General features: G+C 41.7%; 63 protein-coding genes, 1 tRNA gene and 1 pseudogene (1 of these 65 running past the window's edge). 27 read left to right on the top strand and 38 right to left on the bottom strand.

Annotated features, from left to right (window positions below):
- Positions 1-134 carry the 5' portion of a V-type ATP synthase subunit B gene (locus ACP5L5_RS04945; RefSeq protein ID WP_013604303.1) on the bottom strand. Its footprint begins 1,297 nt before the window's first position, so only the first 134 of its 1,431 coding nucleotides appear in the window; the start codon lies at positions 132-134; its stop codon lies beyond the left edge, outside the window.
- Positions 135-233: 99 nt separating this feature from the next.
- On the opposite strand from ACP5L5_RS04945, the gene ACP5L5_RS04940 reads away from it, so the two are divergent.
- Both ACP5L5_RS04940 and ACP5L5_RS04935 read left to right on the top strand, forming a co-directional pair.
- On the top strand, positions 234-1,079 hold the full coding sequence (locus ACP5L5_RS04940) for a class I SAM-dependent methyltransferase (RefSeq protein WP_428762069.1): 846 nt from the start codon (positions 234-236) through the stop codon (positions 1,077-1,079).
- Between the two features lie 44 nt (positions 1,080-1,123).
- A complete protein-coding gene (locus ACP5L5_RS04935) occupies positions 1,124-1,492 on the top strand; it encodes a BlaI/MecI/CopY family transcriptional regulator (protein ID WP_013604301.1) in 369 nt (122 codons plus the stop codon).
- 21 nt (positions 1,493-1,513) lie between these two features.
- Here ACP5L5_RS04935 and ACP5L5_RS04930 read toward each other — a convergent pair whose 3' ends face one another.
- From ACP5L5_RS04930 to ACP5L5_RS04880, 11 genes are all read right to left on the bottom strand, one after another.
- Positions 1,514-1,981: a DUF2153 family protein gene (locus ACP5L5_RS04930; RefSeq protein ID WP_013604300.1), complete on the bottom strand. Its 468-nt coding sequence runs from the start codon at positions 1,979-1,981 to the stop codon at positions 1,514-1,516.
- 58 nt (positions 1,982-2,039) lie between these two features.
- On the bottom strand, positions 2,040-3,821 hold the full coding sequence (locus ACP5L5_RS04925) for a DUF2070 family protein (RefSeq protein WP_428762067.1): 1,782 nt from the start codon (positions 3,819-3,821) through the stop codon (positions 2,040-2,042).
- Between the two features lie 42 nt (positions 3,822-3,863).
- Positions 3,864-5,162 (bottom strand): methylmalonyl Co-A mutase-associated GTPase MeaB, encoded by a 1,299-nt coding sequence (gene meaB, locus ACP5L5_RS04920; RefSeq protein ID WP_013604298.1) that lies wholly within the window; start codon positions 5,160-5,162, stop codon positions 3,864-3,866.
- Entirely contained in the window at positions 5,162-5,554 is a 393-nt protein-coding gene (locus ACP5L5_RS04915; protein WP_273303306.1) for a cobalamin B12-binding domain-containing protein, read from the bottom strand. The genes meaB and ACP5L5_RS04915 overlap by 1 nt, the downstream gene beginning before the upstream one ends.
- Positions 5,555-5,594: 40 nt before the next feature.
- Positions 5,595-7,265 (bottom strand): acyl-CoA mutase large subunit family protein, encoded by a 1,671-nt coding sequence (locus ACP5L5_RS04910; protein WP_428762064.1) that lies wholly within the window; start codon positions 7,263-7,265, stop codon positions 5,595-5,597.
- A gap of 39 nt (positions 7,266-7,304) precedes the next feature.
- Entirely contained in the window at positions 7,305-7,913 is a 609-nt protein-coding gene (locus tag ACP5L5_RS04905) for a hypothetical protein (RefSeq protein ID WP_013604295.1), read from the bottom strand.
- A 41-nt stretch (positions 7,914-7,954) separates the two neighbouring features.
- The gene (locus ACP5L5_RS04900; protein ID WP_428762062.1) at positions 7,955-9,793 is read right to left on the bottom strand and encodes an aldehyde ferredoxin oxidoreductase family protein; all 1,839 of its coding nucleotides are present in this window, start codon (positions 9,791-9,793) and stop codon (positions 7,955-7,957) included.
- A gap of 81 nt (positions 9,794-9,874) precedes the next feature.
- The gene (locus tag ACP5L5_RS04895; RefSeq protein ID WP_428762060.1) at positions 9,875-10,639 is read right to left on the bottom strand and encodes an ABC transporter ATP-binding protein; all 765 of its coding nucleotides are present in this window, start codon (positions 10,637-10,639) and stop codon (positions 9,875-9,877) included.
- Positions 10,632-11,630: a FecCD family ABC transporter permease gene (locus ACP5L5_RS04890; protein ID WP_428762058.1), complete on the bottom strand. Its 999-nt coding sequence runs from the start codon at positions 11,628-11,630 to the stop codon at positions 10,632-10,634. Before ACP5L5_RS04890 ends, ACP5L5_RS04895 begins: the two co-directional genes overlap by 8 nt.
- Positions 11,627-12,709 carry an ABC transporter substrate-binding protein gene (locus ACP5L5_RS04885; protein WP_428762057.1) on the bottom strand — a complete coding sequence of 361 codons (1,083 nt, stop codon included), beginning with the start codon at positions 12,707-12,709 and terminating at the stop codon, positions 11,627-11,629. Before ACP5L5_RS04885 ends, ACP5L5_RS04890 begins: the two co-directional genes overlap by 4 nt.
- 72 nt (positions 12,710-12,781) lie before the next feature.
- Positions 12,782-14,314, bottom strand: a complete 1,533-nt coding sequence (locus ACP5L5_RS04880; protein ID WP_428762055.1) for a gamma-glutamyltransferase family protein — start codon at positions 14,312-14,314, stop codon at positions 12,782-12,784.
- Positions 14,315-14,427: 113 nt separating this feature from the next.
- Here ACP5L5_RS04880 and ACP5L5_RS04875 point away from each other — a divergent pair, with 113 nt between their 5' ends.
- Both ACP5L5_RS04875 and ACP5L5_RS04870 read left to right on the top strand, forming a co-directional pair.
- Positions 14,428-15,372: a hypothetical protein gene (locus ACP5L5_RS04875; protein WP_428762053.1), complete on the top strand. Its 945-nt coding sequence runs from the start codon at positions 14,428-14,430 to the stop codon at positions 15,370-15,372.
- A 53-nt stretch (positions 15,373-15,425) separates the two neighbouring features.
- Positions 15,426-16,778 carry an FAD-dependent oxidoreductase gene (locus ACP5L5_RS04870; protein WP_428762051.1) on the top strand — a complete coding sequence of 451 codons (1,353 nt, stop codon included), beginning with the start codon at positions 15,426-15,428 and terminating at the stop codon, positions 16,776-16,778.
- A 33-nt stretch (positions 16,779-16,811) separates the two neighbouring features.
- Here ACP5L5_RS04870 and ACP5L5_RS04865 read toward each other — a convergent pair whose 3' ends face one another.
- The 3 genes from ACP5L5_RS04865 to ACP5L5_RS04855 all read right to left on the bottom strand — a co-directional run bounded on the left by ACP5L5_RS04865 (position 16,812) and on the right by ACP5L5_RS04855 (position 19,133).
- Complete coding sequence (locus tag ACP5L5_RS04865) at positions 16,812-17,348, bottom strand: transcription factor TFIIE (RefSeq protein ID WP_428762049.1); 537 nt, start codon at positions 17,346-17,348, stop codon at positions 16,812-16,814.
- A 35-nt stretch (positions 17,349-17,383) separates the two neighbouring features.
- The gene (hflX, locus tag ACP5L5_RS04860; RefSeq protein WP_428762047.1) at positions 17,384-18,487 is read right to left on the bottom strand and encodes a GTPase HflX; all 1,104 of its coding nucleotides are present in this window, start codon (positions 18,485-18,487) and stop codon (positions 17,384-17,386) included.
- A gap of 106 nt (positions 18,488-18,593) precedes the next feature.
- Positions 18,594-19,133 carry a multiprotein bridging factor aMBF1 gene (locus ACP5L5_RS04855; RefSeq protein ID WP_428762045.1) on the bottom strand — a complete coding sequence of 180 codons (540 nt, stop codon included), beginning with the start codon at positions 19,131-19,133 and terminating at the stop codon, positions 18,594-18,596.
- 75 nt (positions 19,134-19,208) lie between these two features.
- Here ACP5L5_RS04855 and rpl18a point away from each other — a divergent pair, with 75 nt between their 5' ends.
- The 10 genes from rpl18a to alaS all read left to right on the top strand — a co-directional run bounded on the left by rpl18a (position 19,209) and on the right by alaS (position 28,167).
- Positions 19,209-19,466, top strand: a complete 258-nt coding sequence (gene rpl18a / locus ACP5L5_RS04850) for a 50S ribosomal protein L18Ae (protein WP_013604284.1) — start codon at positions 19,209-19,211, stop codon at positions 19,464-19,466.
- Positions 19,467-19,474: 8 nt separating this feature from the next.
- The gene (pfdA, locus tag ACP5L5_RS04845) at positions 19,475-19,930 is read left to right on the top strand and encodes a prefoldin subunit alpha (RefSeq protein ID WP_048057188.1); all 456 of its coding nucleotides are present in this window, start codon (positions 19,475-19,477) and stop codon (positions 19,928-19,930) included.
- An 11-nt stretch (positions 19,931-19,941) separates the two neighbouring features.
- Positions 19,942-20,859, top strand: a complete 918-nt coding sequence (gene ftsY, locus ACP5L5_RS04840) for a signal recognition particle-docking protein FtsY (RefSeq protein ID WP_013604282.1) — start codon at positions 19,942-19,944, stop codon at positions 20,857-20,859.
- A gap of 48 nt (positions 20,860-20,907) precedes the next feature.
- On the top strand, positions 20,908-21,213 hold the full coding sequence (locus tag ACP5L5_RS04835; protein WP_048056871.1) for a hypothetical protein: 306 nt from the start codon (positions 20,908-20,910) through the stop codon (positions 21,211-21,213).
- A gap of 195 nt (positions 21,214-21,408) precedes the next feature.
- Positions 21,409-21,873 (top strand): transcription elongation factor Spt5, encoded by a 465-nt coding sequence (locus ACP5L5_RS04830; RefSeq protein WP_052298500.1) that lies wholly within the window; start codon positions 21,409-21,411, stop codon positions 21,871-21,873.
- Positions 21,874-21,918: 45 nt separating this feature from the next.
- The gene (locus ACP5L5_RS04825; protein WP_013604279.1) at positions 21,919-22,437 is read left to right on the top strand and encodes a 50S ribosomal protein L11; all 519 of its coding nucleotides are present in this window, start codon (positions 21,919-21,921) and stop codon (positions 22,435-22,437) included.
- Positions 22,438-22,538: 101 nt separating this feature from the next.
- Entirely contained in the window at positions 22,539-23,198 is a 660-nt protein-coding gene (locus ACP5L5_RS04820) for a 50S ribosomal protein L1 (protein WP_428762041.1), read from the top strand.
- A gap of 102 nt (positions 23,199-23,300) precedes the next feature.
- Positions 23,301-24,362 carry a 50S ribosomal protein L10 gene (locus ACP5L5_RS04815; RefSeq protein WP_428762039.1) on the top strand — a complete coding sequence of 354 codons (1,062 nt, stop codon included), beginning with the start codon at positions 23,301-23,303 and terminating at the stop codon, positions 24,360-24,362.
- Between the two features lie 91 nt (positions 24,363-24,453).
- Positions 24,454-25,365 carry an MBL fold metallo-hydrolase gene (locus ACP5L5_RS04810; protein WP_428762037.1) on the top strand — a complete coding sequence of 304 codons (912 nt, stop codon included), beginning with the start codon at positions 24,454-24,456 and terminating at the stop codon, positions 25,363-25,365.
- 63 nt (positions 25,366-25,428) lie between these two features.
- Positions 25,429-28,167, top strand: coding sequence for an alanine--tRNA ligase (alaS, locus tag ACP5L5_RS04805; protein ID WP_428762036.1), 2,739 nt, complete (start codon positions 25,429-25,431; stop codon positions 28,165-28,167).
- A gap of 3 nt (positions 28,168-28,170) precedes the next feature.
- On the opposite strand, the gene ACP5L5_RS04800 is transcribed toward alaS, so the two are convergent.
- Positions 28,171-28,590: a hypothetical protein gene (locus tag ACP5L5_RS04800; RefSeq protein ID WP_428762035.1), complete on the bottom strand. Its 420-nt coding sequence runs from the start codon at positions 28,588-28,590 to the stop codon at positions 28,171-28,173.
- Between the two features lie 98 nt (positions 28,591-28,688).
- Between ACP5L5_RS04800 and ACP5L5_RS04795 the strand changes: the two genes are divergently transcribed.
- From ACP5L5_RS04795 to ACP5L5_RS04765, 7 genes are all read left to right on the top strand, one after another.
- Positions 28,689-29,600, top strand: coding sequence for a thioredoxin domain-containing protein (locus ACP5L5_RS04795; RefSeq protein ID WP_428762033.1), 912 nt, complete (start codon positions 28,689-28,691; stop codon positions 29,598-29,600).
- A gap of 44 nt (positions 29,601-29,644) precedes the next feature.
- On the top strand, positions 29,645-30,094 hold the full coding sequence (locus ACP5L5_RS04790; RefSeq protein ID WP_013604272.1) for a nascent polypeptide-associated complex protein: 450 nt from the start codon (positions 29,645-29,647) through the stop codon (positions 30,092-30,094).
- Positions 30,095-30,148: 54 nt separating this feature from the next.
- Entirely contained in the window at positions 30,149-30,721 is a 573-nt protein-coding gene (locus tag ACP5L5_RS04785) for a hypothetical protein (RefSeq protein ID WP_428762031.1), read from the top strand.
- The gene (locus ACP5L5_RS04780; protein ID WP_428762029.1) at positions 30,718-31,395 is read left to right on the top strand and encodes a hypothetical protein; all 678 of its coding nucleotides are present in this window, start codon (positions 30,718-30,720) and stop codon (positions 31,393-31,395) included. The genes ACP5L5_RS04785 and ACP5L5_RS04780 overlap by 4 nt, the downstream gene beginning before the upstream one ends.
- Entirely contained in the window at positions 31,370-31,648 is a 279-nt protein-coding gene (locus ACP5L5_RS04775) for a winged helix-turn-helix domain-containing protein (RefSeq protein ID WP_428762027.1), read from the top strand. The genes ACP5L5_RS04780 and ACP5L5_RS04775 overlap by 26 nt, the downstream gene beginning before the upstream one ends.
- Positions 31,649-31,696: 48 nt before the next feature.
- Positions 31,697-32,239 (top strand): 50S ribosomal protein L16, encoded by a 543-nt coding sequence (locus ACP5L5_RS04770; RefSeq protein WP_428762025.1) that lies wholly within the window; start codon positions 31,697-31,699, stop codon positions 32,237-32,239.
- Between the two features lie 71 nt (positions 32,240-32,310).
- The gene (locus tag ACP5L5_RS04765) at positions 32,311-33,087 is read left to right on the top strand and encodes a DUF2192 domain-containing protein (RefSeq protein WP_013604267.1); all 777 of its coding nucleotides are present in this window, start codon (positions 32,311-32,313) and stop codon (positions 33,085-33,087) included.
- A gap of 27 nt (positions 33,088-33,114) precedes the next feature.
- Here ACP5L5_RS04765 and ACP5L5_RS04760 read toward each other — a convergent pair whose 3' ends face one another.
- Together ACP5L5_RS04760 and ACP5L5_RS04755 are read right to left on the bottom strand one after the other, a co-directional pair.
- Positions 33,115-34,167: a methyltransferase gene (locus ACP5L5_RS04760; RefSeq protein WP_428762023.1), complete on the bottom strand. Its 1,053-nt coding sequence runs from the start codon at positions 34,165-34,167 to the stop codon at positions 33,115-33,117.
- Positions 34,168-34,208: 41 nt separating this feature from the next.
- Positions 34,209-35,270, bottom strand: coding sequence for a polyprenol monophosphomannose synthase (locus tag ACP5L5_RS04755; RefSeq protein WP_428762021.1), 1,062 nt, complete (start codon positions 35,268-35,270; stop codon positions 34,209-34,211).
- A 132-nt stretch (positions 35,271-35,402) separates the two neighbouring features.
- Here ACP5L5_RS04755 and ACP5L5_RS04750 point away from each other — a divergent pair, with 132 nt between their 5' ends.
- Positions 35,403-36,359, top strand: coding sequence for an alcohol dehydrogenase catalytic domain-containing protein (locus tag ACP5L5_RS04750; RefSeq protein WP_428762019.1), 957 nt, complete (start codon positions 35,403-35,405; stop codon positions 36,357-36,359).
- Between the two features lie 45 nt (positions 36,360-36,404).
- Entirely contained in the window at positions 36,405-37,226 is an 822-nt protein-coding gene (locus ACP5L5_RS04745) for an HpcH/HpaI aldolase/citrate lyase family protein (RefSeq protein ID WP_428762146.1), read from the top strand.
- Here the strand turns inward: ACP5L5_RS04745 and ACP5L5_RS04740 are convergent.
- The 15 genes from ACP5L5_RS04740 to ACP5L5_RS04670 form a co-directional block, all read right to left on the bottom strand.
- A complete protein-coding gene (locus ACP5L5_RS04740) occupies positions 37,189-37,500 on the bottom strand; it encodes an ArsR/SmtB family transcription factor (protein WP_428762018.1) in 312 nt (103 codons plus the stop codon). The two genes, ACP5L5_RS04745 and ACP5L5_RS04740, sit on opposite strands and share 38 nt — an antisense overlap.
- Positions 37,497-38,690 carry an ORC1-type DNA replication protein gene (locus tag ACP5L5_RS04735; RefSeq protein WP_013604262.1) on the bottom strand — a complete coding sequence of 398 codons (1,194 nt, stop codon included), beginning with the start codon at positions 38,688-38,690 and terminating at the stop codon, positions 37,497-37,499. Before ACP5L5_RS04735 ends, ACP5L5_RS04740 begins: the two co-directional genes overlap by 4 nt.
- An 81-nt stretch (positions 38,691-38,771) precedes the next feature.
- Complete coding sequence (locus ACP5L5_RS04730) at positions 38,772-39,260, bottom strand: hypothetical protein (protein WP_428762016.1); 489 nt, start codon at positions 39,258-39,260, stop codon at positions 38,772-38,774.
- 16 nt (positions 39,261-39,276) lie between these two features.
- A complete protein-coding gene (locus ACP5L5_RS04725) occupies positions 39,277-40,503 on the bottom strand; it encodes a glycoside hydrolase family 57 protein (protein ID WP_428762014.1) in 1,227 nt (408 codons plus the stop codon).
- Complete coding sequence (locus ACP5L5_RS04720) at positions 40,503-41,045, bottom strand: hypothetical protein (protein WP_428762013.1); 543 nt, start codon at positions 41,043-41,045, stop codon at positions 40,503-40,505. Before ACP5L5_RS04720 ends, ACP5L5_RS04725 begins: the two co-directional genes overlap by 1 nt.
- A gap of 33 nt (positions 41,046-41,078) precedes the next feature.
- Positions 41,079-41,540, bottom strand: a complete 462-nt coding sequence (gene ribC / locus ACP5L5_RS04715) for a riboflavin synthase (RefSeq protein ID WP_428762011.1) — start codon at positions 41,538-41,540, stop codon at positions 41,079-41,081.
- Between the two features lie 50 nt (positions 41,541-41,590).
- Positions 41,591-42,523 (bottom strand): hypothetical protein, encoded by a 933-nt coding sequence (locus ACP5L5_RS04710; protein WP_428762009.1) that lies wholly within the window; start codon positions 42,521-42,523, stop codon positions 41,591-41,593.
- On the bottom strand, positions 42,523-43,353 hold the full coding sequence (locus ACP5L5_RS04705; protein WP_273303246.1) for a hypothetical protein: 831 nt from the start codon (positions 43,351-43,353) through the stop codon (positions 42,523-42,525). The genes ACP5L5_RS04710 and ACP5L5_RS04705 overlap by 1 nt, the downstream gene beginning before the upstream one ends.
- A gap of 71 nt (positions 43,354-43,424) precedes the next feature.
- Complete coding sequence (locus tag ACP5L5_RS04700; RefSeq protein WP_013604255.1) at positions 43,425-46,082, bottom strand: AAA family ATPase; 2,658 nt, start codon at positions 46,080-46,082, stop codon at positions 43,425-43,427.
- A 51-nt stretch (positions 46,083-46,133) separates the two neighbouring features.
- The gene (locus ACP5L5_RS04695) at positions 46,134-46,457 is read right to left on the bottom strand and encodes a 50S ribosomal protein L31e (protein ID WP_428762008.1); all 324 of its coding nucleotides are present in this window, start codon (positions 46,455-46,457) and stop codon (positions 46,134-46,136) included.
- Positions 46,458-46,489: 32 nt separating this feature from the next.
- The gene (locus ACP5L5_RS04690) at positions 46,490-47,317 is read right to left on the bottom strand and encodes an NAD(P)-dependent oxidoreductase (RefSeq protein WP_013604253.1); all 828 of its coding nucleotides are present in this window, start codon (positions 47,315-47,317) and stop codon (positions 46,490-46,492) included.
- A gap of 57 nt (positions 47,318-47,374) precedes the next feature.
- Positions 47,375-47,914: a THUMP domain-containing protein gene (locus ACP5L5_RS04685; RefSeq protein WP_428762006.1), complete on the bottom strand. Its 540-nt coding sequence runs from the start codon at positions 47,912-47,914 to the stop codon at positions 47,375-47,377.
- 371 nt (positions 47,915-48,285) lie between these two features.
- Complete coding sequence (locus ACP5L5_RS04680) at positions 48,286-49,491, bottom strand: nicotinate phosphoribosyltransferase (RefSeq protein WP_273303237.1); 1,206 nt, start codon at positions 49,489-49,491, stop codon at positions 48,286-48,288.
- A 55-nt stretch (positions 49,492-49,546) separates the two neighbouring features.
- Positions 49,547-50,068 carry a hypothetical protein gene (locus ACP5L5_RS04675; RefSeq protein WP_013604250.1) on the bottom strand — a complete coding sequence of 174 codons (522 nt, stop codon included), beginning with the start codon at positions 50,066-50,068 and terminating at the stop codon, positions 49,547-49,549.
- A 5-nt stretch (positions 50,069-50,073) separates the two neighbouring features.
- The gene (locus ACP5L5_RS04670; protein WP_013604249.1) at positions 50,074-50,355 is read right to left on the bottom strand and encodes a MoaD/ThiS family protein; all 282 of its coding nucleotides are present in this window, start codon (positions 50,353-50,355) and stop codon (positions 50,074-50,076) included.
- A gap of 52 nt (positions 50,356-50,407) precedes the next feature.
- On the opposite strand from ACP5L5_RS04670, the gene ACP5L5_RS04665 reads away from it, so the two are divergent.
- A complete protein-coding gene (locus ACP5L5_RS04665; protein WP_273303232.1) occupies positions 50,408-50,959 on the top strand; it encodes an MGMT family protein in 552 nt (183 codons plus the stop codon).
- Here the strand turns inward: ACP5L5_RS04665 and ACP5L5_RS04660 are convergent.
- Complete coding sequence (locus ACP5L5_RS04660; RefSeq protein ID WP_428762003.1) at positions 50,952-51,758, bottom strand: SAM hydrolase/SAM-dependent halogenase family protein; 807 nt, start codon at positions 51,756-51,758, stop codon at positions 50,952-50,954. The two genes, ACP5L5_RS04665 and ACP5L5_RS04660, sit on opposite strands and share 8 nt — an antisense overlap.
- Before the next feature lie 35 nt (positions 51,759-51,793).
- Positions 51,794-52,813, bottom strand: coding sequence for an MBL fold metallo-hydrolase (locus tag ACP5L5_RS04655; protein WP_428762002.1), 1,020 nt, complete (start codon positions 52,811-52,813; stop codon positions 51,794-51,796).
- Between the two features lie 283 nt (positions 52,814-53,096).
- Here ACP5L5_RS04655 and ACP5L5_RS04650 point away from each other — a divergent pair, with 283 nt between their 5' ends.
- Positions 53,097-53,282 carry a hypothetical protein gene (locus ACP5L5_RS04650; protein ID WP_013604245.1) on the top strand — a complete coding sequence of 62 codons (186 nt, stop codon included), beginning with the start codon at positions 53,097-53,099 and terminating at the stop codon, positions 53,280-53,282.
- Positions 53,283-53,408: 126 nt separating this feature from the next.
- On the opposite strand, the gene ACP5L5_RS04645 is transcribed toward ACP5L5_RS04650, so the two are convergent.
- On the bottom strand, positions 53,409-53,795 hold the full coding sequence (locus ACP5L5_RS04645) for a CBS domain-containing protein (protein WP_048057184.1): 387 nt from the start codon (positions 53,793-53,795) through the stop codon (positions 53,409-53,411).
- A 131-nt stretch (positions 53,796-53,926) separates the two neighbouring features.
- Here ACP5L5_RS04645 and ACP5L5_RS04640 point away from each other — a divergent pair, with 131 nt between their 5' ends.
- Positions 53,927-55,822, top strand: coding sequence for an aldehyde ferredoxin oxidoreductase N-terminal domain-containing protein (locus tag ACP5L5_RS04640; protein ID WP_428761999.1), 1,896 nt, complete (start codon positions 53,927-53,929; stop codon positions 55,820-55,822).
- Here the strand turns inward: ACP5L5_RS04640 and ACP5L5_RS04635 are convergent.
- Positions 55,812-56,693, bottom strand: coding sequence for a dihydrodipicolinate synthase family protein (locus tag ACP5L5_RS04635; RefSeq protein WP_428761997.1), 882 nt, complete (start codon positions 56,691-56,693; stop codon positions 55,812-55,814). The genes ACP5L5_RS04640 and ACP5L5_RS04635 overlap by 11 nt on opposite strands.
- A gap of 78 nt (positions 56,694-56,771) precedes the next feature.
- On the opposite strand from ACP5L5_RS04635, the gene ACP5L5_RS04630 reads away from it, so the two are divergent.
- Positions 56,772-56,878: transfer RNA gene (locus ACP5L5_RS04630), tRNA-Arg, on the top strand.
- 89 nt (positions 56,879-56,967) lie between these two features.
- On the opposite strand, the pseudogene ACP5L5_RS04625 reads toward ACP5L5_RS04630, so the two are convergent.
- Positions 56,968-57,671: pseudogene (locus ACP5L5_RS04625) on the bottom strand (hypothetical protein); the annotation flags it as partial.

The following is a 57,671-nucleotide window of genomic DNA, read 5'->3' as shown; positions in this document are numbered from 1 at the left end:
TCAGGGCCTATGACCTCGCCAATCTCGTTATAGGCAACTCCCCTGGTCTTCTCAATAACAATTAATGGCCCCTTAACCTCCCTAACCGTGCTATAAGATACAATGCCAGGTACGGACTCTATGATCTTGCTCATCGATTTACAGAGTTTTATAGCGCTTATTAATTTTTATTCTACACGAGCACACGGACTAAATCAATTTTAAGGGTTTCCGCACTATTATGGAGAGCATCAGTGCCAACCCTCAAGGAGGTTATTAAGCCGTTAATCCCTAGGGAGCTTTGGGATAAGGTACCAAGGAGCTTTGACATAATTGGTTCTAGGTCAGGTGCAGTAGCTATCATAGAAATACCACCAGAGCTTGAGAATTATAAGTTCTTAATTGGTGAGACCATAATTAAATTGAATAAGCATGTTAAGGCCGTACTTAGGAGAGTTGGAGCAAGGGAGAGCGAGTTTAGGTTGTATAGGTATGAGGTTTTGGTTCCTGGGCCCACTGAAGTCATTCATAAGGAGAGTAATTACCTAATTAAGGTAGATCCCACGAAGGCTTATTTCTCACCTAGGGATCAAGGCGATAGGGAGGATATCGCTAGGCAGATAATGCCTGGCGAAGTTATTCTATATCCATTTGCTGGTGTTGGGCCATATGCCGTTACTATACTAAAGAGACAATCCCTTGTTAAATTAGTGATTGCGATTGAACTTAATGAGTATGCGTATTACTATATGCTTGATAATATTAAATTAAATAAACTTGAGGGTAAGGTACTGCCCTTGCTTGGAGATGCCGCGAAATTAATGGAGTCATTCTGTGGTGTTGATAGAGTCATACTTACATTACCATTGGGTGCTCATAAATTCCTGAGGCAGTCATTAACGTGCGTTAGGAACGGTGGTATTGTACATTTCTATCACTTAGGTACTGAGGAGAACCCTTACGGTGATGCGGAGAATCTTGCCAGGAACTATTGCAATGAGTTAGGCTATGAATGCCAGATCATTAATAGGAGGATTGTTAGGGATTACGCTCCATATGTGTATAAGGTTAGGCTAGATATTAAAGTTGGTAAGTTTTAGACCTGTGTGATAGGTTTATAAAACTACACGTGTAAACTCATATAATGGAGCAGGGTGAACGCAAAAGAAGACTTCTATTAATGATTGGACCACTCGAGGCTGAGGTTATTGGTATACTTAATGAGCTTAAGGAGGCTACGGCAATGACAATTTGGGAGGAGTTGACCAAGAGGGGTAGAAAAACTGCCTACACAACCGTACTAACGGTATTAAGTAGATTATACACCAGGGGTTTTATTAATAAGCATGAGAAGGTGATTAATAATATTAGGCAATTTGTTTATGAGCTTTCGATACCTTATGACGTAAAAAGCGAGATTATTAAGGAGCATATTGGCTTGATAATTAAGATGTTTGGTAAGGATGCCATTCAGATAATTAGGGACTATTTAAATGAAGTTAGCGGAAAATAAGAGGTTAAAATTAATTTAAGGTCACATGAATCTTGGTACCTCTCCTTGCTCTCCCTGCTGACCCCTCTGTGGCGCAATTCCCCTTTGTTCAATATAGAGCCTCAGTATGTCGGGTATCTCATTCTCATTCTCCATCTTCCTAAGTATATCCACGTATCTACTTGTATGATCTATATCGAGCCTCACAAATTCAATGGCTATATCCCTAAGTCTCTCCTCTAATTCCTTTAGCATGTCTATGGGCATTATTGAGGTTATCATTGGATTATTCAGCCAAGACTCAAAGTCCTTAAGGGTCCTCTCTATGTAGTAAAGCATTGCCTGCGAGGAAAGCAGTAGTGATAATCTATCTTGGCTAACTATGTAGTCACCATACTTCTGTAACTCATCCATGAATTTTCTCTGGTCCTTAACCCAATTCTCAAGCCTAGTTATTAGTCCCGCTATATGAGCCCTAATTGCTTGCCTTTTTAGATCCTCGGAACTCATATTCCTTCCTGAGTAAAAACGTAACCCACTCTATTAAACCTTTTGTATTTATTAAGTATTAAAGAATACCAAGTAATATCCCTAGAATAACCATGGTTAGTATGGGTAGTATTATCAAGACCGCAAAATGCTTCTTCCAATCCACCACACCCCTCTCTGCGGCCTTCACCATATCATTAAACGAATCACCAACCAACCTAACACCCTCAACAATAACCGGGTAATACCTAACATGAACCTGCCTTAAGCCATTCAGACACTGCTTAACACTTCTTCTTACATTTCTCATTATTAAATCATGACTGATTGAATCACCAACGACCTTATAACCCCTACTTCTCGTGAACCTAGCAATGCCCGTATATTGATGATTATCTGTTGTTAAGACCTCAACTATATCAAAGTAATTCTTAAACTCATTAATTATTGCATCAGCTAACTCCCTCCTTAAATTATTACCATCAAATATTACCAATAATATCTTGTTACCATTTATTTCCAACCCCCATGTTATTAACCCATTATCACCAATCTCAAACTGTATTGGCCCAAACGCATACTTAGGCATATGAGCAACACACGACTTAATCTCAAGTCTCTGCTCCTCCAACTCCCCAATCTTACTCAACAATGAGACCAATTCATTAATGTCATCCTCATCCCACGTATTATTATCCGAATAATAATTCTGCGCATCAACAAGTATTATATTATCCCAATCAAGCTTTACCTTCCTTTTCAACTCATCATAAACCCTAAGAGGTATATCATCACTAGACTTAACAAGGCGACTAACAATCACAATAGACTTACCGCATAACGGTACATGCGTTATTCTGAAATTACTACTTTGTATTTGGAACGGTATCTTGCCAATACATTCATTATTGACATACTGATCATTCAAGTATTCCTTAACCTTCATGGCAACTGCCCTAACAACCCTACGTACGTCAATTCTCGTTGCTGGATCCAACTCATGACTACCAATACCATGCAGATAAATTACTGAATTCACGTAACGACCTAACTCACTAACAGTGTCACTTATTAAATAACCACCACCAACCTTAGCTATAGGCCCTGCATGCAATTCAGGTATAGTAACTGCATAAATACCTTCATCATTCCTCACCATGAATAAATGCACCTTAGCATCCTTAACAACAGACCGCTTACTCAATTCCCTCTCAAAGGGCTCAGAGTATTCAAAAAGTGCTGTGTATAGGTATGAACTAAATAATTTAAGAATATCAGTACCACCATACGAAACTTCGAACTTAAAAATCACATAATAAATAAATAGAAATGAGAATACATAAAATATAGAATCTAAAGCAGCGTATTTCACAGGGTTTACCGTACCGATTAGGAAATACGAGATTAATTGAATGATTAATATGCCAGGTAAAGTATAAAGTGGATATAGGATATATTTCTTCATTGACTTGCCATTATGCTCAAGACCCCTCAGTACCATTATCATGGCACTTAACGGTAAAACAAATGATAATGCACCAAAACCAACTATGAATTTATGAATCGCCAATGTAATTAGCAGGTCTACTATTGCCGCGAGCGCCGTACTAAATAGCGATAATGTTATGCCGAAGCCTCTATAGGATTTAGCGAAAACAATTACCCTCAAGGTTATGAGCACTGAAAGAAACATGACACCATAAATAATGAGTGATTTAAAATACGTAATTAACGATTCATGTACATATATACTCATTAAGTAAGGTAGTATGATTATCAACGCCAATAACGAGTACTTCATTGAATTCCCTCCCCTAAACACTATTGTATAGCCATGCTCAAATGACCTACCCCTTCTCACGCAAGCTCAACCTGCACTTTTAGATTATTTAAAGATCACTTATTATGCCCTGTGCTGCACCAATTCAAGGAGCACACCGTTAAGGCTCTTTGGATGGATAAATACGACAAGGCCCTCAGCACCCTTACTCGGCTTACCAGTAATTACAAGGCCGGCCTCCTGAACCCTCTTAATAAATTCCTCTAGGTCATTAACCTCAAGGGCTATATGATGAATACCTTCACCCCTACTCTCTAGGAATTTAGCCACCGTTGAATTAGGATTAAGCGGCTCCAGTAACTCAATCCTTGTATTACCAAGCCACACCATCGCAACCTTAACCCCCTGTTCCTCAACAATTACAGGATCACTAACCCTAAGCCCCAACTTCCTAAACTTCTCAATCGTACCATCAAGATCCTTAACCGCAATAGCCACGTGATCAAGCCTCGGCCTCTCCATACCTAGTAATCTCCTTGCCGCCTCCTGCGGCGTTAACTTACCACTAACGACCTCACTCTCCAGATCCTTCCTCTCAATAAGGCTCTTCTCAAGCAAGTCATACGCGTAAAGTCTCATCTCGAGTAATCTTCTACTAATCAAGGACTCGCTTAATCTACCATTATTAATTAACTCCCTAAATCTATCATCAATTAACCTTAATAAATCATCAACACCATATCCATACAATCCAGATACCTTAACAACAATGGGCTTCCATGAATTACCCTTTATTTCCTTCATCATATCAACCATGGCCATTAAGTCCCTATACGTTGACTCAGATACTTGGTTATCGGACTTTGAAACTACGTAAATATCACCAATCTCCATAAGTCCACTCTTAAGTGCTTGAATTTCATCGCCAGAGAGCGGTGGTACTAATACTAGTATTGTGTCCGCTACATACTTAATATCTGTATCTGATTGCCCGGCACCAACGGTCTCAATGAATATGTAGTCCGCACCTGCGTACTCAAGTACATTAACCGCGGCTATTGTCGCATAGTTAAGTCCTCCACGTATTCCCCTCGTAGCCATACTCCTAATGTATATATTCGGCCTTGAGGTAAGCTCCTGCATCCTAATCCTATTACCCATAAATGAACCACCAGTGAACGGACTAGATGGATCTATAGTCAATATTGCAATTCTCTTTTCCTGAGGTATTTTCCTAGCCATTGTATATATCAACGTGCTTTTACCAGAACCTGGTGGTCCCGTTATGCCAATTACATGGCTCCTATGCTGAATACCTAGTGGTACCTCAATACCCTCCTCAGCCAGTGTTATTAGCTTTGCAATTGCAAGTTTATCCCAATTACGCACCCTAATAAGCAACTCATTAATATCAATGCTCATTAGGAAACACCCACAAGCTTCTTTACAATATCAATTATTTCCTTAAGTGGAGTACCTGGGCCATAAACGCCCGCAATACCCATCTTAAGTAATGCCTCCTTATCCTCAGGTGGTATTATACCACCAACAAGCACTGGAATACTCACACCCTTCTCTTTCATAATCCTCATTAACTCACCCACAAGCTCCAGGTGTGAACCGGACAATATACTAATGCCAATTAACTTAGCATCCTCCTGAATAGCGGTTTCAACAACCTGGCTAGGCGTCTGCCTAATACCCGTATAAACAACCTCAAAGCCTGCCTCCGCCAACGCCCTTGCAATTACCTTGGCGCCCCTATCATGACCATCAAGACCAAGCTTGGCAATGATTATTTTAGGCTTAGGCATATGCATCACTAACCGCGTGTCATACCATAAAAATCTTTCCTCAGTAAATACTCGGAGGTTTGTACTCACCCCAGACATCACGTAATACACTTGATACCTCACCGATGGTTGCCTTGGCCCTAACGGCATTCAGTATGTATGGGAATACGTTCTCATCCTCCCTATCAGCCGCCCTCCTCAACTCATTAAGAGCCCTTTCCCAAGCCTCCCTATCGCGGTTCTCCCTAACCTCCCTAACACGCCTGATACTCCTCTCCCTGGATACTGGGTCCACCTTATGAAACTCAATATGGAGCTTCTCCTCCTCCCTAAACATGTTTACACCAATCACGGCTATCTCGCCCTCCTCGACCATCTTTTGATACCTATATGCAGACTCAGCTATAGCCCTCTGTGGGTAACCAATTTCCACGGCTTTCGTCATACCACCAAGCTTATCTGTATAATCAATTATCTTCATGACCTCCTCCTCAATAGTATCAGTGAGCCACTCGATATAATATGAACCACCCAGGGGATCTATTGAATCAATGACTCCACTTTCATAGGCTATCACTTGTTGAACTCTCAATGCTAGTTTCACAGACTTTTCTGTGGGGAGTGATAATGCCTCATCATAGGCATTAACATGAAGCGATTGAGCACCGCCAAGTACGGCAGCTAATGCCTGTATTGTGGTCCTTATGATATTGACCTCAGGCTGTTGAGCTGTTAGTGCCGCACCTGATGTCTGTACGTGAAACTTCAATTTCATAGACTCGAGCTTCTTAGCACCGAACCTTTCCTTCATAATCCTCGCATAGAGTCTACGGGCAGCCCTGAACTTTGCAATCTCCTCGAAGAGATTTGTTGTTGCCGCGAAGAAGAAGGATAGCCCTGGCGCGAAATCATCAACACTCATCCTCCACCTGTTTATGACCCAATTGGTATACTCAATGGCGTCAGCTAGTGTGAAGGCTAGTTCCTGGACGGCAGTGGCTCCCGCCTCCCTGAAGTGATAACCACTAATACTTATTGGATGCCACTTGGGCAGGTTCTTAGATGTGTAGGCTATTATGTCCGTTGTATATCTCATTGAGTGCAGTGGCGGGTATATGTATAGGTTCCTTGCTATGAACTCCTTGAGTATGTCATTCTGAATAGTACCATCAAGCACTGCCTTATCAATACCCCTACTCTCTGCAACGGTTATATACATGGATAGTATCTCAGCAGCTGTGGCATTTATTGTGAACGAGGTAGTTATCCTGCTAATATCAATATCATCAAAAAGAATTGACATGGAAACAACCTCAGGAACCGAAACACCGACCTTACCAACCTCAGGATACGCAAGCTCATGGTCAGGATCAAGACCTAGCTGAGTTGGCAAATCAAAGGCAACACTTAACCCGGTCTGTCCCTGTGATATGAGGAACTTATACCTCTTATTCGTATCCTCAGGCGACCCAAAGCCTGAGTACTCCCTAAATGTCCAGAGCCTTGACCTATACATACTTGGGTATATACCTCTAGTGAGCGGATACTCTCCAGGAAAGCCTAGTCTATCGAGATAATCATCCTTAACATCAAGTGGTGTATAAAGAGGCTTTATCTCAACGCCAAATGATGTTATGAACTTCCTCCATTCAGGTACCTTTTTAAGAGTTGGTAATAGAAATTCCCTAACCCACTCATCATACTTTTCCTTAATTTTATCCGTATTCTTCATTAATAATTTACAAATAATTATTTACTAATAAATCTGTTCTTATCTCGTGATGTTGCCTAGTAAATAATTCATAGCATCATCAACAGACCTAAACACATGACCACCCATGCAATACATGGCCTGGGCTATTAATTTATCGGCATGGTTCATAACACTAATTACATTTACTGATGGTGGGTAGTCATCAAGCATTGATGATGCAATTCTACCACACTCCCTCAACTTAACCCTTATGGTATCGAGAGCCTGAAGCTCGGGTGTTGTTGCTATTATCCAACCAAGTGGTCCCTTGAATCCACGGCATAAATCAGCTATCTTTGCCATTAATAAATCCTCAACACTCCTAACCCTACTTAATCGATCATCACTACCCTGCACTAGGTAGGCATTTAATTGCATTGATAATGCCATTACTATTGAGGCTATCTCACCAATAACATTGCCTCCAAAATCAAGTCTAGTACTATTGGCTATATTTGATAATTCATCTAAACAACCCATGAGCATTATTGGAGCTGAGTCCTTACGCACCCTAACTCTCTTGCCAAACAGTGGTATTACACTATAACCACTATCGCCAGGACACTTAATACTATTATCTACCTCTTTACAGTCTGCAAATAACGGTAAACGACAATTATCACTCATTAATATCAATTACACATTATTCATTATATAAATTTAATTCATCAATTAAGGTTAACCTTAGATCCAAGTTGCGAAATCACAAAATCAAGATCTAAACGCCTTAAGGTATCCTTTCTCGGTATACCTCTCTCATCCCAACCCCTCAACTCGTAATACCAACTGAGCATTCTCTGATAACCATCATAATCAAGCTTAGCACCCTTGAGTGGGCCCCTACTCAATGGTCTCTTGAACCACTTGACAGGTGGTGTGTCATACGCCCTATCCCAATGTCCATACTCCCTAACCCAAAACGCCCTGATTAATGTATAAATCCTATTATTTATAGTACTTAGTATCTCCATGTTCATGTCCATACCCGTGGCAGCCTTAAACAGGCGGAAATACCAATTAATCTCAAGCCCAACCTCAACCCATGGAAACCTACACGTCACTATAGTCTCAAATAAGCCACCCCTAATGTCCTGCATCTCCACAAGCTTCTCAACCTTCTCCCTAGTATAGTCAAACCTACCCCTCTGAACCTCCCAGGATATGAGCCAAGCATCCTTATGATGAGCACCAATGGGACTTGTGGAGAATGCCAAAGCCATACCAGGCGCTGCGTGGCAGTCATAGGCGCTTACTTCAAGACCTTTAACATGCATTGCAAATTCAGTGGCTTCCTGACCCAGCTCCATTGATGCTGCCCTAACTCCCTTACCAAGCAGCTTGCCTAGCTCGGTTCTTTGTAGTGCTATGTCCATGGCAACCTCAACCGCCTTCTTATAATCACCCCACTCAATCCTCTCCTTAAGAAGCCCCTTCTCTGAAGCCTCCATTGCGAAGCCAAGATTTGAACCTAGACTTATTGTGTCCATGCCCATCATATCTGCAATCCTATTGAGATGCGCCACCTTCGCTAAATCCCCAATACCAAGGTTACTGCCAAGCATTGCTATATTCTCATAATCCAACTCAGCAGGTTCATTTTCAGCATCCTTAACCACATGCCCACAAGCCATGACACATTGTGGACATGACCTAGTCATGATCTTATTCCTCTCAACAGAAAAACCACCTATTTTTTCATAATCATCAAATTGGCCCTCGGAATAATTATACGTGGGCAACACACTGGCCTCCTGAGCCCACTCTACCGTTGATGTGGTCCCTTGCCTCATCCAAAATGGATAATTTGGCTTAGATTTCGTGGCCACTATGGCATCAACACCAATCTTCCTAAGCGCTGGGTCCGCAACCTTAATGTCGCCATGGCCCCTCATAACCACTGCCTTCAAGTTTTTACTACCCATTACAGCGCCTATGCCAGGTCTACCACCACTACGTCCCTTCTGAGTAATGATGGTTGCGAATCTCACGAGTCTCTCACCAGCGGGGCCTATGAGAACCATACCTACGTCACTACCATGAACCTTCTTTAACCTATCCTCTGTGGTGAATGAGTCAAGGCCCCATAAATCATCTGCGTTATTAAAATCAACCCTGAACTCCTCGCCCTTATTCTCAATGTATAAATACGTGGGTTTCTCAGCCCTACCCTCAATTATTATCATATCAATACCCGCCCTCCTCATATGAACTGCTAACCATGAACCAATATTACCATCACCATAACCACCAGTTAACGGGCTTTTAGCAGCCACAAGCAACTTACCACTATTGGGTATTGGTAATGCCGTCAATGGTCCCACGGCAAGTATTAACTTATTAAGTGGACTTAATGGGTCGATTCCTGGCGGCAATTCATCCCATAAAGTCTTTATTGCAAAGCCCCTACCACCAATATAGTTCTGTGCAAAGGATGGATCTAGTGATTGAACAACATACCTCCTTCTGGAAAGATCAATCCTTAATATATGCCCACCCCATCCAAACATAACGGTGGTTCAGTGAACATGAATTAAATAAATCTTTCTTATTATGTCAAAATAAGATAAATAGGGATAATAAGAAAACAATCAATCATTCATAAGTTCATTATGTACATAAATAAGCCTATGCCCATTTATCTCAAGAACCTCCACATTAATATCATACAATTCACTTAGTATCTTACTATTAATTATGTCACCTGGAACACCCATAGCCATTATATCCCCGTTCCTTATCGCTATAACCCAGTCGCTAATTAATGCAAGGTCAATATCATGCCCAGTGGCAATCACAGTAATTCCCTTATCATTAACAATCCTTCTTAATGTTAGGATAACCCTATATTTATTACTGAGATCTAGGTTTGATGTCGGTTCATCCAATAATAATAATGACGCCTTTGAAACCAAAGCCCTCGCTATCAAAACAAGTCTCTTCTGACCAGTACTTAGTTCATCAAATCTCTTACTGGCAATATTATTTATACCCAGGTACTTAAGAACTGCAATTGCATCATCCTTATTTACCCAACCCTCACCATTTCGAGAACTCGTGACAATATCTAGAACTGTTAACGACATTTGCGAGTAAATCTCGGCAGGTGAGTACGACACGTACTTCGGCAAATCCCTAATGGGAATCTCATCAATACTTTTACCATCAATGTATGCATAGCCACCAAAGATTCTTGCGTACTTTATTATAGCCCTAAGCAGGGTTGTTTTCCCAGAGCCATTGGGCCCAAGTATTGTTGTTAGACTCGGCCTTGGTATGTTTAACGTTATTTCCTTAATAATGGGCTCATTATACCCAATCCTAGCATTAACAAATCTAACTATGTAACTACTCATTACGACCACCCCTGAGCAAAAATAGTAATACAGGAACACCAAAGAGACTTGTTATTGCTGTTATTGGCATTACCGTGCCCGTAATCAATACCTTACTAACAACATTCGCGTAAAGCATTATTGCGGAGCCCGAAATCATCGATAATGGTATAACTCTCGAATTATCGGAGCTTGATATTGACAAACGAGTTAAGTGCGGCGTTACAAGGCCTATGAAACCTATAATGCCGGTGAATGATACTGATACGGCAGTCAACAATCCAGTTAATACAATCAATAAGTTCCTAAATGCCTTAGGGTTGGTACCACTGGCTTGCGCAACCTCATCACTTATCATCAGTAGGTTAACCTCACGCGCACTAACCATTATATACGTAAGTACTGGCAGACTTACGCTAATCATAGTAATATCATCACCCCAATTAATGCCGCTCACTGTGCCAAATAGTAAGTAAACTATTGCGGGTAGTGTTGGGATTATTGTTAGTAAGTACGTGTCAAGTATCATGACTATTGACGAGAACATTATTGAAATGGCAATGCCCGCGAGGATGAGCGATAACCAACCACCTCTGCCAAAGGCCACAACGACAATTGTGGCCAGCATAGCGCCTAGGAATGATAGTAATGGCATTAGTATTATTGATGGTGACCCAACCTTAAATAGGACGTTTATTAATAGGCCGAGTAACGCACCTAATAATGCCCCAGAGGCTGTTCCAGTTATGTAAGGTTCGGCAAGAGGGTTCCTAAAAACCGCCTGCATGACAGCGCCTGCCACGGCTAAGTCAGTCCCAACAACTATGCAAGCAAGTATCTCAGGTAGTCTTATATCCATTATTATGACCCTATATGCCTGTGTTGGATCCAGCAATGCCCCTAGTGGTACAATGACCTCACCAATGAAAATATTTAGAATAATACCGATTGATAATAATGGAATAAATAACCAAAGGAATTTTACAATTGGGTTACTGACCGTGGCAATCACCCATCACTTAACGTAATATTTAGGTTAGGCTTAACGTACTGATCAACCCACTGGGCACTAATGTAATGCGGTATGGCCGTTGAGTTAAGACTGAAGGCGCTTGGATGAAGTATCATGGCGAGAAGCAAGGCTCCATAGACTGATAATGGACCCGGCTCCTCAATGAGACTCTCTGCAAAGTTACCAAGTATGTATATATGATCCTCCTTAACAGCATTTGTACTGTTTATTCCAGGTATTGAGAGTATTGCCTGAAGAGTTGCTGTGTAGTTGCCCATGAAATCATCCGCAATTATATAGTCAGGATTGACCGCGAGCAATTGGCTTGGACTTACCGTGGGGTACATACCATTGAATGGATCATAACCACCGGCTAAATTAATGTAGTAACCAACAAACGACGAGTTACCTGCAACATAGATTGGGTTATACCATGATATGTAGGCTACGGTAACCCTAGGCTCATTCGAGACCTTACTCTCTACGTAATTAATGACATTATTCATATGACTTATCACCTCCTCACCCCTACCTGGAACCCCAAGCGCCTTGGCCATCAGCATTATGTCATTTTCTATGCCAGTCACATTTGTATTGCTCGTACCGCCTATGAATATCACGTTAATGTTAGCCGCGCTCAATGTACCAATGCTCTGCACCAGCTGTGGCTGGAAACCAGCATCCGCACAGAGTAGTGATGGGTGTGCAGTTATTATTGGTTCTATCGGTGGTGATCCATATATTGAATTAATGGTGGTGGCATTACTTGGTATTGTGACATTTAGGTAATTAAGTAGTTGTTCGGAATAAGCATCGATCAGGATAACCCTACTGCCAAAGCCAAGCACATATATTATTTGTGTACAGTCAGGGCTTATGGTACCTACACTACTTGGCTGTGAGTATATTGTGATGTTACGGCCCAAGTAATCAATCACTGTTATTGGATAGTTAACACCAATACTCGACATACCCTGCCTTAACGTATGGACTTGGGTAGCGTAGTACACGGCTATTATTACTACAGCAATAATTATGGCCACCCCTATGATCAACGCCTTTGAAATACCTCTCGACATACGGTGATAGGATAAGCATCCTATTTATAAGCATTTTCTACACCCTAAACATTCGTAACACTTAACGTAGAGTTATTGACCAAGGGCTAATCCATCCCCGCGTATGTCGGTGTAGAGTAGTTTCCTGCCATTATCGAGGAATGCCGCTATACTGGCCACGCCGGTCCTGCCTGGATACCTAATTACTTGGTATGGTTCTGTTAGGCCTGTTATTTCGTAACCTTCCTCGATGATTAGTGACTTTCTATCCCACAGGAACCTAGGCGCGTCAATTGCCTCCACAGGACTTAGGCCGTGATCAACCATGTTCGTTATAAATAAAGTATGCTGTTGTGGCCTGAAATGAGCCCCGGAGGTTCCAAGTGCGTATTTTGGTTCTCCATTCCTAGTAATTATTACTGTACTTAATGTATGAAGTGGCCTCTTTCTGGGCATTAATGCGTTTGGCCCATCCATTGAGAAGTCCGAGGCCCTGTCATTGAGTGTGATCCCATACTTGGGCTCAGTAACCAACGAACCAAAATGCTGGTATAGGCTTTGGATGGCACTTACGACGTTACCCTCCCTATCCACAACCACGAAATACGTGGTATCGCCAGAACCACTCAATCGCTTGCCAACTCTTGATTTATACGCGGACATCAGGAATCCTGGATCAAGGAGCTTATTAATTGGTATTTCAACAAACCTTGGATCGCCGACATACGAGTCTCTAAGTTCATAGGCAATCCTGTAAATGTCCAGGTAAGTCTCAATCCTATTACGTGACCACGCATCGACATTAACCCTTAACTCCTCAAGAAGCCTCAATATCATTAATGTGGTTATACCCTGGGTATTGGGTGGTGATTCGTAAATAGTCAGTCCCTTATAATCAATACCAAGTGGGTCACGCCACTCAGGCTCATATTCCGTTAAATCACTCATCTCCATAACACCACCGGCGGATTGCACATAATTAACAACAGCTTCACCTATTTCTCCTCGATAGAATGCGTCGGGCCCGTACTCCATTATCAACTCAAATGTTTTAATTAATGGCTCTATCCTTATTATATCCCAGGGCTTAGCGTTTATTGGGTATACGGACTTAAAGTCATTGTTTTTAGCAATGTCATTCCTAAGCAATTCTATGGCTTTAGCGAAGCTTGGGCTTGCTGGGAATCCACTCTTTGCCGTCTCAACCACAGGCCTTACAAGGGATTTCCACTCATCAGTTCCAAATCTCTTCCATAATGCATGGAGCCCCGCCAATAGTCCAGGAATCACTGGTGATAATGGCCCTCTTATTGGTATTGAATTCAACCCTCTTTGTAATAATAACTCCCTACTTAGACTCCTAGGTGCCCAACCACTGGCGTTTATGAAGTAAACCCTCCCCTCCCTGGCTATATACACCATGGCAAAGAAATCCCCACCTAAACCGCCTAAATGAGGCTGCGTAAGAGCCAGTGCTAGTGATGTTGTTATTGCAGCGTCAATGGCATTACCACCGAGACTAAGCACACCAACACCTAACTTACTTGCTAATGGATGCTCAGAGGCCACACCACCTAACTCAGTTATCCAGGGCGGCTTAATTCCGGGGATTATTGGTAATGACATGTACCTAACCGCACTGCTTCACACTTTTAGAGTATTGCGCAAAAAGTAATTAATGCATTAAGGAAATCATTTAATTGGGCTAAGTAGAGTAAGATCCGTTAGGGATAATTATCATGCTGCTTAATTATTCATCATGGACCTACGCTGGGAAACTTCAGGAAGACTTCACAACAAATCTTAAGGCAATAAATGCAATAGCACTATTATTCAATAAGCAACGTATTAAATTGAAAATCACATTATCAACCCTTGAACTAATACTCAACTTACTAGGCTCAAGTAACCCTAGGTTGATGCCGAATGAGGGTGAACGTATCATAATCATTAAAGATACTGAGAAGTCCCTCCTAAGAGATTATAATATTGATAAGTACATATCCCTAAGCAGCATGAGGTATGGGCGTGATCGTACGTACATCATAACCATAAGAACAAAGTCCTCATTAATGACTAAAATAATGGTGTTATGCAATCGTGACTGTGAATACTATGTTGATGAAAAGGTAAATACTGCAAGGAATAATTCAAGCACTTACTTCCAGTTAGTATTAAAGGCAATTTCCATATTAAGTAATGTATTCAGCATTAAGACTCCAAGGGTAGTACTTACCCATAATCCAACTGTTTATGGTAAGATCATGACTATAAATGGTGATGAAGTAATAGCATTATCAATATGGGATTTACTCAGGATAATCAACGCCATTATTGAGGTGAATCCTACGGTAAATAGTATCAGTAACATCATTGATACTGCGGTTCATGAATTCCTTCATTACCTCCTTGATAAGCAATACCTAGTTGCATTAACATTTATGGAGATGATGAAAAGAATTCCCAGTGTGGTTGATGATGGTATTATTCATGAATTAATAGCATGGACATTAACACCACACGTGAGTAGGTACGTGGCCGAGTGCATTAAGTATGGCGTTACAAATAAGGTGAACACTGGCAATGATTTAGTAATTCAATACCCTATTAAAAGGAGACATTTGTTAACTGCCAGGAGGATAATTAATGAATTATTGGAAAGACTTGATGGTAATTGTGGATGAAGCACTAACATAATGGAAAAGCTAATTAAGTCATAATAGGCCTTCGGTAACATATGGGTAAACGCATTGTTATTGTGGGTGGTGGTGCTGCTGGTGCTTCAGCGGCTGCTAGGGCTAGAAGACTTGATCCTGAGGCAGAGATAGTAATGCTTGATAAGGGTTTATACATAAGTCATGCACCCTGTGGAATACCATACTATATTGGCGGCGTTGTTAAGGAGGCCCAGGACCTAGCCATATATACCCCAGAGGAGTTCGCTAAGGAGAGAAAGATAGTGGTTAAGATTAATGCGGAGGTCTATGACATAGATCTGAAGAGTCAGGTGGTGTATGCCAAGGAGGGTAATGATATCACTAAGTATCAATGGGATACGTTAATAATAGCTACTGGTGCTAAGCCAATAACGCTCCCCGTTGAGGGCCATGACCTGAACGGCATATTAACGCTTAGGCTTCCACATGAGGCTCCTAGATTGAGGGAGGAGGTTGAGAAGGCGAGCACTGTTGCCGTGGTTGGCGGCGGTTATATAGGCCTCGAGGTTACTGAGGCACTTAGGAATCTCGGTAAGAAAATACTTCTGTTTGAAATGATGCCTCATGTATTACCGACAACATTTGACGAGGATATGGCTAAACTAATTCATGATGAACTCACTAGGAATGGTGTTGAGCTTCACCTTAATGAGAAGGTTGTTGGATTTAAAGGCATTAATGGGCATGTGAGCAAGGTAATCACCGAGAAGGGTGAGTATAATGTCGATAAGGTGATTATGGGTGTTGGCGTTAGGCCAGACGTGGATCTTGCAGTTAAGGCTGGTGTAAAGCTTGGTGAGACGGGGGCTGTTTGGGTTAATGAGTATATGGAGACCTCTGTACCCAATGTTTACGCCGCAGGCGATGTTGCCGAGACCTGGAGCCTAATCACTGGGAAGAGGATGTACATTGCCCTGGCGCCGCCGGCTAATAAGATGGGGCAGGTGGCTGGTGCGAATGCTGTTAAGGGTAGGTTCCTGAAGTTCCCAGGTGTATTAGGCACGGCAGTGACTAAGGTGTTTAGTCTATATGTTGCTAGGACAGGACTAACCGAGAGGCAGGCTAGGGAGGAGGGATTTAAACCGGTGTCAGCGAGTATTAAGGCCAGAACAACTGCTCATTACTATCCAGGTGGTGTGCAGGTTAGTATTAAAATGACAATGGATGAGTCAAGTGGTAGAGTCCTTGGTGTACAGATTATTGGGCCTGATAAGATAGTTGCTGGTTACATAGATATTGCCGCCGCATTAATAGGTAAGGGAGCGGTAATTGACGACTTTTTCTTTGCTGACCTGTCATACTCACCACCGACAGCTCCCATATGGCACCCACTCATCACAGCTGCCAGGGTATTATCTAAAGGTAAGTACTGATTTAGGTGAAGTTGTGAGCTTGTAAAATTTAGATTATCCAGTTTCTTCCCTACGTAAATTCTTAACAGTACTCGTAAGGAACGCTATTTCCGAGGGGGCATCCACCTGTACTAATTCCGTGTCGTCCCTTGGACACCTAAAGTCATACTCATAAACCTCATCAAGTGTGTAGCTCCTGAAGCATGTTGGGCATATGTAGAGTGTTGTTGTGCTTAAGGTATTTATTCTACGCATGAGCTTAGCTGCAACATCATTAATATGTTGAACGAGGAACTTCCTAATGAAGTCCTTATTAATGAACCACTTATACTCATACCTATACTGATCAGTAGACTCGCGGATAAGGCCGACAAGGCCTGCCTTATGCATAACGTGTAATACCCTCCTAATCTCCGTGGCGCTTATGCCCAGTATTAGGGCGAGGGTTTCATCAGGTATTGCCTCATTCCTCTCTATTAATGTACTTAGTATCTTAACGGCTAATTCACCTACCTCCTCATTATCATACTCAAAGGCCATCTTTCTCCTTGCGTATTCAAGGAATAAGGATGTTTCCAAGTCTTCAACCATTAATGATTCATTAACCTAAAGAGTTTTATTCCTTACTACCTTACACGCTTCTTACTAATAATTAAGGGTTCTAATCTACTCCTTATTGCATTCTTTAAATCATCAATACCAATACCGGCCTTAGCGGATATAATTACGTAATTACTGAACTCGCTTTCCACAAGGTTTAGTTTATCGGTAATATCAATGCCGTTGGTTAAATCAATTTTATTAAGAATAGGTAAAACACTAGTCCTAGATATCCCTAGATCATTAAATATCTTTGCTGAACTTACGAATTTTCTAGAGAATTCCTGGTAATCATCACTGACATCCAGCATGAAGAGTATTAAATCCGCATTAAGTACCTCGGCAATTGTTGCGTAAAATGACTCAATGAGTAATGGTGGTATATCATCAATAAACCCTATAGTGTCCGTCAATATTGCATTAACCCCATTGAAGTTTACAAGCCTTGAATAAGTATCCAGTGTTGCGAAGGGTTTACCATCAACATACTTATTCTCCTTAGTCAGTCGATTAAATAATGTTGTCTTGCCAGCGGATGTATAGCCAGTAAGGGCGACTTGTGGTAATCCATAATCCTTCCTCCTAATCACAAGAGACTCTCTCCTTCTCTTGATGGCATTCAATTCTCTCCTAATATGCGCAATACGCCTCATCATATACCTATAATAGGCCTCAATAGCGTACTCACCACCACCATAAAACCCAATCTGCTCACCCATCTTGGCAAGCCTAATGAACTCCCTAACCCTTGGAATCTCAAGCCTAAGCCTAGTTAATTCTATCTGAAGCTTAGCCTCCTTACTACCAGCCCTCCTTCCAAAAATCTCGAGTATTAGCAGTACCCGATCCATCACCCTAGTCCTTAACCTACGCTCAAGGTTAACGTACTGTATTGGGTTTAACTGATGATACGTGATAACCACGTCGGGCTTAAACGAATCAATAAGCGACTCAACCTCGCTTAACTTACCAATGCCTAGGTAATAACGTGTGTCAGGTCTTCTCCTCTGTATTACCGTATTAATAACTTCATAACCACCAGCTTCACTTAGTAATTGAAATTCCCTAATCCTATTCTCCCCAACATCATCAGCAATAAGCAATAAGGCTCTGGCCCTATTACTACTCACTAAGGCATTTTGGCTTGATTCGTTATTTAAAACTATTGCCACAACGACCATTTTAAGTGGTAAATATACTGGCTACCCCGTAATTAAGGAGAAAAGATGTGAATCCCTACTGTCTCTCTTTATTTTTCTCACGAAGGGTTACCACATCACCTAAGGTTAAAGACTTGCTAACAGGTTTCTGAGTTTCCATGCCTACATCCTCAGCCTCCTTTAATAGGCTGATACCGAGAACCTTCTCAAGCTTTCTAGCGAGTTCAATATCCGGTATTAATTGGCCATCCTCAATCCTCTTTAAAATACTCTCCTTAACCCCAATGACCTTAGCCAATACGTCCCTACTCATGCCAAGGCTTTCCCTAGCCTCCCTAATTAACTCAGCATAGTTATCAATAACCTCGTACTTATCAGCATTAACCCTCGGCTTATTAATTCTATACGTAACACCTCTCCTAGACTCATGCCTAACTATAGTCATTGGTTGCTGCGTTACCTGGACCTGCGATGGACCCTTAATCACCTTAACGCCCTTAACACCTACGTACTTACGGGCGCACCTCTGGCATAGTGTTAATACGGCACCATCAATTTCCACAATAACGGGTTCACTCTCTATTGGCGCACCGCAAACGTCACATGTTAAGACCATAACCAATCACCTAATTAATATGGGCAGCACTTCTTTAAAAACATATTGGGAAAAGATTAAATATTTCATGCCTAAATGCTTCACGTGTCGATTAGGATTTACAAGGTTGTAGGACGTATGAGGATTGGTATGCAGTGGCAGAAATTTTCGCTGGAGTTGATAGCTACAAAGCCGAGTGAGGCTGTGGAGATAGCGTATAGCGAGTTAGGGAGTAGGCATAAGTTGAAGAGGAGTATGATTAGGATTGAGGATGTTAAGGAGATAAGTAAGGATGAGATTAAACGTAATGATATTTTACAATTATTATCAATGGAATCATTAATTAAGTGGTGAATTGGTCAATGTCTCAACAACCACAGCGAATAGTAATAACGAGGGAGGATATTGAGAGGTTAATTGAGGAGAGAAATTCCCTAGCAGCGCTACTTGATGTTATTAGACAGAACCTCGCATTAATAACACAATCAATAAATGAATTAAGGAGCGCCAAGGACATGCTGACATTATTAAATAAGGGTGAGGTTCAGGATACATATGCTGGAGTTGGTGGAGGTATTTTCATCAGGGCTTCGCCAGCTCAGGGCGAGAAGGTTCTGGTTAGTGTTGGTGCCAATTTCGTAATTGAGATGGATATTCCATACGCTATTAATTACATTGATGAAAGAATTAAGGAGTTTGAAGACTTAAAGTCAAAACTTGATTCTCAATCAGCCGATATAACCAAGAGGATAACGGATATTGATAACTTCCTACTCTATATCAGCGCAGCTGTTAGGCAGCAACAACCTACGCAATAAGGTGTTACTTAATGTTTGATAAGTTGAAAAATGCCTTTAAATCATTCACAAACACAATAGTGAATTCGATAACAACCACGGAATTAAGTGAAGATAAACTTAGTGAAATTCGTGACGAGTTATTCATGCAGCTTGTTGAGTCTGATGTGGCTGTTGATGTCGCCGATGCAATATGTGATGCAATAATTAATTACTTGAGGGGAATTAAGGTGCCTAGGTTTGGTGATAAGGAATCAATGATTAGGAATGGAATTCTTGATGTAATGAATAAGTTATTTAATGATATACCTGATGTGGATTTCATGGGTGAAGTCACAAGAATCCTTCAAAATAAGAAGCCCGTAGTTCTTCTATTCCTGGGTCCTAACGGTTATGGAAAAACAACGACAATAGCTAAGATAACATATCAATTAATGAGAAGGGGTTATACGGCTGTTTGGGCTGCTGCGGATACCTACAGGGCTGGGGCCATTGAGCAATTAGAGGGGCATGCAACCAAGCTTGGTGTTAGGGTTATAAAGCATAGTTATGGTTCAGACCCAGCCGCGGTTGCCTATGACGCCATAAGTCACGCTAAGGTTAGGAGTATTGATTACGTAATGATTGATACGGCAGGTAGGATGCATACTGACATAAACCTAATGAATGAATTAAGTAAGATACAGAGGGTTAGTAGGCCGGACCTGTCAATATTCATAGCCGACGCACTACTCGGCAATGAAGCCCTAGATATCGCTAAATACTACAGTAAGTACGTGAGGATTGATGGCTTAATAGTTACTAAGGTTGATGCGTATCCAAAGGGTGGTGCCATACTGACCTTCCTATACGAACTCAAGAAGCCCATTTACTTCCTGGGCGTTGGGCAAGGATACGATGATCTAAGGCCGTTTAATAAAATGGAATTCTTTAGGCAATTAATCCTATAATTATGGCTAGAAAAGGCTTTATAATACTGGTTATTCACAATCCATGTAATGAGTCACGAAAGTTGGAGTAAGAAAATAGTGAATTGGTTAAGTACAATAGCCTGGATATTCAAGGTTGCCAAGAAGCCCACCAGGAGCAATTACATGATTATTCTTAAGCTAGGTTCATTAATAGTAGCAATTTTGGGGGTTTACTCATTCCTATTTAGTGTTGCCCAGCAGTATTTAACGAGTAGCGCCAACTTTAGCCTGCCATATCCACTTAATCTAATTATTATACTTACAATAATCATAATACTGGCCGTAATGCTTATACTGGTATTACTAAGTACGAGAGGTCTTGGCCGTAAATAAAGGCATTAATCCCTCCTGGCTTAGGACCCAGGTCTACTAACTAAAGTACTTTAAAATCAAGGAAATCAGGATCTAATGAACGAAAAAGATAATAGGTGATTTATGTTGCTAAGTCATCATAAGTATTCATAAACATCCGTAAATCCGCAGAACGACTAGGCAAGTTTTATAACCTATTGGACTTAGGGGAAGTTAATGAGCAATACAGAACAGATGAGCTGTAGGGCTTATGCCCTTAGGGCTGTGGGTAATCAGGAGTATAATGTGGCCTTCATGCTCAAGGCTAGGGCTGAGCATAAGGGTCTTGATAAGGTTAGGATTTCCGCAATAGTTGTTCTACCTACACTTAAGGGATTTGTTTTTGTTGAGGGTTCCATGCCGTATGAAATACAGGACCTGGCTACGGGAATTAAGCATTATAGGGGTATGGTTAGAGGCGTCATGAGTATTGATGAAATAGTGAGCAGTTTGGCGAAGCCTGTTGAGATTAATGTTGGTGATGTTGTTGAGATAATTGTTGAGCCGTTTAAGGGTTATAGGGGTAAGGTCGTGGACATTGATAGACAGAGAGGTCAGGTTTACCTGGAGTTACTTGACTCATCAAGCACAATGCCTATTATCGTGAATATTAAGGGTGTTAGGAAAGTTGAAAGTAAGTAATAATAGCAAAAACGTTAAATACCTACATTAGGCGGGTCCTACGATATGGCGAAGAAAGTAGTTAAGATAGCTATTGCGCCAGGTAAGGCAGGCGGTCCTGCGGTTCAGCAATTAAGCCAGTATGGAGTTGATGTGGGTAAGGTTACTGAGGAGATTAATAAAAAGACGAAGATACTCGCTAATTATGGCATTAATAATGTGTTTGTTGAAATTGAGGTAGACGAAGATACAAAGAACTTTGAAGTAAAGCCAGAACTTCCATCACTCGCTGATTTAATAATGAAGGCCGTTGGTAAGGATACAGGGAGTCACCAAGCAGTTAAGGAGTTAATTGGCGATATAAGTATTGAGAAACTTGCCGAGATAGCCTACATAAAGTGGGAGGAGCTAAGGAGTAAGAATTTCAAGAACGCCCTTAAACAAGTGATAAGCGCCTGCAGGAGCATTGGTATAACAATTAACGGTAAGGACCCGAAACAAACCTTGAAGGAACTAGAAACTGGTTCCTTTGATAATATAATATCTAAATATGAGGAACTACTTAAACAGGAAGGTAGGTTATAACATAGGACCTGGTTAATAAGGCCATAGTGAACATCCTTAAAATTTGCCCAGTAAGTAGGGAAAAATGCTTTAATAAGGGGTTTCTTTTACAGTACGCGATTATGAGCTTCAACCTTGATGCAATGGTGAAGGCAGTTACGGAGGCCAAGGCCAAGGCGAAGAGGAGAAGGTTTAAGCAGACGTATGAATTAATAATTAGGTTTAAGGACTTTGATGTGAAGAACCAGGCCAATAAATTTAACATAACTGTTACATTACCTCACCCGCTACAGGGTAAGGAGCCTAAGGTCTGCGTGATGGCCACGGGCGCAATGGTACTGGCGGCTAAGGAGGCTAAGGCCGACGCAATACTCACCAGGGAGGATATCGAGAAATTAGCAGGTAATAAGAAGGAAATTAGGAAGCTGGCCGCTTCCTATGATTATTTCATAGCCACCCCAGACCTAATGGTATTAATCGGTAGAGTCATGGGGCAAATACTTGGTCCTAGAAATAAAATGCCAGAGGTTGTTCAACCCAATGCTGATATTAAGGCCGTGATTGATAGATTAAAGAGGAGCATTAGGATTAGGGTTAAGGATCAACCACAGGTCATGTGTAAGGTTGGCACCGAGAATATGGATCCAAAGCAAGTTGCTGAGAATATAGCGACCGTAATTGATGAAGTATTAAAGAAGGTTAGACCCGAACAACTAGGCTCTGTAAGTGTTAAACTAACCATGGGACCGCCGATAACCTTTTCCCCGTTATCAACTAAGTAAATGTAGAGACCATCAATACGCATTAATAAGCATCACATAATCCATAATCTCCATCTGAAGAAAAATTAATTAAGTGCATGTTTTGAACGGTTTCTTGCTGATATGGCTTCACAACCAGTGTTTAAGCGTACATACGTTAGGACAAAGCCCTACCCAGAGAAGAAGGTTAGGATCGTTGATGAATTAAAGGAGTTATTTAGTAAGTACGAGACCGTGCTCATAATTAATATTCATGAAACATCAAATAGGGTTTTACAAGAGTATAGGTTCTGGCTTAGGAGGAGGGGTGCCAGGGTTATTAAGGCGAAGAACACACTAGTATTAATAGCACTTAGGCAGTTAATGAATGATGTAAGTGAGGATATTGAGAAGTTATTTACGGGAGAGAACCTACTTATCTTTACCAATGAGAATCCATTCGAAATAGCTAGGTGGATTTGGGGGACTGGCGTTAGGAGAGAGGCAATGCCTGGCGATATTGCACCCTTCGATTTAGTAGCTCCGGCTGGTAATACTAACATGAGCCCAGGACCAATAATGAGCAAGTTCGGTAAGTTGAAGATACCGATTAAGGTTCAGGATGGTAAGATCTGGATTGTTAAGGATACTGTGATTGTTAAGAAGGGTGATAAGATCAATGAGGATGCTGCCGAGATCCTGAAGAAATTGAGTATAAGACCAATATTCGAAACCTTGAAGATAAAGGCAGTAATATTGAGAGGTAAGCATGTAATTACTGCTGATGAACTGAAATTAGACACGAGGACCTATAGATCCATGATTGAGGATGCTGTTAAGGGCGCATTTAACCTGGCAGTTAATACGGCGTATCCAACACCTGAGGTACTTAGGATATCAATTACGAAGGCCTACATGGAGGCCATGAACCTAGCCATCAATGCTAGGTACATAACTCCAGAGACCGCTCAGTACATATTGATTAAGGCTACATCAGAAGCTCATGCATTGGCCTCGATAATAGCCCCGAAGGCTCCTGAGTTAGGTCTTCAAGTCACTCAGCAACCTCAACAAGTGAAGACCGAGACCGAACAAGCAAGGGCCGAGAAAAAGACTGAGGAGAAGAAAGAAACTAGTGAGGAAGAGAAGAAGGAGGGCCCAAGTGAGGAGGACATTGCCGCTGGCTTTTCAAACCTATTTGGTTAATTAAAGGCAATTTTCCTGCACATAGGATCTTTAAATTACATAGTATATATAGTATGATATAACTTATTAAGCTGTAAGGTATGAATAGTGCATGGTGCGGGTAATTGAGGTAATGAATAATGTATATCAAATAGACCTCGAACCTGGTGGAATCAGTAATTTAGTCTCGGTCTATGCAATAAACACGGGCAGGGGTGTAATAGTGTTTGAGGGAGGGCCGGCAGTATCCAGTAATGATCTAAAGAATGCCCTAAGGAGTTTGCCGGGTAACGTGACCCACGCATTTATTACTCACGTTCATATTGATCATTATGGCGGTACTGGCATATTGACTGAATTGAACCCGAACATTGAGGTTTATGTACATCCTAGAGGCTCAAAGGTCTTACCAAATCCAGACATTATTTGGGTACCAGCTAGGGATGCCATGGGATGGCTTGGTGAATTATATGGTAAGCCCCTTGAAATACCGGGTAAGAACGCGAGGGAGACCAAGGATGGTGATAGGACCACCATTGGTGATATCACGGTAGAGGTAATACATACACCAGGTCATGCTAGTCACCACCAATCCTTCGTGGTTGAACCCTGGAACATACTCATTGTTGGTGATGCAGCCGGTATTTATGTTAAGGACCTTGATTATATAATACCAACCACAATGGAACCACTTAGGTTTGACCTATATGTTGACAGTATCAAGAAGCTGATTGCAAGGAACCCAGCATACATAGCCTACACTCATCACTTATTGGTTCCCAATGCCACTGACTTATTAAATAGACATCTTAGGCAGGTGGATATTTGGGGTAGTACTGCTGAGGAGGCCGTTAGGGAGAGGCTAAGCGTTAATGATCTTGAAAGAATGCTCTTGGAAAGGGACCAGGATCTTAAGAGGGTTTATGATAGATTAAGGAATATGAGAGCTCATTATCACTTATTCGGTATGGCCATTGATGGTTTGTATAAGTATTTCCGCGATATTGAGTCAAAGCGCAAGTAGCAAGTTGAATTTATGACAGAAACAAAATATAAAAAGAATCTTGTTTTTATTTATCGTTAAGTTATGGAGGAATTGAGGACCAGATTGTTTGATAGGATGGGATTCTATAGGAGACAATGTCCATATTGTAAGCATTACTTTTGGACACTTGATAAGGAGCAAGAGACTTGTGGTGATCAACCATGCACGCCATACCTATTCATAGGCAACCCACCTGGTAAGTTCAGGCCCGAGTCCATTAGGGATGTTAGAGAGAAGTTCCTAAACTTCTTTGAGAAGCATGGACATGCTAGGATCAAGAGATACCCAGTGGTTGCACGATGGAGAACTGATGTTTACTTAGTTGGTGCATCAATATATGATTTTCAACCATGGGTTACCGAGGGAATAGTCCCACCACCAGCAAACCCACTAACGCTCTCTCAGCCAAGTATTAGGTTCACGGATATTGATAAGGTCGGTCGTAGCGGTAGGCACCTAACGGGCTTTGAGATGATGGCTCACCACGCCTTTAACTATCCCGATAAGTACGTTTATTGGATTGATGAGACTGTTGAGTACGCCCATGAATTCTTCACTAAGGAGATTGGCCTTAGGGATGATGAGATTACGTATAAGGAGAACATTTGGGAGGGTGGTGGTAATGCAGGTGAGTGCCTTGAAATACTTGTTGGCGGCTTGGAGGTGGCTACACTCGTTTTCATGCATTACAGGACTGTTAATGGTAAGTATGTGGAAATGCCCATGAAGATCGTGGATACTGGATATGGACTCGAGAGAATTTACTGGTTGCTCACAGGTAAACCCACAGTTTATGATGCGGTCTTTGGGTCATTCATTGAACAATTAAGGAGTAAACTAGGCCTTCCTAGACCCAGTAATGAGATGCTAATGCATATGGCCACTTACTTTGGTCAGCTTGATCCTGAGGTTACGAGCATTGAGAAGGCCTATGAATATATATCGGGGAAGGTTGGGATGAATATTAACGAAATTAAGAATATACTTAAGGCCCAGGAAACTCTCTACATACTTAGTGACCATGGTAGGACACTATCATGGATGATGGCTGATGGGGCCATACCAAGCAATTCAGGCGTTGGTTATCTAGGCAGGCTATTACTCAGGAGGATGCTGAGGAGTATGTATGTTTCAGGTATTGAAATGCCGCTTACGGAAATCATGAATATGGAACTTGAGTTCCTTAAGGGGGATTATCCCGAGGTTTATGAGGAGAGACAGACAATACTCGAGTTAGTGGATCTTGAGGAGAAGAAATTCAAGGAATTACTTAGGCAGGCGCCGAGTATTATTGATAGGGTCATTAAGGATAGGGAGAGGAAAACTGGAAAGAGGGAATTAACCGTAGATGACTTAATAACACTTTACGATTCCCAAGGGCTACCACCAGAGATTGTGCGTGAAGTTTCATCATCAAAGCTTGGATTAAGCATTAGTGTGCCTGATGACTTTTACTCAAGGCTTGCGGCTAAGTATCAGAGACAGATTGGCGAGGAGAAGCCTAAGGTGGATGTAAATCCTGTGGAGGTTCAGGACCTACCACAGACCAGGGAGTTATTCTATGAGAACATGAGACTCTTCCAATTCAATGCAAAGGTCTTAAGGGTGATTAGGGGTAAGTACGTGGTTCTTGACCAGACAGCCTTTTATCCAGAGGGTGGTGGGCAGGTAGCTGATCACGGCGTTATTAGGCATAGTAGAGGCGAGGCGAGGGTGATTGATGTTCAGAGGGTTGGACCTGTCATTGTGCATGCTGTTGAGGGTGAACCACCAATGGATGGTGAAAACATTGAGGGTATTGTTGATGCTACCCGTAGGCTTGACCTAATGAGGATGCATACTGCAACACACATACTACTTCAGAGTATTAGGCGTGTCCTTGGTAGGCATATTTGGCAGGCAGGCGCGGAGAAGAACGTACCCTTCAGTAGGCTTGATGTCACACATTATAAGCTACCTACGAGGGATGAAATCAAGAAGATTGAGGAATTGGCAAATCAAATGGTTGTTGCCAACTACCCAGTCATTATTAGGTGGTTAAGCAGAACTGATGCAGAATCCAAATTTGGTGTGTATATATATCAAGGAGGCGCTGTTCCTGGGGCCAGGTTAAGGATTGTCCAGGTCGGTACTGATAATGACCCATACGATGTTGAGGCATGTGGTGGTATGCATGTAGGTAATACTGGCGAGATAGGTATGATTAAGATCGTTAAGGTTGAGAAGATTCAGGAGGGCGTCGTTAGGTTCATATTCACTACAGGTAGGCATGCCGTTAATTATGCCGAGTCACTTGAGGATTCAATAAATGAGATCTCTGAGTTAATTGGCAAGAGTAGAGAGGAGGTTGTTAAGGGTGTTAAGGAATTGCTTAATGATATGGGCAGGATGGAGAGTAGGATCAAGGTATTAACTAGAAAGGCCATTAAGGGTGATATTGCGGAGGCAATGGGTAAGGAGGTCATAGTTAATGGTATTGGTCTCACATATATGGAGTACGAGAATGAGGATAAGAATTACATCCAGGAATTCGCCAAGGAGTACCTAGGTAGTAGGCCTAATACCGTGTTATTGGTAATTAATAGGGTTAATAATGGTACTGAGTACATGGTTTACTTAGGCTCCGAAGCAGCCAAGCACGTGAACGCCAAGGACCTAATAGCAAAGCTTAATCCAGGTGTTAATGGCAGGGGTGGTGGATCGGTAACTTACGGGCAGGGATTCGCCCAGGGCAGGCCATCAATAGATACGTTTGTAAGTATTATTAAGTCATTGTTGTAAGGATTATAGGCTCTTTCTATTAATTTTTCCGATCTCGTCCCTAAAACACCATGTACCCTCACCAATATCCAATAAAACAATACCCAACTTACTAACTAATTTATCGCTTAGTAATGCCTCGTCCGCACGCTCACTAATTACTACATGAGCCATGACGCCACCAACCTCCCTATCATTTTCAAGAATCCATACCTGAACTGCATTAGGCACCAGTATTAACCTGGTTACTGAGCCATCGGCTAATACGTAATTTCTAATCTCTGAACCACTAGGTAACTTTGGTAATAAGTCTAGGTCCTCAGCAATACTCCTAGGGATCAGGATCTCTGGTTCCTGGGTTTCATACCCAGTAGTCACTAATGCCTTAGTTACTGTGGTCTTCCCCATCACCGATGATAACTTAATCCTTACCCGAATAGCCATTCATGATTACTACCTAACCCAATTATTATGCCTTTCTTAAGAAGCACTGCGAAATGTTAGTAAGGTTTTTAATTTAATTCAATCATTGATAAGGGATTATGTCGAGCAGTATAAACGTAAATAGGATGCTATTAATAGCCGTCGTAGTACTTGCAGTGGCGCTTATTGGTGTGTTAGTTTACTTCCTTGCACTTAAAACACCAACAAAAACAAATACGCCACAACCCCCAACAAGTTCATCCTCGACATCAACGCAAGCATCTTTAATCACAGCAGCGTTTGAGAGAGGCGTTGAGAATTGGCTTGGACTGGTGTGTATTTATAATAAGTATGGTGAGAACGCCACATTAAATGCGCTGAATAATATGTATTCCATAGCGTATAATTACATATATGAGTATGAACAGAAGAGTAACACCACCTACCTATTAGTATACCCTATTGCTCAGTACCAATACCTAGCAAGTAATTACGCTGAATGTGCCGTAAGCGAGAGTGACCAGAACCTAGTTAATACGGTCACTGGCGCATTAAACAATATTAATACTATAGCCATGACACTAAACATACCTAGTAATTTGTTGGGTACACCATTATTCATAGTCTTTGATAAGGCAAATAATATAACCTACATATTAGCTGGCGCGTCACCTTATGTATTCTATGCAATTAACTATGCAAATGAGGGCAATATAACAGTAATAACTTATCAAGGTCAGGAGCTTGGTTATGGATTTAAAGCCAACTCAACCCAGGTATCCTTCATAGGTGAATTAGCCTCCTCCGGCTTAAGAATTGGTAATTCAAGTGCTAACATTACGATCATCGAACTACTAGATCCAGTGTGCCCGTACTGTGCAATCTTCCAGGCAATGTATGGTAGATCCCTCGAAACAATGATCAATAGTGGCTACGTGTACTACGTGATTCAGTACTTCCCAACACACGTACTTGGTTATGGATGCTCATCACCAACAATAGCATCAATGCTAGGTCCATATTGCGGTTAATAATGCCAAAATTGTTTTAAATGTACCTATTGTATTAAAATATCGTGGGTATAAATCCAAGAGAAGTAAAGAAATTACTTAAGCGATTAGGTATTCAGGACTTGAACCTCGAGGAGGTGAATAATGTTACTAAGGTGGTTATTTATCTCGGTGACGGCTCAACAATAGAGATTAATAGGCCAACGGTGGCCAAAATGAAAATACAGGGAATGTCAATATACCAAATACAGGCCAGTGATTCAGAGACTAGGGTGGTGAAACCGCAATCAACGATTCCACAGCCAAGGCAATCACTAATAATGCAACAACCACAACAATCCATAACCACAAAGACTCCACAGCATTATGAACCTGGCGAGGATGACATTAAACTCGTCATGGAGGAGACCGGCTGCACAAGAGAGGAGGCGATCAAGGTGTTAAAGGAGACGAATGGCGACATTGCGGAGGCCATAGTTAGGATACAGAGCAACCAAAGGAGGAGCTCAACATGATTGCACTCCCCTCTAGGGAGTTAGAATTAAAATGCCGTAGAAGACACGAACCTAATGAACAAACACAGAAAATTGCTTTTCAGGCTAGCTCTAATAGTACTCATACTTATAGTTCTCAGTGAAATAACGCTGATCGCAGTTAACTCACAAAACCTAGCCGGTTATGAAGTACCGATTTTCGCAGATGTAAACTCAACATCGAACTACTTACTCCTGGTACTAATGGCAAGGAATGCATTCATTAAAATCTCAATAGTGATAACGAATCCATCAAACACGTCAATAGCCATATATTTACCCAATGAAACCACGATAATTCTAAATCCTGGCGATTCCGCGGAATTAACGAACCTATTTCCACCAAGTGCTTACTTCGCATATTCATGTGAAGAATACACTACTTTACTAGGCGTTAATGGTACTGTAACTATTGGTTACACATACATAAGCGGTAAAACAAACCCGGTAATCATACGCTATGTATACACCCCGACATATGTGCATGATGTGCAAGATATTATTAAGAGCTTATCATGTGCACGTGGTTATTACATTATTATATCAACGAGCAATGGTAAACCAGCCTCATTCATCATAGATATTAAGTACGTGGTGATGTTAGTATGAGCATTGAGGAGGCCAGGGCTAAGTTAATGGCCTTGAGGGATGCATTGATACGTATTGACGGCATAAATAACGTCCTGGACACATTACCAAGGCTCTTGCTTGAGACTTTATTAATCATAGGCGTTGTATTCGGTATTTACATCCTGTTTTCCCTCTGGTACTTGGTCGCAATGCCCGTTAGATTAGCGTTCCTCTCGTCAGTTGGCGGCTTACTATCGATAGCATTACTCATTGCAATACCCGCCAATGCTTATTTAAGTATCGAGAGACTAAGCAAGGTCGCAGACCGTTATGACAATTGGCCTGAGTTGATTAATCGAGGTATCTCTGGTATCCTTGAGATACTATCAACACTTGACTTCACGGATATTGAGTATAGGATAAACAGGGCCAGGGCCGGTTACGTACTATTTATAGTCGTTAAATTACTGACCTTAGCCTTTCTTCTTCTCTTAATTGCCCTATTCGTCATGTTTTGGATCACGGTATTTCTCGGTTATGCCGAACCACCCATGTGGCTTTCTGCAACCATCGTCATAGTCATTACCATCACCATTACATTAGCCCTCGAGTGGGATAGTTTGGTCAATGATGTTAAGAGACTGTGGTCCCTCGGTGGCTTAATTATTGAGCTTAGGTGGCTTTACCATGAGCTCCAGGGAATTCAGACCTGACCTATACGTATTAGCACGGATCATCGAGGCCTTGGTTAATAATGGACCTATGAAGAGGACTAGGTTAGCCACGGCCTGTGGCTTATCGTATGATAAATTAGAAAGATACCTTAATTGGATGATTGAGAAGAACCTTGTTCTCGTTGATGGTGATGGCTTCGTCAGGCTTACAAGGGATGGTGAGAGGGCGTATGAGGAGTTGGTCCTGTGGATTAAGAGGTATGTTGGTTCATTGAGGATTGGCAAGATTTAGGGGCGTAGTGTTTAAATACCCATGCCTCCTCAGTAATTCGACATCGCTATGCCGCTTAGGCCTGGACGCTGCTATAGGAGGTTGAAGAGGCCATACACGAGGACTGAGTACATAGCCGGTGCTCCATACGTTCAAATACCTAGGTTTGAGCTTGGTAATACTAAGCCTAAGGAGAGGGCTAGGTTTGATTACGTGGTTGAGTTAGTGACTGAGGAGGCGGGTCAGATAAGGGCTAATGCCCTTGAGGCTGCTAGGCAGATGGCGTATAAGTACTTGTCTAAGTACGTCACTGACCCAAACTTCTACCTTAAGATAAATGTTTACCCATTTAATGTAATTAGGGAGAATAAGATGCTTGCTATGGCTGGTGCAGACCGTCTTCAGCAGGGTATGAGATTGTCCTTTGGTGTTCCATCTGGAAGGGCTGCGAGAATTCTTAAGCCTGGCATGACGATAATACATGTGGAAATTGAGGGTAAGAACCTTGCGCATGCCAAGGAGGCCCTTAGGAGGGCTGCGTCTAAATTACCGTTACCAACCAGGATAGTTATTTTCTCCAAGCAGCCACGGCAGGTTAAGGCCAGTGCATAGTCATAAGCCTTGAGACACAAGGGTTAAAAGGCGCTAATTATCGGTGGATTTAGAGTAGGTGAATTGCTAATATGAGTAATGGCTTGGATGCTAAGCAGCTGTATAAGAGCCGTATTGAGGCGGCTACGGAAATCTGGAGCAAGATAATGAGGAATGAGGTAAGTACTAGGAACCAGCTTGAGGAGTTGGTGTACATTGTTTATAAGCAAAAAGGTATTGAGCCATTTAGGGGTTTAAGTAAGGTTAGAATTTACGATAAGGAAATAGCGACAATATACATAGTTGGCAAGTATGGCCTTGGCATTATGGATGGCGAATTAGCAAATGCGCTTAAAGGTATCTTTAATGTGGAGATAGTGTGTGATGATATATATAACTTCCTTAAGGGAAGAAGTTTCCAGTTAAGTAATGATAATGAGATTGAACAATTGAAAAAGATGCTTGATAATGAAGTACTAGGTCCCAAGATTGAGGAAAGAGGATTTAGGTTGATGAGGTACATATTTACTGGGACGATAATGAGGTTTTTCCCCGAAGATGACCTCATAGGTACATACAAGGCATTAAGTACAGCATTTCCTGACCTAGCAACTACATTTATTAGGTATATTAAGTTCTATGTGGCGTTTAGGGTTGCTGAGGATATTGCATTGGGTAATATTAAGAAGGTTGAGGAGAAAAAGATAATGAAGTACGCACACTGCTTAAGGCTTAATCTAACTAAATGTGCACCGCATGATAAGTTAATTAGGGAAATAGCACTCAGGGTGTATAGAGTGCCCAGGAAGGTCCTTGATAGATTATTCCCGAATGAGGATCAGAGGTCATTCATACCAAAGGCCCAGTAGGGCTTTCCCTTAAAAATCAAACATATTTTATTCCTTAATAACCTTAAATATTGAACTCCAAATACCGCCCTGTTCAACAACCCTCTCATCCACTATCCTAAACCCATACTTATTAACTAACCTCCTCACCAATGACTTCCTAACCGTAATAAGAACAAAACCTGAACCTGCCTTGAGTAATTCACTTAATGACTTAAACAATGAATTGTAGAAATTCGTTATTCCCTCCAATGGCTCCACACGAATTCCAAATGGTGGATTAAACACTGCATGATCGCATGCATGACTCCTAATGGCTGGTCTTGTGGAATCCATAACCGCAAAATCTACTGATGAATCTACACCGGCCTCTCTAGCATTCATGACTGCGCCATTTATATAGCTATAATCAACATCGATACAGATAAAACTTAGATCTCTCCTCATTAATGCACCCTCAATCACTATTGTACCACTTCCACAGGTTATGTCGCATACCCTTGATGAGTACCTAGGTGCAAGCATTCTAAGCATGGCGTTAGCCAGTATTGGATTTATTGATGCAGGGTGATTAAACCTCCTATATGGCCTGCTTTTAAGTGGTTCACGGGTTATTGATAGGCCGAGTACGCACTTATCCTGATCAATAATGAGCCTAAACATGAGGTCTGCATTATCAAGGTTAAAAAACGGTCTAAGGTACTTAGACACCAGGAATTCTGAAATCCTCTCACCAAGTAATGCGGCTGCATCTGGACTTTTGAAGTTATGATCTCCTGACCTATCCGCAAGTATACTAATTGTGGTATTTGGGGTGAGGTAGTTGAGGATATCGTTAAAGTTTAATTGCCAAATACAATCTCTTAAACTCTTTATATCCTTGCCAACAAACCCCATGCTAAGGACCATTATAATATGCTCAACGGTACTTAATCTCTTCAACTCATTAATCGTTACATCATTAATATTTGCTATTACCTTACCCGTAACATTCGAACCCCCAAAAACCTCGGCATTAAGTACCCTATTGCCAAAGCGTTCTCTGATTTCGTTAATCACAATATCCTCAATACCAGGCACTGTCGTGAATAATACTATCATTTATAAATAATGATGACCTTGTTAAAAAAGCTTTTTGTAATTTACAATAAATGCATTATTGCTGGATTAATCGTTATTACCCTAAGCGTTATTAGTAACTGCACTATTCCTGAGACAATAAGCACAATTAATGCTGGTACTGGTATTGTATATAGTAATAACTTTATTGAAACAGCTATATACTTAATTAAATGATACTTTGCATAATATTGAATTCTCGGTTTAATACCCATTAATAATTGATAGATTGTAATAACGGTTATTAATGATAATTCTATTGAAATAATATTACCAGCTATTGGACTTACACCTGATAATGCGGTAAACGTGAAATAACCAATAATGGAACCAACAATTAAAGATACCAGGTACTTAAGCACGGAATAATTACTTAACCTAAGCACTAATAACGCATAGCTAATTAACTCATTAGTGCCTAACTTACTCGTGCCATAAAACCTATTCCTAAATACATACGGTACCTCAACAACACTAAGTGAATCACCGTACCTAGCATGCATTAACGTCAGTAACTCAAGAATCAACTTATATCCGGATGAATCGCTAAGTCGATTAATCACATCTCTCAATTTATCAGTATTTACCGCGAAAAACCCACTTACCGGATCCTTAATGTTGCGAGCCCAGGGCATTAACAACCTAGCCATGTAAGTAGCTCCCTTACTAATGACCAACCTCTTCAATGACCAACCAATAACATCACCACCCTTAACATACCTACTGGCTATTGCTAAATCCGCACCATCCCTAAGCACCACTCTTATAAGGTTAGGAACAACCTCAGGTGGGTGCTGTAGATCAGCATCCATAACAACAATAGACCTAGCACCCTTATCCAAACACGCCCTCATACCAGCCTTAATAGCGCTGCCCAGACCAAGCCTAGTACCCCTCTCGATTAGTTCAGCCCTACTTGTTGTCCTGGCAAATTCCGTAACAACATCCTGTGTACCATCAGTACTACCATCATCAACAACCACGATAAACCAATCATAGTCAACTAGGTAATTCCTTAACATGTGCAATAGTATCCTCAGGTTATCGGCCTCGTTTATCGTCGGCAATACGATGCATGTATCCACATAATATAGAGCAAGGCTAAGGAAATAAGTATTACTTTGACAGAAAAGAGTTAACTGAGGGATTAATGCCAAGATCCTAAATAAAATATGTATTAGTTAGTTTAATAATCGATTCACTCACACCCAATGATAATGCGGGTATTGGCAGCCGTGTTAAGGGAATTCAACAAGCCCTTCAGTATCGAGGAGTACGATATTGGTGAGCCCGGACCCAACGATGTCGTAGTGAAGGTAAGAGCTGAGGGTATTTGCGGCCGTGACTTGGTTATTTGGAGGGGTGGGTTTAGGAATTTAAAACCTCCATTAATTCTTGGACATGAAATATTTGGTGAGCTTAATGGAAGGGCTGTTGGTGTGTTTGGTGCGATTACTGATGGTACATGCCCATACTGTAGGGCTGGTAAGGAGAACCTATGTGTAAACCTTCAATTCTTCGGTGAGGGTAAGTCAGGTGGTTATGCTGAGGCCGTAATAGTGCCGAAAAACAATGTATTTGAATTGCCGGATAATGACTATGTTAAGTATGCCGCGGCCGTATGTCCATTAGCAACGGCAATTCATGCAAGTATACTAAGTAATATTGGTTCAGGTACTAGGGTTGTTGTAACGGGAGCTGGGGGTGGTGTTGGTATACACACGATTCAGTACCTAAAGAGCCTTGGTGCATATGTGATATCCATTACATCGCTAGGTAAGGCGGACTTTGTGGCTAGGTTTTCTGATGAAGTCATTACTGAGAGGGATTTTTCGAGGAAGGTTAAGGATGTTGATGTTGTTCTTGAAATCGTCGGCGCCGCAACAATAAATGAAAGCCTTAGGGCGTTAAAACGTGAGGGTACGTTGGTTTTAATCGGTAATATTGAGGGTGAGGAGATTAGGCTCACAAGACCCGCACTTACTGTAATGAGGGAACATAGAATAATTGGTTCGGCAGCTTACACAAGGAGTGAGGTTCTTAGGGCTGTTGAACTTCTCCATAAGGATATCATTAAGCCTATCTATAGGTCCTATGGCTTTAGGGACGTTAATCAGGCTTATAATGACTTACTAAACCAGAAGGTGTTAGGTAGAGCAGTATTGACCTTTTAGGTAAGGGAATTAATTTAAAGGGTTAAGGTTATTGGAACTATTGTGGTGCTCAGGAGGTCTCAGTTATTTGTTCCTGGTAATAATGAACACATGATTAGAAAGGCAGCTCTTGAGTTAAGCCCTGATTCCGTGATTATTGACCTTGAGGATGCCGTACCCATTGATGGTAAGGAAACTGCTCGTAAATTAATCAAGGAATTACTTCCACAACTTGATTGGGATAGGAAGGAGGTCTGTGTGAGGGTTAATGATCCGAAAACACCATTCTTTTACGCAGATATTGATACTGTGTATAAGATTGATGCCGTTAAGTGTATAGTCATTCCAAAGGCTGAATTTGACCTTAGTTTCATCTATAAGGCGACTGGTAAGGACCTTGAGCCACTCATTGAAACTGCTAAGGGCTTACTTAAGGTTGAGGATGTAATTAGGAGTGAGGGCGTTGTTGCTGTTTCATATGGTATTGCTGACTTTGCGCTTTCGGTTGGTGGATTATTAAAGGCCTATGAAACAAACCAGGTACTTAAGACATTTGTTGTCTCTGCGGCTAGGGCTTATGGAGTTGATCCAATTGATAGGGTGTTCTTTGATATTAAGGATATTGAGGGCTTTAGGAGAGAGTGCATTGAGGCTAAGTCGTTGGGCTTTATTGGTAAGCAGGTTATTCACCCAAGCCAGATACCCGTGGCTAACGAGGTCTTCTCACCAAGTGAGGAGGAGATTAATTGGGCTAGGAGGGTTGTTGAGACTTATGAGGCGGCTGTTAGGGAGGGACGTGGAGCCATAAGCCTTGAGGGCCAATTAGTTGATTATGTACATTATAAATTGGCTAAGAGGATTCTTGATTTCGTGAATCAGACCGGTTAGCAATTGCCTGCTCAAGCTCTGTGAAGAATCGCTCGATTACTATGATACGGGGATCACTCTCGCTGAGCCTTATTATCCTTATTCTACCAAATCTCTTCTCCTCGGCAATGCCAAGCCTCTTAAGCGCCTCTATATGATACTCAATCACTTTATAATTAACGCCTAATTCTCTTGATAGCTTCGTAATATTTATCTCCTTATATTTAATTAGAGTCTTAAGGATCCTTATCCTAACCCTTGAGGAGAAGACGCTTTCTATAAAATCGTCACTCACGTACCCAACTCACCCTCTATTATTTTTCTTAATTCCTCCTCTAGCGTGACCAAGGGCTCCGATGGTATTGATATTAATGTTGTCCTACCCCTCATACCCTTACTAGACGTCCTAGTCTCAACGAAACCCTTCGTGTTTAAGTCCTTTAAGTACTCCCATAATTGTGTGTGCTTTCTCGGTTCTTCACCATACTGTTCACAAAGTACTTGGTACTCATCCTCAGCCAATCCAAAGGGTATGTATGGAGAATTCGGGTTTTTCGTTAAGCTCTTAACAATGGCTAGTAGGAATATTTTCTCATGAAGTGGTAGCATCCTCAATTCATCACTCCTAATGCCCCTGAGAGTATTCTTTATCGCCTCCCTGACATGTTCAGGTAAAATTCTCTCTGATCCTTTCATTTCAGCAAGCTTGGATGCCCTCCATAGTATATCAATGGCGTATCTAGCATCACCCCTATGATCATCCATAGAGTTCTCATCAATGCCCGCCACATCTGCTATCATCTCAAGTATTTCCTCGTCATATGCACCATCTAACAAAGCCTCCTGAGCCCTTGTTAGGAGTATCTCAAATATCTGGTCCTTGGTATATGGTTCGAACTTAATGACCGCATTACCAAGCGCACTCTGTGAGCTTCTATCGAGTTGATCTCTAAAAGTTAAGTCCTGACTTATGAGGATCAAGCCAAATCTATACCTATCACCTCTACTTACGTATTCCTCACCAAGCCTTATTAACGTACCTAGGGCATGAGGACCACTATTATTAACTAGGTGAAACACATCATCAAGTGCAACAATGGCGTAGGCGTCCTTTTCCTTAATCATGTCCAGGAGCATCTTAAGCAATTCCTCGGTTGAGAATCCCCTCTTTGGTATTGCAATGTTTAATTGAACACCAACATCCTTTAGCACCGAACTTAGCGTTCTATTGAGGAAGCAGGACACATGAACATACCTAACCCTATTGCTTGACTTTATTACGTAATTCCCAAACTTCCTACTTGTCACTGTCTTACCACTACCGGGTCTACCAATCAGCACTACCTTAGGGTACATAGATCCTGGCTCCTCAAGAAAACCGCTGAAGTACGTCTCAAGCTGCTTTAGCTGCTCTTCTCTATGAGGCAGTTTACCTGGTATGTACTCCGGTGTTAATGCTGCTTCGTTCCTAAAAATCCTTGGCATTTACTATTTCTTTAGTAGAGAGGTAAAAAATAGTTTTTGGTTACTATATAAGTCTTGACCTAGGGTTCACTAAAACTTTCGTTAAACTCTCACAAAGGACCTAGGTCCAGCATAAACACCAAACCAATTGCCCAAGCCCTCGACAATAACTGCACAGTCAGTATTACCCCTATACATTGCACGAAATCCTAGGCTTCGCAATAAATTAATTATTGCATTCTCACAATCATTATTACTAATAGGTGAACCACGTAATCTACACCTCACAGTATATCCCTCACAATCACTGCTTATGTATTTACGAACTTCATCCGTTACTTCAGTAATCGTGCTATAACTCCCATCAGTAATTATTGGGACTATGGAGGTTAATACATTCTCAGGTATTGGTGCATTAATTAGAAGACTAGCTATGTACTTAGGATCCCTTGTTGTCTCTATTATTAAAACACCTCTGAATTCCGTAGCCCTAACATTCACGTTTAGATCAAAGAAAAATAAGTAATCCCTAATGTCATGCTTAACATGATATTCAAATGATGACTTAACGGTAATTACTACCTTATTCATATTACCGGCGCACTAATTACTTAATCTCATGACACCTACCCCTATTCCTCCCAGCATTAACTAATGCGCATGTAATACCCACAACCACATCCTCAATAGTCTTAAAGGCCGTGAACGCCGAATTATACGGGTTGAAATAACTATGAACCTCACCACTAGGCCCATGCTTCATGGATATGTAATAATAATGATCACTAATTAATAGGTATTTCCAGGTCTTTTCAAGCCCATGAACCTTCATTAAATTGCCTATGGAAGCAACATGGTTAAGCGCAATTCTTTGAAGTTCATTTCCCTGCCATGCACTGTCGTCCTTCTCAACATCAGCCCATGATATGGCTGATGGAATATCCAGGAAATCAACAGGTTCCTCATTAACCAATGATGATGGATGTGCAAAATCCACATCAGCCCTGTGTGCCTCCTTAGGAAGCCATGTGAGAAAATCAAAGATACCGCTTTCACGCCAATGATGCTCACCGAACGTTTCAAAATCCAAGCCAACCAGGACAAAATCCCCTGGAGTAGCCCTAATCCATGCCATGTATTTATCAGCGGTTAATGGCCATTGATCCCAAGACCTATTACTGAACCTAAAGCCAATATCATCGGATAACCTATAATGCCGTAATAATAGTCTTATTTTCAGGTTAGGTGCGCCATAGACATACGTTGGACTTCTCCAACCAAGTACCCAATCAACACCCTCAGTAAGCACTACCGCTGCACCAGCCCTTTCCATTAATGCACCCCAATCATTCCTATAAAGGAATTCCGTATTCTCAAAGGTAATTGGCACTTGACCGAATAATGACCTGGTTATTTCCACGTGATCCCTCAACTCCTCAAGGAACAAATCCCCACTAATAAATGATGCTAATGAATGATGATAAGGCTCAGCAACCAATTCAATGGTGCCCTTCTTCACCAATTCCCTCAGCAGGTCAATAATCTCGGGTCTCCACATGAGTAATTGATCAATTAATGCACCGGATATCGATATGGCTGCCTTAAATCCTTCATTACTCAAATCCCTAATTAATTCCAGGGTTGGTACATAGGACTTATCAGCAACCCTATTCAATATTTCCCTATTTACCTCGTCATTGAATATCAGCGAATTTATGATTGACTCATTAACCTCATAATGTCTCAAATCACATAGTTTATTAAGTACGCCATGCCTTAATCTCCTCGGCTGATGCATTTCCAGGAATAGAATTAATTTCTTAACCATAGACATCACTCCTCAAACCACTGATACATACTAACTATTCTCCTTAGATCCTGCTCAATCCTTGACTTAGCATTGCTTAGGAATTTCAGTAAATCGTCAATGTTACCATTACCTAACTTCCTCCTCTCCTTCACAGTATTTAGGAACCTCGATATTAAGTCAAGGTTTATGAATAAATCCATTATTGACTTACCGTAAATTGAACCCTTGGCCTCACCACACGATATTAGAAATTCCTCAGAAGATTTCACCCTATCACCATTCATGAGTCTCATAACCATCCTTACCAAATTATCGCTATAGCCTAGGCTTATACCCACCCTATTTATACTAAGTTTCGTACCAACACCCATGGTTAATACTTGATACCAACTTGACTCTCTATCCATACTTATATCCTCATCAATATTAATACTAGGGCATTTATCTCCATAATTAATAACGTACTCAGAAACCAGCGGGTTCTGTCTCTCCTTAATACTAATTAACACATTATTAGTAACTAATTCATTGAACACTTTCCTTACTAACTCAATCGATGCGCTCACAACGATGCCACCCACACAGTATTAATAAAGCTTTTACTTAGTGATTGGCCCAACGTCTGACCGTCCCTGCCTAAGGCCCATACCCGCCCACTTCGTTAATTCACCCCTAAGCATTAGTATGAGATTTCTCGCGTGCTTCCTAGACCTATCAATTGCTATATCTAGTAATTCCCTTTCATTACTTGTTTCATCTTCATGCACCGTCACGTCAATTATTGGTTTATCATACTCGATCTGAAGCATTATGAGGCCCATGGACGCCACTGCGTAGGTAATCTTATCCGTTAAGCTCGGCCCAATCCAACCAAATACCATGACTGCGTCAATACCCTTATTAATCAATTGTTTGGCGGCCCAGGGAGTATTCTTAAAGCCTGGCACTGTTATTCTTTCTATCACTATAGAAGGCTCGTTGTTTCTAAGCTCCTCAATAGCGTATTTAGCCATATCAACCCTGGCGAATGTCGTATCCACAATACCTACCCTCAACGTCATTAACCTTGGTATCTAAAACCACCTTATAACAATTTATGCATGAAGTTAATTTACTTAGTATCTGTACTTACCTCTTCATGTTCAATCTCAATAAACCTATCAATGTTTATCTTATCTATGGACTCATCTATTGTACCTATTGTGCATGTTGATGAACTATGTCTGTAAAGAACCCTCTCCCTACTACCAATAATCCTAATAACTAATGTACCCTCCCTACCGCACACTGGGCACTTACCAACTGCAACGCTAACCCATGTCCTTCCGTGAGAACGTGCCCAATCAGCAACTCTCCTCAAGTAACTCCTAATGCTCTCCTTATCCAATGTACTTGGTGGTACTAGTTTTTCCTTATTACGATCTTCCTGATTACTTGTGGATTCCACGATCAATTTATTATAAATATCATCAATAACCCTCAATACCTCACCAGGCAGTACGACCTTATCCCCTAAACTACTAAATGGACAAACATCCCTTAACGGACAAACATTACAACTTATGGTCTTAACACTAACCTCCTTATTCTTTAATGACTTAATGACCACGTTAAGTAGTTCCTTACCCCACTCGGGCTTTATTGTTATTGATAGGCCCTCCTCAATATCACCATTTATATTCTTAGATAGGTAATGAAGCTGCACATCAGTGTTTAATAATGCAGCGATTAGTAATGCCTCGACAATGTGGGACTTAGCATTGTCCTTAAGCAACATAAGCTTTGGCAGTATTAACGAGTCACCGCACCTAAGTAACCTCGGCAGTTCCAGCGCAATATCCTCAAGCCTAACCACGTGCTTTTCCGTAGCGCAAACAGACAAAACCCTAGGCAAATACTCAGTATATGCTTCATCCATTATACTAACATCCCTTCTCAGAGATAATAATGAGCACTTTGCAATTGATGTTATAAAATGTGAATCCCTAAGCTGCAACCTATTTAGTAAGTAGTTTGCCAGGTCTATTATTTCATCGAGACTCATTAACCAACCACCTTAACTCCAGCCTTTGAAACCTCATGCTTTACGTAATCAAGGTAATTATCAAGCAACTCCTTACCTGGAAGCAAAACTTCATGTGGGTTCTTTGTCCTCATTATACAAATATCCCTAAACCTACATACCTTACACGAAGTTGTCTTGGCAACTAAGGCCCCAATGTCCCCACCCTCCACAGCCTTCACCCAAAGCTTAAAGGCATAAATCACTGGGTAACCAACCTCGGGTATTACCTCAATAGGAACTATGTTACGTAATACACCATCACTAAGCACTAGATAGAGCACATAGGTGTTTTTATTACCTGCTGCTGAGTAAAAACCTGCCTGGATTAGGTCGTGGAATAGCCTAGCCTTCGTCACCCTACCCATTATAGTCTTAAACTCAAGGTAATAATTACCACAATCGAGGTCTGGTTTACCTCTCATTGTCCAGGCGTTATGCGTATACATAACCTCAACACCCTCAATACATCTATTACCAAGCCTATTCTTAATCTCGACAATTGCCAGGTTATGAATCATCTTACCCAATAGGTGCATAGTTGCATCACCCCAATCAATACTTGGTGTCTTACCCGTTAAGTAATAACTAGGTATTAAGGCACATTGTGTGAATAAACCCACCGGTACATTGCCTGGGCTTATCTTGACCATGGACTCCTTTATCTCATTAAATATTACCTTGCTCAAGCCGACATCCCTATTAATCGCATCAGTAACCTCCTTTACAATATTCGTTAGGGAATATCCCTCCTTTATCAATTTCGTTACTTCCTCAATTAAATTTTTCAATGCTTCAGGTTTTTGACTCATGACAATAATGTGGAAAAGACCCTTTAAATTACTAAGCCTACATTAACATGGGTATTACTGTACGAAATTAATTAGACCATTAAATTAGCCCTACGCACAAAATCCTCATACTGACTAAGCAATTCCCTATTTAATGATGGATGAACCTTACTAAGTGCATACTCGAAATCTCTCCTCGTAATTTTAACCCTATTATCACCACTTAACACCCTATCTAAGGCTCTCATCTTAGCCTCCCTGACCAACGCAGCTAAATCAGCACCACTATAACCCTCAGTAACCTCAGCGACCCAATTAATGACCCCCTCCTCGACCTCAGCATTCTTCATGTGTATCCTTATTATTTCACGCCTAGCATCCTTATTCGGTGGTGGTATGTAAATTACCTTATCGAATCTACCAGGCCTAAGCAACGCCGGATCAACAAACCAAGGCCTGTTTGTGGCTGCAATCACAATGACATTATTCAACCCCCTTAATCCATCCATCTCAGTTAGCAACTGCGAAATAACGCCAGACCAGACGCCACCTATTGGTGAATCCCTGGGTGGCGCGACAGAGTCTATCTCATCAATGAATATTATGGCAGGTGTATTATCACGTGCCATATTAAATACGTCCTTAACCACTGCAGCAGCTCTCTCAGGCCCAACCCTAGCCAGCTCGGCTCCATTAAGTTCTATGAAATTTGCCTTAAGCATATTGGCTGTTGCTTTTGCGACGAGAGTCTTACCAACACCAGGAGGACCAAAGAGTAGGATACCGTGTATTGGCTCAATACCCAACCTCTCGAGTATGTCCCTCCTCTGCATTGTGGCAACTATATACTTATTGATGACCTCCTTAACCTCCTCAAGATCGCCAACGTCATCCCAAGTAATCTCTGGAATACCGACTTGGGCCTTACCAAAGGTCCTCAACCTACTGTATTGTAGCCTAAAGGCCTCATATTTCTCGAGTAAGTCGTAGGTTAGGCTAGGCTTATACCTATTAATTATCTCCTCTAGCTTTTCCTGGGTTATGGGTTTACCATCCTTAAGCGACTCGAGAACTGCAGTCCTTACCACATTCATTATATCCGCACCAGTAAACCTATCAGACAACTTGGCGAGTTTTGCATAATCAATAGAACCTTGAATGGGCTTATCCCTTAACATAGTCTCAAGCATCTTAGCCCTAGTCTCCTCATTAGGTGGCGGTACATAGATCACTTTATCGAATCTACCAGGCCTAAGCAACGCCGGATCCAATAGGTCTGGTTGATTTGTTGTTCCAATCACTAGGATATTCTCATTACCTTTAGTTATCCCATCCATCTCACTAAGAAGTATGTTTAGTAGTCTTGGCGTTACATCATCGCTTACATACCTAGTCCTAGCCTTGCCTATGGCGTCAAATTCATCGATTATTATCACCGACGGTGCATAATTCTTGGCTATTTTGAAGAGCTCAGCAAGCCTATTCTCACTCTCGCCATAGTATTTACTAAGTAACTCACCTAGGTTCATTATTATTGTTGTCCAACCCAACTTACCGGCTATTGCCCTCGCGAGCATTGTCTTACCAACACCAGGAGGACCAAAGAGCAGTACTCCATGAATCGGCATTAAACCATACTTCTGAGACAATCTACTATCCCTAAGTGGTGTTATTACTGACGTCTCTATTTCGCTCTTAACATCCTCAAGTCCAACCACATTATCCCACTCACTAGCCAGTGACTTTAGCTCATCCTTATTGAGGATTAGTTGATAGCCACGCTCAAGGGCAATTACTGATTGCTTCTCTTCCTCCTCAAACTTAATCTCAACAAGCCTGAAGTGCATTATTGGTGGTAATAGGGCTGTGCTAATTACTAGGGCAGGTAATAAGCCCTGAATTAAAGTGTTAACATCAATGCCTTGATAAAGCCCAAAGTATGGATTCATGTAGAATAGTAGGTATGCCATTAATGCGTAGGCGGACATCGTACCAATCGTTGGCGCAAAGAGCCTAATCACCTTATTATCATGTGACCTTAATCTGCTTGATATTACGTACGCGATGTATGCAGTTAAAGCCATTATCGGTGGCAATACGTAAGTGCTGGTCCAGGTAAATACCCTATCAATTGCTTGGGCAAGTCCGTAAAGCCCCACATTAATGCTGCCCAAAGCACTTACTATTGCATTAGTGGTAAGTGATGATAGGGGGGATACGTATGTACTCACGGGGCCGAACCAGGGAACTACGGTATTATTAGCATTTAGTAGTAATAGTGTTGGTATGTAGATTATGAGGAATGTTATTAATGATTTTAATGGAGTTACTCTCCTCGTAATACCTATCGTGAGGCTTGGTGAGGTCAGTATTAATGGTACTGAAAGTACGTAGAGTGGGATGGGCATTTTAGGTATTATTGAGAATTCCCATGCAAGTATACCAACACCAACACCAAGCCAATCGAAGACCCTTATCATGACGAGGAGAATTAGGATAAGGAGTAGGGTACCTAACGCCGCATATCTATAGACATAGAGTAGGGCAGGTATTAGGAGCATTATCATTATTGCAAAGCCAAGCTTAACATGCCCTGAGTATGCCAATGCCGTGGTTACAGCTATTATTAGCAAGGCAACTGGTAATGGATAAAATGGAAAATCCATTACGAATGCTATTGATGAGACTGCCAGGTAAAGAATTGCTGTGAAAAGCCTGGACATTAATTGCAACGTCCTATTACTAACCACGTTAATTCGAAATAAAAAAGCCCTTTAAAAGGAATCGGCTATTCCAGGATACTACTTCGACTCTGCAGCCTTTGTCTCGGTCTTTGTTTCAGGTTTCTCAGGAATGTTTAGCGTGACCTTGACCGTGCCATCACTATACTTGGTAACCTTAACCTCGACCTTCCTTGGTGGGTCCTCAATGCTCCTAGACCAAATATACTCATTAACACTATTATCTATCTTAACCTTCTCAGGGTCAACCTTCATGTGCCTAGCCACGAACTTCCTAATCAACCTAATGGCATACGGAGACCTCTTGGTCCTTGAAACCTCCCTAGTCCTCCTAAGGTTAATTACGTAAACCCTCTCAACCTCAACCTTGGCGCTCTCGCTCATCACGCACGATTAAACTGTGGTCTTAATAAGCATTATTTTTCCTTTAAACCGCCAATAAGCTCAAGCAAGCCGGCCCTAACATAATCCTCATTCCCAAAGCCAAGGGCGGCCAATAACTCGTATAGGGACTTAACAATTGAGGAAACAACTAGTGGGGTCTTTGCATCACCCGCTGATTTAACGGCGTAGTGCACGTCCTTAGCAGCCAGGGCTAGTGTAAATGAAGGCGGTAATTTAGGCTTAAGAACCCTATCCATGTACTTCTCACTGACTTCCTTAAACACGGTCTTGGTTAATAATGCCCTTAGTGTATCATCATCAACGCCATAAGTCCTCCCAAGTACTACATACTCCCCAAGTAATGCCATGGTACCTATTAGAAATGAATTATAGGCAAGCTTAAGTGCCATTGCTGCCTCGGCAGTTGGTAATCTAATTATGGAACCTAACTTATCAAAAACCTCCTTAGCCCTTTGGTACGTACTTTCAGGACCACCAATCAAGTATATCGCTGTTCCATTCTCAACATCAGCGGGACCACCCACAACAGGTGCGGCCAGTAATCCTTTTCCCATACTCGTAAACCTAATGTTAAATGCTGTAACAGCACCAATACTGTAGGTCCCTGACAACGCAACTATGTCACCACCAACACCTCTAACTGCGTTTAGTGCCTCATCATCAGAAACAAAAATGAATGTTAATCCCTTGGCCTGTGAAATATCATCTATTGATCTTGCGGGTAAATCCTTTAACCTGTCCTTAGTTCTATTCCATGCATAAACATTAAACCCCTGCTTAGCCAATCTTCTAACGAGCGCACTACCCATCCTGCCTGTTCCAATTACGGTAACGTCCATATTGAGAGAATAATTGATGCTAGAATTAAAGGATTATGGTTAATAGTAATTAATAACTCATTGGCCGCCTTGTTGGGAACCGACACTAACCTTCATTAGTGAGAATATATCGTCCTCCCTAATAACGCTTATGCCAGTCCTTGATGGGAAAATCTCCAATTGAATAACCTTATCAGGGTTCTCAAGCTTGACTTTATTACTTATTTTCGACGCTATTGAATCAATGATTTCCATCCTATCGAGATCAACACCCCTCTTTCTAACCTCAACCTTATAAGTCTCATTGGTACTTAAGTACCTATTTGCTAATTCAATGGCGGCTTTCGCAATATCCTCCATTTTAGTATTCACTGTTCTCATTATTGGTACTACCTTGAGTACAAAGCGTGGTATGTATCGCCCAGTAGTAACGAGATCTTTCAATTTCCTGGTAAATTCCACAGGATCGCCATCTACATACCCCGTTATTAATCCATCAAATCCCGTGAATGATGTCTGGGCAATCCTCATACCAATTAAATCGCCTATGTACCTAAGTTCATCAGCACATCTACCCTCTAGCCTCCTTCCCGTGGATATTACTAAATTGAAATCCACACGAACCCCTACATATACCTACCTTAACCTTTTATAAACCACACCTATTCCGTAAAATTATCACTGAATTATGGAAGATTGATAGATAATAAGGAATATGTAAATTTACCGGTCATAGTACACACATAAAGTTAGTAGGGTAGGTAATGCTTTTTAATAATGCTTTTAAATCATCATGGACCAAATATGAACAGCCTAGTTATGGAAGAGGAAGAATGGGAAGAAGGAGAAGAGGAGGAGGAATGGGAGGAATTTGAGGAAGAGTGGGAAGAGGAATTATAAGATTAATATTAAACCTTCCTTAAAATAGAAATGGCAATTTCTTTAAGCATTTGTGGTATGAACACGTTACATTAATACTCATTTCATTACTAAATCTCGGCATACCTCAATTGATTAAGCACGTAACTCCTAATCTCCTGATCGCTAGGTACTGGCTCAGCGACCTTACCATTATCAACAAATTTCCTAAGTAATGGTGTGGGCTTGGAACCATCCCGACATACCGCTGGTTCCCAATCCCACGGAATAACTTGATCATCAAACGTATCCCCACACCTATAAACCTGCTTAAAACCAGGTAATTTACCACGCTTTGTAATCGGTACCCAACGCCCACTCTTCTCGTCATAAGCCTCCACAATGTCCATACTAATATCAACACTTGGTGGGAAGGCTATTGATGTACCAACACCAAACATGTCGGCAATGTCCCTAAGCTTAATAATTTCATCCTCATCAACACCACCACTAACTAGTATTTTCACATTCTTATAACCAGCCAGGTCTAGGGTCCACCTAACCTCACGAACAATAGCCTCCATATTACCACGCCTACTACTCGGCGTGTCTAACCTAACACCATACAGCCTATTACCGAGTAGTTTAGCAGCTATCATGGACTCCTCACGCTCATCAAGGAATGTATCCGCAAGCACTATCCTAGGAACATCATTAGGCATTACCTTATCAAACCAGACCCAGGCAAGTGTGTGATCACCAGTCGCATGCCTAAACACTATCATTAATGCATGGGGCATTGTACCACTTGGTTTAATACCCAATAACCTAGCCCCCACTACGCCAGCAACACCATCACAACCACCTATGTAAGATGCCCTATCAACCATTGGTTGTATTGCTGGATGAACAACCCTAGCACCAAAGAATATACATGACTTATCACCAGCTAACTTCTTAATCCTGGCAGCCTTACTGGCTATAGAACTGTAATGTCTGAGTATCCCTAGGAACGTTGTTTCATAAACAGCGAAATCCACGTAATTACCCTCAATAACCATTATTGGCTCATTGGCCTTAAAGAGCGTACCTTCAGGCATTGCGTAGATGGTTATCGGCAATTCCTTAGTGACCGTGAGGCTCACGACTTCCTTTAAACCAGCAAACACGGCCCACTTATAATTCCTCGGTAAATTAACAACATGAAACTCAGCCCTAACCTTAACCTTATCAAGACCCGCCGCTCTAAGTACATCAATGGTTCTCATAAAGTAAATATCAGTTGCATCACCATTAAGTATCTCCTCATCCTTAGCGATATAGAATAACCTATCCATCGTCTCCCTGAGACTAGTGGAATTATAAATTATTAACTGCAAGAATTGCCGCAGACTACGTGAACCCACTAATATACTTATTAATTAAGGTATTTATAAAGTCATCAATGGACCTAAACAATCCCTCATAAACCTTATGAAAACCAACACCAATTATTAAATCCTCCATAAAGTCCTTGAAAATATTAATTACGTTATTCACCAAATCATAGACACAATCATTAATACCCATTACTATTATTGACACTTGATCATTACCAACAGGACTAAGAATCTCTAAACCCCTCCTTAACTGCGTTGTACCAACCATATACGTTAATGCACCCAAGCCCGGGTCCCTAAACCTCGACACACCCTGCAAATTATCCCTAAGGCTTAAGTACGCCGAATAAATCATTTGCCATGGACCCAACACCTTCACCGCGGGCACTATGGTGATCAAAGAATTAACACAATCATTGGTTAACGATTTAACCCTAACAAGAAATTCATCATTAATGGGCTTAGTTAGTATAATCGTTGCAAGCCAAATCCTCAACTCACCAATGTCACTGTTAAGCCTAATCACATAACTCATGGCAATTACCCACCATGAATATATGCCAGTATTAAAACCTCATCGCCATCCTTAACCGGTGTATCAAGACCCTTGAGCAACCTTATGTCAATATCATTAACTGCAATATAAATATCAGGCATCAACTCATTCCTCGAAACATCAAATACCCTCTTAAATAATTTCTCATTTATTGACCTAAGTCCATTAATAACATCCCTTACCGTAATAACACCATTAAGCTCAATAAAATCCTTACCAAGAGCCAACGCACTTAAAACACCCACTAATTTAACCCTGACAACCACAGTAGATTCTCGGGACAGGGTTTTTAAGGGCTCCTTACTAATTGAATTAAAAATGCATTGCATAATTTTGCCAATAAGAGAGATTGGAGTCCTGGAGACGTGTATTTACGGTGATAGGATTCGGGAAGTCAAGGTTAGGATTGGAATTGATGGAATTAAGGAGAGCACTAGAGACCCCATTGCAGAGACTATATCAAGATACATAATGGGGTTAGTAGAACCAAAGGAAATAATTAGGTACCTAGAGCTGGGTCCAGGACTTCTTGGACTTGCACAGGTCGCAATGCTATCAATACCAAGAGGCAAGGTAGCGACATACGCCCAATTAGCTAGGCTGTTAAATACAAGCCCCAGAGCCGTTGGCAAATTAGCCAGCGCTAATAAGCTTCCGGTGATTGTTCCTTGCCATAGAGTCATTAAGAGCGATGGCTCATTAGGTGGTTACTCAGTTAGTGATTCAAGCATTAAGCTTAGGTTGCTGGAAATGGAGGGTGTACGAGTAGTTAATGGCAAAGTCGCTAAGCAACATAACGTCAGTGATACTGTACTTACAAAGAACTTTAGGGAGCTTCTGAATTACGTATCGCAGAATATGATTATTTAATAACGAAGAGAGTAACTTCATCACCCTCCACAACACCGTATTTTTGTGCAAAGTTACCCCTATTTATTGAGAGCTCCAAAAATCCCTCACTATTTATTAATGCTAATACCTCACCATCACCGGCATAACCATAACTTCTCAGGAACCTAACCCTAAGGTCAGTATTCCTCCTTGGTATGACAATGCGTAATTCATCACCGTACTTAAGACCAAGAACCCCGAGATCACTCTCCCGAATGCCCGTGTAGGCATTTCCGAAATGATCAATATAAATAATCATTGAATTAGCAATATTCCTAGAAACTCTATTTGTAATGCCTGGTAGTCTTGCTGGATCAGTAACTCGAGACCCCAGTAATGTTATGTCCAGACCAAGGCTTAAGTAAGCCGCAACTGGTGCAAATATGTCACGTCCATGAAACGTGCTTGACACAACAGGTCTCATGAAATCCCTATTCTCGATAGCCCTAATATCGATGATACCATCATCCTCAGCAGCCATCATTAAAACACCATTGTCTGGCCCAACAAAGTAGTAATTCCTTGTCTTAATGGCGATAGCCCTCCTCGATGTACCAACGCCCGGATCCACAACAACCACGTGTATCGTTCCCTTTGGGAAGTACTTATATGAAGCCCATAGGGTGAATGCTGCCTTATGCACATTGAATTGCGGTATTGAATGCGTTATATCAATTATTACGGCCTCCGGATTTAAACTAAGTATCACACCTTTCATTGATGGTACGAAATACGAATCATAGCCAAAGTCCGTGAGTAATGTTATTACGGGTCTCATTGAAAACCCTAACTCTCATCTTCAATTTAAGCATTTTACCGCAGGAAGTAATCCATTGTTAATTGACTAGGCCCAGGGAGGGGTCTAGCCATGATCCCCAGTTCATTTCTCAGGTATTTAGCGAATTTAGTGGCATTACCATAAACGGTATACACAAGCTTAGCTCCACTACTTAGAACGAAATCTATAAGCCCAGGGAAATCAGAGTGACTACTTAGTGGAATTGCATCTACACCAATTTGATTAAGCCAAACAACCCTAGAACGCTTAGCATACATACCACTTAATGCCACAACCCTGGCTCTTCCATACCTACTTCTCAAGACTTTAGTGAGACGAGTGACGTCCCTGGGAATCCCCATGATAATTACGGAACCTTTTGGCGGAGAACCACTAATTACCATACCATACCTTAGATCCAAGGCATTATTAATTACCTTAATACTAGGCTCCACATAGAGCGGGTAATCCTTAAGCAATGCCGTGAGTTCTTGACCACGACCAAGCGGTTGACCCATAAGCAACACAACCCCGTCCTTAACACCATCCTCAACAACTGCCCTTAACTCATTATACACCTCATGCCTACTTGGGAACACGTAGTCTGGATCACCGTATGTAGCCTCCATAATTAAGACATCAACATCAAGACCCTTAGCACCATCTAGCAGTATTGATGGCTCCACATTAAAATCCCCAGTAATCCCAACCCTAAGATCACCAAAGTCAAGTACGTAGGATAAACTGCCAATTACATGACCCGCGTTAAACGATTCAATTAAAACATTATTAACGGCAAGCTTAGAGCCTGGACTAATCGTGATGTGCCTTAGGTTCTCACCATCGCGAGCCCTAATTATGACCGCAGTCTCATTGCTCATAATGATCGGTGATACATTGCGAAGAGTTCTCGGATTAACGTGATCCCTATGACCATGTGTTATTAATATGGCATTAAAGGATCCGCTGGGCTTCCTTAATGGATCAATTATGAATCTATTATTTTCGTATTCAATAACAATCCCATCGTCATAATACGCCCTAAACCTATTCATTATTACATAAAGTATAGGAGCCGGTATAATAGGTTGTTGTCAAAGGTAGTTAAAAATAAGAAATTCTTTCTACACCTGAATAATGAGAAAACTATTCAATAATTAGTAATGAATGAAGTATTGTAATTACGAAAAAATAAGAATTTTCCACAGGGATTAAAGTGGGTACTGGCTATGTTCGTGTATTTAATTATATCATTAATTAACTCAGCAAATTACGATCGCTACTTCACAAATATAAATGCAATATCTTTATAACCTAAAGAAGAAGTATTTACATTGTATGGTCGAGGGAATCAAGAAGAAAATACTTGATTATCTCACGAGCAATAAGGGTAAGGAATTCACGGCTGAGGAAATTGCCAGGGCTGTTGGTGAGGAGAGAATAAATGTGATTAAGGCACAACTCACGAGGTTAATAAAGGATGGAAAAGTGGTAAAGACCGATGGAAAATATAAGTCTACATAAACTAGTAGGCGGTAAGGAATAAATCATCAAAATTATGAATATACTTTCCCGACATAAATTAGAGTAGGAAATTAAGATGCTTCCCTACCCAAGGTGTTGTCTCTATTATTCCTGGTACATTATTGTTTATGGATAGGATAATTCCTGAGCCATTAACGCCCTTACTAAGTCCCTAATACTTACCATACCCACCGTTTTACCCTCCTCAACAACTGGTAAATGCCTTATATTATTCTCAATCATCTTCATTGCAGCCGATATTACCGACTCTGACGTATTCGCAGTAATTAATTTCTTACTCATTACCTTCATTAACGGTGTGTCAAGACTAATACCCTCAGCCACAACCCTAACCAGGTCTCTTTCCGTAAATATTCCCGTTGGTTTTCCATCCTCATCAATAATAAGGATACTACCGACATTATGCATATACATTTTGGCAACAGCACAGGTTATTGGGTCAGTGGATTTACAGGATATGACCCCATCCCTAATTAATTCCTTGATCCTCATACTGGGTCTACTAGGTATAACTGGGTATAATGGGTTAATAAGTATTTCTCCGAACACTCTTATTAAGTAGGTACTACTTATTCACAGATTACTCAAGAAAACCTATTATTAGGTTGAGAAGAACGTTACATGTGAAAGTACTTAGGATAGACCTTAATGCGAATTCCCTGAGAACTGAGGAAATACCTGCGCAAGGACCAATAACGCTAGGCATTAAGATACATAATGAGGCTAAGTCCTGGAGCCTAGATCCACTTGACCCTAATGTACCGTTTATAATTGGTATGGGCCCCTTTGTTGGTGGTAAAATGCCTGGCTTCCATAGGTTAATAGCCGTATTCAAGAGCCCAATGACAAGGACTCTCCATGTCGCCGCCCTAGGTGGTGCTGCATACAAATTCATGGGATCTGGCATTGATACAATTGTGATAACCGGCAAGTCAAAGAAACCCATAGTTATTTTTGCATCAAGTGACGGGATTGAATTAAGGAATATAGAACCCGTTTTTGAGTATGGGAATTACCACGGCGCCTATGCATTCACTAAGTACCTACTCGATACCTACAGAGACTTCTTCGTTAAGTATAACGCCAGGGCTGTGGTTGTTGGTCCAGCAGCGTTGGGTACCTACAATGGCGCCCTAGTGTCTATTGACGTTAATCCATTAAAGGGTGAGTTTAGGCCGGGAGCTGAGGACTTCGCTGCCAGGGGTGGACCGGGCACCGCTCTTGTCATGGGTCATAACGTGGTTGGCATTGTGGCTGGCGGTACGTATAAGGCAAGATATACCAAGGTTAATGATATGGACTTCATAAATAAGATAATGATTGAGTCCTTCAAGAAGCCCTTTAGGCAGGTTATGGATGAGAAGACCATTAAGTATAGGTTTGACCCAAGTATAGGCACTGGTGGTACATTCGGCGTTAACTACCCACATTACCGTGAGTTACTGCCTCTCTTCGGTTATAAGTCCATATACCTACCCAGGGAGGTGAGGATTCAACACGTCGAAGCAATACTGAGGCTCTTCTGGAAACCCTTTAATGATGAAGTCTTCGTTAAAAGCAAGAGCTGGTACAACTGCGGTGACTTCGGATGCTCAGTCGTTTGTAAGAAGGTTTGGCGTGGTAAGAAGGTAGATTACGAACCATTCCACGCCATGGGCCCATTCATTGGCAATTACATATTTGAGGAAGCCGTACCGCTCGTGGACCTAATAGACCAATACGGCCTGGATGCAATTGAGATGGGGCATGTGGTTGCGTGGGTTTTTGACGCTATTGAACATGGCCTGTTAAGACCTGACGAGACTGGACTTAGTGATAAGCCCGCATTTGATCCAGTGAGGTTTAATCCCGAGGTTGACTCGAGAAAGAACGCGAGACTGGCCGGTGAGGTTATTAAGGGCTTTGTTGAGAAGTCCAGTGAGATACTTAAGTTAATTGCTGAGAATGGTGTTAGAGCTGCTGCGAGGAAACTTGACGAGATATTCCATGACAGGGTCTTGAAAATTGGTAAGTCCTTTAGGGACTTAGTGGTTTATGTCGCCTATGGTAATGAGGGCTATATGACCCCGAATTTCTACTGGGCCCCTGGAATGGTTGCACCAATGTACATGCTAGGTAGATATTGGACGAATTACACACCAACATTCATGGGACCTGAGGATTTTGCAAAGTCATCACTTAATAGGGCAATTGCTGAAGCCTTGATTGATGATTCCGGCCTTTGCAGGTTCCATAGGGGCTGGGCTGAACCAGTGCTTGAGAGACTATATATCGAGATTACCGGCATGCAACCCAATAAGGATATCTATAGGGAACTTGCTGAATACTCAATAAGGGCTAATACAGAGCCTAAGCCCTGGGAGGGCGAGAGGGCTAGAGACGTGGTCTCAACAATGGCTAGAGAGGTTGGTTCTAAGGAATGGAGCTTTGAGGATTATGAGGACTACATTAATTGGTGGAGGAGGTTTAAGGAAACCATCGACTCAGGCCTTGGATTAACCCCACTAATCACTGCTTAATAAGGCCGAGCGAAATCAATGAATTCCTAATGAAATCCTTTGTCTTCTCATCAGGGTCTTCGTAAGGCGGTCTTGTTTTGCCGATATCAATACCAACGAGGGACATTGCATACCTATAACCACCACTCAAGCCACCTGCCTTCAACACACTCCTAACCCTTACTATGAACTCCTGGAGTCTCCTCGCCTCCACGTAGTTACCACTCCTCAACTCATTGACAATCCTAACTATCAACTCGGGAAATGGGTTTATCACCAGCGACACGATGCCCACGCCTCCGGCGAGCATTATGTCATATATCAAGCCATCACTACCAGCCATAACCCTCAACTCAGGATGCGCAGACAGTATTGTATGTAGGCCGATCATATCATGTGAACTATCCTTAAGGTACTCAATGTTTGGGCATTTATCCAGGATTTTAATAACCATTGATGAGTTCAAGGGATTCCCAACGGCTGGCTCGTTATAGAGCATTACGTCGCCGCCGAACTCCCTGGACAACGCACACACGTAGTCCAGGATACCCCTCTCACCAAATTGCTGTGGGTATGGCTGTGGTATCGTCAATACATCAATACCGATTTTACCGACCTCCCTGATAACCTCAACAGCCCTCTTAATACTCATTTCAGAAACCAGGAATGACACAGGGACCCTATCACGCACATAACCAACAACCATTCTCAAGAAACCAAGCCTCTCCTCAGTAGTGAAGGCGAAGGCCTCGGCACCAAACCCACCAACGTAGAAACCCTCAACACCACGCCTAAGCAGGAAATCAAGCATCGCACCAACCCTACCCTCATCAATATCACCGCTCGCATTAAGTGGTATGAAAACCTCAGCCACAGCACCCCTAAACTCCATATAGCCAGGAAACACCACAAACCATTATAAGGATTACCACAAAGCAAAGACTTAAAATCAATGAAAAAACAACAAATTGGCCCCGTAGCTCAGCATGGATAGAGCGGCGGCCTGCGGAGCCGTAGGACCCGGACGTACACTCAATTGAGCGTACGGGGTAAGTTCAAATCCCGGCGGGGCCGCCATCCATTGTGTTTTTCTTTTGTGTTTCCTAGGTTGATTGTGAGGAGGGAAGGAGAAAAGGAAGGGATTTCGGCCCGTGGGTTTGGGCGGGCTAGGCTTCGTCGAGACACTCTAGGTTTTGCATCGCCTTAGCTATTCTCTTTTTCTTTCTCTCATCCTTCGTTTCGTTAAGCCACTCGTTCAGCTCCCTGCATACCACTGGCTTAAGTGGAGTATCGCGGATGTTCGCGTGTGTTATCGAGACCACATGGCTCCCTTTCTCTACGTACTTCACCGCTTTATAGCCGGCTTTGTTGAGCTCCTCGACTAATTTCAAAGCCTCTTTCTCATCCCTCCTCCAAGCCCTAAGCTCAACCCTGCAATGCCTATCAATGTGGATGTTCATGCTTATGTCCGTCCCAGGTATAACAATTGATGACCTGCCCAGCTCCATAACCTCCGCATTAGCGAGCTCGATAATCCTCCTAAACTTCTCACCGCCCGGCAAGCCAGCGCCCAACTCAATCAACTCCCTGAGGTCTGGTGTTTCGAACCAGTCTTTGGCTAACTCAACAGCCTTGCTTGACTTGAGTATAACCTCGACCCTGTAGTCCCTTGGGTACATCGTGAAGCCTAGTTCATTAACCAACCTCTCAATCACGCCCAACCACAGCTCGTACTTGCCAAGGCCCATTATGAGCCTTATACGCCCCTCATCAACACTAACATCACCATCACCCCAAACAGCCGGTGCCAGGAATGCCTTGAGCCTCTCAATGTTGAGTTTTTCAACCTCCTCTGCGACCTCTCTCTTCG

Origin of the sequence: Vulcanisaeta sp., assembly GCF_049966235.1 — an archaeon.
GTDB lineage: Archaea > Thermoproteota > Thermoprotei > Thermoproteales > Thermocladiaceae > Vulcanisaeta > Vulcanisaeta moutnovskia.
The sequence above is the reverse complement of the archived record's forward strand: the minus strand, read 5'-3'. Positions and strand labels throughout refer to the sequence as shown.

Bases quoted from the DNA above. Each gene is read 5' to 3' on its own strand.
- ACP5L5_RS04705 (WP_273303246.1), bottom strand. From the start codon at position 43,353: ATGAGTCAAAAACCTGAAGCATTGAAAAATTTAATTGAGGAAGTAACG.
- ACP5L5_RS04910 (WP_428762064.1), bottom strand. From the start codon at position 7,265: ATGAAGAATACGGATAAAATTAAGGAAAAGTATGATGAGTGGGTTAGG.
- ACP5L5_RS04680 (WP_273303237.1), bottom strand. From the start codon at position 49,491: ATGGATAGGTTATTCTATATCGCTAAGGATGAGGAGATACTTAATGGT.
- ACP5L5_RS04865 (WP_428762049.1), bottom strand. From the start codon at position 17,348: ATGGTTGAAGACTTGGAAACATCCTTATTCCTTGAATACGCAAGGAGA.
- ACP5L5_RS04635 (WP_428761997.1), bottom strand. From the start codon at position 56,693: ATGGAGTTTAGGGGTGCTGTGGCTGAGGTTTTCATACCACTTAATGCG.
- ACP5L5_RS04660 (WP_428762003.1), bottom strand. From the start codon at position 51,758: ATGAGACCCGTAATAACATTACTCACGGACTTTGGCTATGATTCGTAT.
- ACP5L5_RS04885 (WP_428762057.1), bottom strand. From the start codon at position 12,709: ATGTCGAGAGGTATTTCAAAGGCGTTGATCATAGGGGTGGCCATAATT.
- ACP5L5_RS04915 (WP_273303306.1), bottom strand. From the start codon at position 5,554: ATGCCTAAGCCTAAAATAATCATTGCCAAGCTTGGTCTTGATGGTCAT.
- ACP5L5_RS04665 (WP_273303232.1), top strand. From the start codon at position 50,408: ATGCATTGCATAATTTTGCCAATAAGAGAGATTGGAGTCCTGGAGACG.
- ACP5L5_RS04775 (WP_428762027.1), top strand. From the start codon at position 31,370: ATGAGCTCCAGGGAATTCAGACCTGACCTATACGTATTAGCACGGATC.
- ACP5L5_RS04780 (WP_428762029.1), top strand. From the start codon at position 30,718: ATGAGCATTGAGGAGGCCAGGGCTAAGTTAATGGCCTTGAGGGATGCA.
- ACP5L5_RS04785 (WP_428762031.1), top strand. From the start codon at position 30,149: ATGAACAAACACAGAAAATTGCTTTTCAGGCTAGCTCTAATAGTACTC.
- ACP5L5_RS04730 (WP_428762016.1), bottom strand. From the start codon at position 39,260: ATGAATAAGGTAGTAATTACCGTTAAGTCATCATTTGAATATCATGTT.
- ACP5L5_RS04735 (WP_013604262.1), bottom strand. From the start codon at position 38,690: ATGCCAAGGATTTTTAGGAACGAAGCAGCATTAACACCGGAGTACATA.
- ACP5L5_RS04710 (WP_428762009.1), bottom strand. From the start codon at position 42,523: ATGAGTCTCGATGAAATAATAGACCTGGCAAACTACTTACTAAATAGG.
- ACP5L5_RS04880 (WP_428762055.1), bottom strand. From the start codon at position 14,314: ATGTCATTACCAATAATCCCCGGAATTAAGCCGCCCTGGATAACTGAG.
- ribC (WP_428762011.1), bottom strand. From the start codon at position 41,540: ATGACGTTGAGGGTAGGTATTGTGGATACGACATTCGCCAGGGTTGAT.
- ACP5L5_RS04765 (WP_013604267.1), top strand. From the start codon at position 32,311: ATGAGTAATGGCTTGGATGCTAAGCAGCTGTATAAGAGCCGTATTGAG.
- pfdA (WP_048057188.1), top strand. From the start codon at position 19,475: ATGTCTCAACAACCACAGCGAATAGTAATAACGAGGGAGGATATTGAG.
- ACP5L5_RS04835 (WP_048056871.1), top strand. From the start codon at position 20,908: ATGAGTCACGAAAGTTGGAGTAAGAAAATAGTGAATTGGTTAAGTACA.
- ACP5L5_RS04930 (WP_013604300.1), bottom strand. From the start codon at position 1,981: ATGAGTTCCGAGGATCTAAAAAGGCAAGCAATTAGGGCTCATATAGCG.
- ACP5L5_RS04825 (WP_013604279.1), top strand. From the start codon at position 21,919: ATGGCGAAGAAAGTAGTTAAGATAGCTATTGCGCCAGGTAAGGCAGGC.
- ACP5L5_RS04900 (WP_428762062.1), bottom strand. From the start codon at position 9,793: ATGTTTGGATGGGGTGGGCATATATTAAGGATTGATCTTTCCAGAAGG.
- ACP5L5_RS04905 (WP_013604295.1), bottom strand. From the start codon at position 7,913: ATGAGTGATAATTGTCGTTTACCGTTATTTGCAGACTGTAAAGAGGTA.
- ACP5L5_RS04725 (WP_428762014.1), bottom strand. From the start codon at position 40,503: ATGTCTATGGTTAAGAAATTAATTCTATTCCTGGAAATGCATCAGCCG.
- rpl18a (WP_013604284.1), top strand. From the start codon at position 19,209: ATGCTTCACGTGTCGATTAGGATTTACAAGGTTGTAGGACGTATGAGG.
- ACP5L5_RS04655 (WP_428762002.1), bottom strand. From the start codon at position 52,813: ATGAATAGGTTTAGGGCGTATTATGACGATGGGATTGTTATTGAATAC.
- ACP5L5_RS04760 (WP_428762023.1), bottom strand. From the start codon at position 34,167: ATGATAGTATTATTCACGACAGTGCCTGGTATTGAGGATATTGTGATT.
- ACP5L5_RS04895 (WP_428762060.1), bottom strand. From the start codon at position 10,639: ATGAGTAGTTACATAGTTAGATTTGTTAATGCTAGGATTGGGTATAAT.
- meaB (WP_013604298.1), bottom strand. From the start codon at position 5,162: ATGAGCATTGATATTAATGAGTTGCTTATTAGGGTGCGTAATTGGGAT.
- ACP5L5_RS04875 (WP_428762053.1), top strand. From the start codon at position 14,428: ATGCTGCTTAATTATTCATCATGGACCTACGCTGGGAAACTTCAGGAA.
- ACP5L5_RS04855 (WP_428762045.1), bottom strand. From the start codon at position 19,133: ATGGTCTTAACATGTGACGTTTGCGGTGCGCCAATAGAGAGTGAACCC.
- ACP5L5_RS04800 (WP_428762035.1), bottom strand. From the start codon at position 28,590: ATGGCTATTCGGGTAAGGATTAAGTTATCATCGGTGATGGGGAAGACC.
- ACP5L5_RS04650 (WP_013604245.1), top strand. From the start codon at position 53,097: ATGGTCGAGGGAATCAAGAAGAAAATACTTGATTATCTCACGAGCAAT.
- alaS (WP_428762036.1), top strand. From the start codon at position 25,429: ATGGAGGAATTGAGGACCAGATTGTTTGATAGGATGGGATTCTATAGG.
- ACP5L5_RS04820 (WP_428762041.1), top strand. From the start codon at position 22,539: ATGAGCTTCAACCTTGATGCAATGGTGAAGGCAGTTACGGAGGCCAAG.
- ftsY (WP_013604282.1), top strand. From the start codon at position 19,942: ATGTTTGATAAGTTGAAAAATGCCTTTAAATCATTCACAAACACAATA.
- ACP5L5_RS04810 (WP_428762037.1), top strand. From the start codon at position 24,454: ATGGTGCGGGTAATTGAGGTAATGAATAATGTATATCAAATAGACCTC.
- ACP5L5_RS04795 (WP_428762033.1), top strand. From the start codon at position 28,689: ATGTCGAGCAGTATAAACGTAAATAGGATGCTATTAATAGCCGTCGTA.
- ACP5L5_RS04695 (WP_428762008.1), bottom strand. From the start codon at position 46,457: ATGAGCGAGAGCGCCAAGGTTGAGGTTGAGAGGGTTTACGTAATTAAC.
- ACP5L5_RS04830 (WP_052298500.1), top strand. From the start codon at position 21,409: ATGAGCAATACAGAACAGATGAGCTGTAGGGCTTATGCCCTTAGGGCT.
- ACP5L5_RS04770 (WP_428762025.1), top strand. From the start codon at position 31,697: ATGCCGCTTAGGCCTGGACGCTGCTATAGGAGGTTGAAGAGGCCATAC.
- ACP5L5_RS04675 (WP_013604250.1), bottom strand. From the start codon at position 50,068: ATGAGTTATGTGATTAGGCTTAACAGTGACATTGGTGAGTTGAGGATT.
- ACP5L5_RS04815 (WP_428762039.1), top strand. From the start codon at position 23,301: ATGGCTTCACAACCAGTGTTTAAGCGTACATACGTTAGGACAAAGCCC.
- ACP5L5_RS04690 (WP_013604253.1), bottom strand. From the start codon at position 47,317: ATGGACGTTACCGTAATTGGAACAGGCAGGATGGGTAGTGCGCTCGTT.
- ACP5L5_RS04935 (WP_013604301.1), top strand. From the start codon at position 1,124: ATGGAGCAGGGTGAACGCAAAAGAAGACTTCTATTAATGATTGGACCA.
- ACP5L5_RS04645 (WP_048057184.1), bottom strand. From the start codon at position 53,795: ATGAGGATCAAGGAATTAATTAGGGATGGGGTCATATCCTGTAAATCC.
- ACP5L5_RS04750 (WP_428762019.1), top strand. From the start codon at position 35,403: ATGCGGGTATTGGCAGCCGTGTTAAGGGAATTCAACAAGCCCTTCAGT.
- ACP5L5_RS04870 (WP_428762051.1), top strand. From the start codon at position 15,426: ATGGGTAAACGCATTGTTATTGTGGGTGGTGGTGCTGCTGGTGCTTCA.